Origin of the sequence: Streptomyces sp. NPDC088246 (assembly GCF_044741025.1) — a bacterium.
GTDB lineage: Bacteria > Actinomycetota > Actinomycetes > Streptomycetales > Streptomycetaceae > Streptomyces.
Genome location: NZ_JBIURV010000050.1, coordinates 1 through 43,632, shown reverse-complemented (window position 1 = coordinate 43,632; position 43,632 = coordinate 1). Strand labels below are relative to the sequence as shown.

Sequence of the window (43,632 nt, the reverse complement as noted above, 5' to 3'; positions counted from 1 at the left end):
CCTCCTGGCCACCTGGACCGGCGCCTGCTCGATATGCGGCCAACCCGCACCAACCCCCGAACCCCACCACAGGACCTAACAAAGCCCTACTAGTAGTACTTCGTTAGGTTGATTTGATCTTGGATTTTGGGTCAGGCATGCTGCTCGTGTGGGCTTGGGGGAGATCGAGCAACTCCGGGGTGACTTGGCCGAGTTCGTGGCTGAGGTGTTCGGGTCGGTGCCGCGGAGGGATCAGCGGGCGAAGGGAGACTGCTATCTGCGTGGGCTGATGCTGGACGGCCGAAGGAAGTCGATCCAGTCGATGGCCGAGCGGCTGCCGGACGGCGATATGCAGGCCTTGCAGCAGTTCGTGAACCAGTCTCCGTGGGACCACGCCGCGGTGTTGCGGGCGGTGGCCGTCAAGACGGTTCCGGTCGTGGATCCCGAGGTCTGGGTGATCGATGACGTGTCGTTCCTTAAGGACGGCAAGATGTCGGTGGCGGTGGCCCGGCAGTGGTGCGGAGCGCTGGGCAAGCAGTCCAACTGCCAGGTCGCGGTCAGCCTGCACGCCGCGAGCGACACCGCCTCGGTGCCGATCTCGTGGCGGCTGTTCTTGCCGGCCGAGTGGCAGGACGACACCGCGCGTCGGGCCGGGGCAGGCGTGCCCGATGAGCTGGGACACCGGGAGAAGTGGCGTCTGGCCCTGGACCTGATCGACGAGGCGATCGGCTGGGGCTTGGAACCCAAGGTGATCGTCGCGGATGCCGGATATGGCCAGAACACTGCGTTCCGGCAGGCTCTGGCCGACCGCGGACTGGACTTCATCGTCGCGGTGAGAGCGGATGAATCCGCCCATCGGTACGACGCCGTGCCCACCGCACCGGCCTGGAGCGGGAACGGACGCAAGCCCGCCGCCCGCTACCGCACCACAGCGCTCCCGCTGAAGGACCTGGCCGCCGAGACGGGACGCACGGCTGGACGTCACTCGATACGGCGGACCTTGAGCTGGCGGCCTCCGAAACGGCGCGGGTACGCACCACCATCCGGGTGCCCAGGGACGCCGCCGCCGGGGAGCGATACGGCGTCATCTGGGCGCAGACGGGCACCCCCACGGACCGCTCGCACAATCTGACGATGCTGGGCCGGGTGGGCGTCCGTATGTACATCGACGTCGGTCCCGGTGGTGAGCCACCCTCGGACTTCAAGATCGAGCGGCTTTATCCGACCCGAGCCCGCGACGGGCGGGGGGAGGTTCGCGCCCGGATCCACAACACGGGGGGCCGTGCCCTGGACATCAGCGGGGCACTCTCCCTCTTCGACGGGCCGGGCGGACTGCGCGCTGGACCGTTCTCGGCCGCCAAGATGGGCACCACACTGGCTCCGGGCGACCTTGCGGAGGCGGTCGTCCCGCTGGACGCACGGCTGCCGGACGGCCCGTGGACCGCGGCGCTCACGCTCAAAAGCGGCTGGTCGAGCACACCACGCGCGCCACCGTCACCTTCCCGACGCCTCCCGGTAGCGCCGGAGCGGTCGCCGCGTCGGCCGCCCAGCAAGGGCACTTCCCCACCCCTGTGGTCGCCGGGCTTTCAGTACTCGTCCTCAGAGCTCTGTGCCTTCTGCTCTCCAAGTTCCTCCGGCGCCGCCGGTGACCACTCCGACCGAGCCCCGCCCCCGCAGCCGGCTGATCTGCTCCGTGGGCGACGCATGACGGTCGTCATCGAGCGCGTCACCGCTCCTTTTGCGCCGGCGCCATCCTCGCGGGCGCTGTGACCTCGGCGCACCACTCGCCCACCCACTGTGTTTGTCGACTCTCGTGTGCTCGCCGCGATCACCGCCGTGTCGTATTCGCGAGCCCACTTGCGGAAGCATAAAGTGATATTCATGTCGCGATGAGTATCTACGGCTTGTTATCGACGGTTTGGAAGCGGAGATGTCGGTGTTCAGGCAGGGGAGAGGGCGGGCTGGAGCAAGCCGCGGCACGGGAGGTATGGGCGGCATGTTTCGATTGTGGCTGAGGGTGCGGGCCCGCAAGACGGGGGCGGTCATGATGGCCAGGCTGGCCGTCCTGGCGATCGTCCTGGCCACAGCCTGGACCGCCACGGTTCAGCGCGCCTACGTCGCCCAGGTCAACGACGGGACGGTGCCGGTGATCGACACCTTCACCACCACCGGCCTCACCGAACCCAGTGACACCGCCACTACTGACCCCGGCGGCACCGACAGTACCGGCAGTACCGACCTCACATTTACGGTCATCCCGGTCGGCCAACCCTTCCTGACCATCGCCAAGAGTCACGCGGACACCTTCACCCGGGGCGAGGGTGGCGTTTACGCCATCACTGTGGGTAACGTCACCGTGGCCGGCCCGACCAATGGCACCACGGTCACCGTCCACGACATCCTCCCCGCAGGTCTTTGGGCCGACAGGATCACCGGCAGGGGATGGCACTGCATTCTGGCCACCCTCACCTGTACACGCAGCGACGTCTTGCCTGCCGGGCACAGCTACCCGCCCGTCACCCTGAAGGTCGAGGTCTCCTGCAACGCCCGTGCACGGGTCACCAACACCGCTACCGTCACTGGAGGCGGTGACACCACCACCCACACCGCCACCGACACCACCGCGATCAAGCACCACGAGCACCACGGGCACGACGGCGACGGGCGCGACGGGCGTCATGACCACTGCGATCGCCACGACCACTGACAACACTCAGCTCGCGTGGACGTAGCGGAAGGCGTGCAGGTCCTCCGCCTCTGCGTTGGTCGGGTCTATCCTGAATTAGGTGTTTTTCACCGTTTCGGTCTAGTAGTTGATGGTTGGTCTGGTCGGCCTACACTCGTCCGGCGGTCAGGCGGCCGTCGAAGAGCAGCTCGAACTCGCTGAGCGCCTTCTTCCACTTGTTGTTCCAGCGTTGCCTGCCGCGTCCGGTGGGATCGAGGGCGAGGGTGGCCAGGTACAGGCGCTTGAGGGCGGCCTGTTCCGAGGGGAAGTGCCCGCAGGCGGTGGCGGCCCTGCGGTAGCGGGCGTTCAAGGACTCTATGGCGTTGGTGGTGTACACGATTTCACGAATGGCTTCCGGGAAGGACAGGAACGGGGTGAACTCACTCCAGGCCCGTTGCCACGCGGTGGCGATGGAGCCGTATTTGCCGCCCCACTTCGCGTCGAAGTCCTTCAGGCGCCGCTCGGCCTGGTCCGCGTCGGCCGCAGTGTAGACGGGCTTGAGGTCGGCGGCGACCTCGGCCCAGTCCCGCCGCGAGCAGTAACGCGGGCTCGATCTGATCAGGTGGACGATGCAGCGCTGGACCACGGTCTGCGGCCAGATCTGGGCCACGGCCTCGGGCAGGGCGGTCAGGCGTCGCATACCAGTATGAGCACGTCCTTCACGCCGCGATTGCGCAGGTCGGTCAGGACCTGGGCCCAGAACTTGGCGCCCACGGCCCCGTCGCCGGCCTACAGGCCCACAGGCCCACAGGCCCAGGATCTCGCGGTAGCCGTCGGCGGTGACCGCGATGGCGACGTAGATCGGTCGATTCGCCACCTGGCCGTCGCGGATCCTCACGTGCGCGGCGTCCACGAAGACCACCGGGTAGACCGGGTCGAGCGGGCGGGGTGCGCCAGTCCGCCATCGAGTCCAGGGCACTGCGGGTGAAGTAGGGGCGCCATTAACGAGAGGCGAACCAGGTGCCAACTAGAGCAAAGTGCCAGGCCAGAGACTCGTGATCTTGATTTGCGGGGAGGTCTAGTCCGAGACGCCAAGCGGGCCGAAAATCCATGAACGCGTGGTAATGGTTGCTGGTCACCAGCTCACGCTTCGTCACTCTCCGATATCCGTCACGTGGTTCGCCTCTCGTTAACAGCGCCCCCGGTCGCGGCGCCGACACTGGGGTGCCCTTCGGCGAGCCGTCGCGCCCGGTCCTTGCCGCCAGTGAGAGGCAGCCGACGCATCGCCGCCGATCACCGAGCCGGACGCCAACCAGCACCGGGTAATTGACGCCATCAAGCAACTCACGTCACAGAACGAGGGCGTCCAAGATCGTTTTGTGACGAACAACCTGGACACCCTCGCGACGGCACTCTATGCGACGACCGACGATCTGCTGAAAGCACGTCCGGACCTGGCTCCGGAGCGGCCGGCCGTGGGGATCGCGCCACAGCTCACCGACGCCGAGCTGGTCACCCTGGCGATGATGCAGGCCATGCTCGGTTTCACCTCCGAGGCCAGGTGGATGCATGCCCGGGTCCACCTGCGGCATCTCTTCCCGTACCTGCCGCAGCAATCCGGCTACAACAAGCGGCTGCGCAAGGCCGCCGAACTGCTGCGCCGGGTCACCCGGATCCTGGCCACCAGGACCTCCGTCTGGAGCGACGATGTGTGGGTCGTGGACTCCACACCCGTGAAATGCGGCCGCTCGCGGGAGACCGTGAAACGCTCCGATCTGGCCGGATGGGCGCAGTACGGCTACTGCGCCAGCCACAGCCGCTTCTTCTGGGGCCTTCGGCTGCACCTGGTGTGCACCCTCCAGGGCCTGCCGGTCGCCTTCGCCCTGACCGGGGCCAAGGCCGACGAGCGCGAGACCCTGTTGGACCTGCTCGCGGCCGAGTCGCACATCCTCGCCACCCGGCCCGGCCAGACCCTGATCGGAGACAAGAAGTACTACGGCCGCGCCTTCGAACACGAACTCCCCGCACAGGGCCTCCGATTGCTACGGCCAACCCGCGAGGGCGAACGTCAGCGGCCCGGCGGGTCCCTGTTCAAGCCGTTGCGGCAGGTCATCGAATCCGTCAACGAAACCTTCAAGGGACAGCTCGACCTCGAGCACCACCGAGGACGGACACCCCGCGGCGTCATCACCCGCGTGATGCAGCGCATACTCGCGCTGACTGCCGTGATCCGGCACAACGACCACACCGGACAAGCAAGCCCCCGCCGGCTCACCTCGTACGATCACTGAGCCCTTGGGCTTGATCATCTAGGGAAGAGGCCGAGCGGACGCGACTGTTCAAGCTGCTGAAGCGGGACGCCTGGTCCGATGACCCATTCCTTGCCGGGCAGATGCGCCGGCACTGCAAACGCGGACGCAACCGCACCCACAACCAGATCGTGGTCCGCGCCGACCAGTACAAGACCTTCACCCTCACCGTCTCGCCCACCGCACATCCCGCCGAGTCCGCTGCCTCGCCTGCAACAGAGCCATCGCCCAGGACGCCGCACCCCCCTTCCCGCGAAGATCCCCTGCAGAACCGCCCACGCCTGGTGAACGACGCTACTTCTCGGACACTGTGTCGGCGCAGCGCGGGTTCTCCTCCAGTGCCGCCGTGTCCAGGGCTGCCGTGAGTCGGTTGAGGCGGGCTCGCAGGTTGCTGATCTCGTCGAGGTCGAAGCCGGTTGCCGCGACGATCCGGCGCGGCACGGCCAGCGCCCGCTCGCGCAGTGCCGTGCCCTCGTTCGTGAGGTGGATGTGCACCGACCGTTCGTCCTGGGCGCTGCGCTCGCGCCGTACCAGGCCCGCCGCCTCCAACCGCTTCAGCAGCGGTGACAGCGTGCCGGAGTCGAGCCGCAGGTGCTCTCCCAGCGTCTTCACCGGCAGTTCGCCGTGCTCCCAGAGCGCCAGCATTACCAGGTACTGGGGATAGGTGAGCCCAAGGTCCTTGAGGAGTGCGCGGTACACGCTGCCGAAGGCGCGTGACGCAGCGTTCAAGGAAAAGCAGATCTGCTGGTCGAGGCGGAGGTAGTCGGCCTCGGACAGGGCCTCACGGCTCGGGCTGGGCATGGAGGTCATGGATCCAGCATAACCCTGCGCACCACTGGATTGTGCACAATTTAATTGTGTGCTTTCCTGGGGTGGAAGCGGCTGGACAGTGCCGCTGGGACATGACTTTCGAGAGGAATCGCTTTCATGGAAGCGCTCTACACCGCCGTCGCCACCGCCACCCACGGCCGAGAGGGCCGCGCCGTCACCCCCGACGGCAAGCTGGATCTGCAGCTGGCCATCCCGGTGGAGATGGGCGGCAGCGGTCAGGGCACGAACCCGGAGCAGTTGTTCGCCGCCGGTTACGCCGCCTGCTTCGCCAGTGCCCTGGGCCTCGTCGGCCGTCAGGCCAAGATCGATGTCAGTGACGCCGCCGTGACCGGTGAGGTCGGCATCGGCAAGCAGGGTGAGGGTTTCGGTCTCGCGGTCACATTGCGAGTGGAGCTTCCCGAGACCGTCGACGAGGCCGCCGGCCGCAAGCTGGTCGAGCAGGCTCACCAGGTCTGCCCCTACTCCAACGCGACCCGAGGCAACATCCCGGTCGAGCTCGTTATCGAGTAGCGCTCCGGGTGACGATGGGCCGGTGTCCGGGACCGGCCCCACTGGCTCGGGCCGGCCTCGCCGCGCGTCTGCTCCACTGCGAGCTTGCCCTACCTCGTCGCCACCGCCCGGTGGCGCTTGGGATGGTTTGTGCCGCATTCGACCGCGCGGCGTTCGCGGTAGTCGGTCTTGTCGAACTTCACCGGCCGACCGCCCTGGGAACCGAACTGCTTGCGGTTGCCGATCCTGGTCCGCTGGGGTCGGCATCGCGGCCTCAATGCTGCGTCTAAGCAGGAAGTGCGGGGCGCGTACACCCTTTCGGTGACGGAGACCTTAGCGGGGGTGTATGCGAGGTACAGGGGCGTGGCAACTAAACGTCGCTCGTCGGTGCAGGGGAGAACGGCCAAGCACGGGCATGCCGGCAAGTCTTACCTGCGGCAGCCAGATGGGATCGGCGTCGGCGCATTCAGCAGTGATGCGGCACGGCTGCCACACGACGTATGCCAGGAATCCATGCCCGTATCCGACGTGCGGCGCATCGCCCACAGCCCTCTCTTTGGGAAGCGTGCGCATGGATCGGAACTCTTCCTGGAAGGCATTGATGCATTTTCCGGAGTAAGCAAGCTGCCACGGTGCGGCCGCTAGGTCCGCCTCCGCGGCGTCGAGGGGCTCCGGCCTCGGTCCGCTGTCCGGGCTCGCGTGTTCGGACGGGCCTTTGCAGTCCGTGCCGCCTTCGCTGCAGGCAGCAGCCACTCGCCGAGCAGCACCGCGCAGGCTCCGACGGTCAGTAACCCGCCCGCGAGAAAGGCGCCCCGCACGTCGGCGAGCGACAGGACCAGTCCCCCGATCGCGGCGCCCGCCGCGATACCGGCGTTGTAGGCACCGGAGTTGGCCGCGAGGGCGAAATCCGTGCGGCCTGGTGCGCAACGCAGCATCTCGTTCTGAGTGGCCATGAACACCGGCCCGAGTGCACCACCCATCAACACCAAGAACACCACCGCTGCCGCGGGGTCGGTGCCAGCCGCGTACAGGCCGAGCATGCCCACCGCCTGGGTGGCTACGGCGGTGGTCAGCGTGGCGTGCGGGAAGCGGTCCAGCAGCGCCCCGGTGATGCTCACTCCGGCCAGACAAGCGACACCGAAAGCCATGAACAGGACGCTGACTGTGTTCGGGGAGAACCCGCTCACTTCGCCCAGGAACTTGACGATGTAGGTGTATCCCGCGAACGCGCCGGTGGCGGACAGGGTGCCGGCGGTCAGCACGGTCCCGAACCGGTGGGCGTCGGGGCTGGTTCCGTGGGCGGCGTGCCCTTCTTCCGGACGCGAGGTCGGCAGCAGGACGGCGATCGTCACGAGGGAGACGACTCCCAGACCCGCCAGCACCACGAGTGGCACGGGCCAGTCGCTCTGCTGGCCCAGCCAAGTCCCGGCGGGGACACCGAGCACAAGGGCGAGCGAACCGGCGACGGACAGCGTCCCGACCACATGCCCGCGGACCTCGGGCGGGAACAGGCCCACCGCGACCGGCCCCATCACGGCCCAGAACAGCGCCTGGGCGAGCGCGGTCAGTAGCCGCGCCGCGAGCAGCAGCCAGTAGGAGGTGGACAGCGCCGCGACCAGACTGGACACGATGAGCGCGACCAGCAGTCCGGTGAGCACATGACGTCGGGGCGTGGCCCGCGTGATGTGGGCCAGCGGCAGGGACGCCACCGCGACCGTCACGCCGTAACCGGTGACCAGGTAGCCGACCGCTGACACTGACACCCGTAAGTCCTGGGAGATGAGTTCCAGGAGGCCGATCGGCAGATTCTCCGCGGTGTTGAAAGTGAAGGCGGCCAGCATCAAAGCCGCGAGCACCGCCAGCCTGTGCCATGGAGCCGGTTGCGTCGTGACCATACGGCCTCTCCTTGTTCTCACCCGTCACGCTGTGCCGGCCACACCACAACCGAGCTGCTTTCAACGTGCCGATCGAGCCGGTAGGAGCCCGTCGCCGTACGGCTGGCCAAAAGCACACGTGACCAAGCAACCGAACCGTAACTGGTCAACCCGAGACAGGCGATGGTGACGGTCGCCGACCACGTCGCGGAGCCGGTGGATGAGCTGGTTGCCTTGCGCGCCTCGACGCGGACGGCCCGGCCGTCTGCGGGGGCCCGGGTGAGGCTGTTGAGTTTGGCGGTGGCGGCATCGAGGCTGACCCTGGAGTCCTTCGACCTCGCCGCGTCAGCTGTTGCCTCGGGCCTCCCGGATGCGTTCGCCACGAACGCGACCGGCCAGGTGAACTGGTCCATGTGGACATCAAGAAACGCAAGCCGCGCCCCCAACCTCGCAGGGCATAAGCGCCGCTTCAACTTCGTCCGCATCCCGGTGGTGACGAACAAGAAGAGCGAGGCGGAGGTCGTCCGCTTCCGCCGCCGTGGATCGAGTCCTTCGTCAAGACCGGGTACGCGCACTACTGCACCCTGCTGCCGACGGCGTTCACCGACGACGACGCCACCGTCCGCCAAGTGGCGGCGATGCTGGGCTTCCTGTTCAGCATGGAGAGTCTGGCGCTGTCGCTGGGCTGCGACCGGACCCAACTCGAGCTGGCCCTCGCCCAGTCGCATCCGCAGGAGCCGCCGAAGAAGGCGCTGCTGTGGGCGGCTCAGGTGCAGCTCGGGCACCTCTCCCGCGCGGACCTTCGGGCGAGGTGCGACGAACTGCTCGGCAACCCCTTGGTGGTACCCGCCTATCCGCGCTACCTCAGCGGCTTCGTACATGCCCTGGAGCCCGTCCCGGGCCTCACCGACTTTGTAGTGGAGGCAGTCTCGAACGCGTTCGGACGGCTGCCGGACCCGGTGCTCCTGCCTTGGCTGCCGACCCTGATCACCACCCTGCGATCGGGCGGCGCCGAGCTGGCCCCGCTGCTGATCCGTGAGGCCGGGCGGATCTTCCCCGGCCGGCTCGCAGCGCTGGACGAGTGGGTACCGCCGTGGCGGGCGCAGCCGGAAGCCGTGCCTACGGCGCGGCGCGCGGACGCCGGCCGCGGTTGCACGCTGCTCGCTGCCCACCGCGGCGTGCGACGCGGTGGCGAGCCTGCTGGGCTGTGACGGGACGTGGGAGACGGTGGACCCCGGCCCGCCGGGCGCGGCACTGGCCGGTCGCCATCCGGATACGGCTGTGGCGCTGGAGGTGCTGCTGGCCGGCGCCTGATCTCGGTGGGGTGGAAGCCCGCGCAGCGGATCCGCGGTCGGCGGCGACCGGTGCCGCAGGCGCCCCGACGGCCCGGCAAGCGGTGCCGCAGACGCCCCGACGCGGCCCGGCGAGCGCGCCCAGGTCCGGCCGCAGCGGGTCGAGTCCGCGGGCAGCTGCCGGGCGACGGCCGCAGGCACGTCCACCTGGCGTCCTCCAGCCGGCCTGCCCCGGTGGTAGAGGAGATCGAAACGGTAAATGTGGCTGTCCTCTGCGATGACCTGCCCGCACACCTGCCGGAGCCGTCTGGGAAGATCGGCCCTCGACCCGGTCACGGTCACCTCTCGCTCATCGGTGTGGGCACCCTCGGCCGGCCAGAATCGCCGTCACCTCGACGACCAGGGTTTCCGCCCGGAGAACTCCCAGTAGTTCGGTCCATGGGCAGGAGCAGCGAAGGTGCCTTGGTGCAACCACGCGGTCCGCAGATGCATCTCCATTGTTGAAGATCGAATGGTTCGGGAAGCGAGAAAACGATGAACAGGCCGTTGCGGCACATAGCCGTCTTCTGTGGACTGCTGGTGCTGGCTTTGCTGCTCCGGGCGAACTGGCTCCAGTATTTCCAGAGCGATGCTCTTGCCACTGACGAGCACAATCGCCGGGTGAAGATCGCTCAGTTCGCCACCCCGCGCGGCGACATCATCGTGGGTGGTGACCCGATCACCGGTTCGAAGGCGGTCTCCGGCACGGACTTCAAGTACCAGCGGACCTTCAAACAGGGCGCGATGTACGCTCCGGTAACCGGGTATGCCTCACAGGCACAGGGCATGTCCCTGCTGGAGAAGACGTACGACAGCGTGCTCAGCGGCCAGGACGACCGGTTCGCCTTCCGGCACGCCAAAGACATTCTCACCGGCGAGCAGCGCCGCAGCGGCGATGTGATCACCACGATCAACCCGAAGGCCCAGAAGGCGGGCTACAAGGGGCTGACCGACCTCGGTGCCCGCGGCGCGGTCGTTGCCCTTGACCCGCGCACCGGAAAGGTACTCGCGCTGGTCTCCACGCCTTCCTACGACCCGTCCGTCTTCGCCGGGAATTCATTCAAGGAGGGCGACAGGTTCCAGGGCCTCGTCGACGACAAGAGCAAGCCCCTGGCCAACCGCCCGCTGCGCGAGACCTTCCCGCCCGGCTCGACGTTCAAGATCCTCACGGCGGCCGCCGCTCTGGAGAACGGTGTGGTCACCGACGTCGACGCGGCGTCCGACGCCGTTTCCCCGTACCCTCTGCCACTCTCCTCGAACAAGATCAGCAGTGAAGCCGGCGACGCGGTCTGCAACAAGGCGTCCATGAAGACCGCCATGCAGTATTCCTGCAACAACGTCTTCCTCGACGCGGCCTCCAAGGTCGGCGCGGACAAGATGCGCGAGACAGCGGAGAAATTCGGCTTCAACGCCGACGTCTACTCCGATGAGTTCGGCGACATGCTCGCCACCAAAAGCCTCTATCCGAGCCAACTGGACAAGCCGGGGACCGCGCTGACGGGCATGGGCCAGGGCAGCCTCACCAGCACTCCGATGCAGATGGCCATGGTGACCGCTGCTCTCGCCAACGACGGCAAGCTGATGCAGCCGTACATCGTCGAAGAGCTGCGCGGCCCCGACCTGTCGACCCTGGAGAAGCACGAACCGAAACTCAAGAGCCAGGCCGTCTCTGAGGAGACGTCGAAGAAGGTCCAGGAAATGATGGAGTTCACCGCCAAGGAGGGCAGCGCCCAACGGGCTCTGATCGACGGCGTCACGGTCGGTGGCAAGACCGGCACGGCGCAGCGCGGTGTGAATGTGAATGACGAGGTGCCGTACGGCTGGTTCGTCTCGTACGGCAAGAAGGCGGACGGGGCGTCGGTGGCGGTTGCGGTCTTCATCGATCCGACGGACATGGACATCTCCCGCTCGGACATCTCGGGCGGACGGTTGGGCGGACCGATCGCGAAGCGCGTGATGCAAGCAGTGCTGGGAAACTGAGGGATCGGCTCTTTTGATGATTCTGCGGCCTGATCCGCAGGACAGAACCAGGGCTTTGTCAGGTGTGAGGCCGGGTTGTGATTCCGGTGGTCCGCTGCGGGTATGAGGGCGGATGAACCAGCCTCATGGATGGTCGGCGCAAGCCGATGCGGCCGATGGCCGAACGGCCTGAGACTGATCACCAGCGATGGCAGCAGTTCATGACCGCCGCGGTTGTCGGACGGAACGGCTGGGGCAAATCCACGCTGCTCGGCGTGATGGCTGGTGCGGGCGGTGATGCGGCACCATACGGGCCTTTACGTACATCGATGCCCGTGAAGGCGACCCTGAGACCGGCCGGATCACGCCGACCCATCGCTTCGCTGCTGCCGACGCAGGGTCCATGGACGCCCGGATCAGATCCGCCACCGGCTGATGTGAAAGCTGCACCCACTCACGCATGCCCGCGCCGTGGGCACGCGGGGGCGGAACGGATCAACCCGGGCGGCTACACCCGTCAAGTCCGGGACTGGGGTGCGCGAGACCTCACGGTCATCTTTCGCGCACCCCTGGGGCGGGCTGGGCCGGCAGACCGCCCAGATGTTCATCGGTCGTCCCTCGCATACCCGGGGCATGCCACGCCAGCCGTATCGTCCGGGCATGTGCGTCCCGGCCCGGACCATGCGCATCGTGACCTGGTGCGCGTTACTCCCGGGGTGCGGGCTCGCCCTCCGGGCCCGGGAAATCGGTCGGGAGGGTGACTTCCATCTGCCCTTCGTCAGTCATTCCGTGGATACCGATGCGGGTGGCGTCGAACTGAGTCCAGTCGCACCACAGGCGGAACACCTTGTGCGGAGGCAGGTCCGTGATGTCGAGACTGGTGGTGAAGTCGCCTTCGTTCAGAAGCAGCTGGACGGCCTGGCGGGCGTCGTGAGGGTCCCCGCCGATGGCGCGGGCAAGCCGTTCAAGGCTGGTAGTGAGCTCTGATTGCCGGTCCCCATCGGGATGGAACAAGTTGATGATCTTGTAGGAGTCGTCTTCGTAGGCGGCTTCGAAGCGCAACCGGCGCTGGATGGCGGCTTCCTCCTCGGTCAGCGGGAAGACATCGGCGGGCGCGGGCAACGGGTGCGCAGGATGCAGGCGCAGCACACCGTCCCTGCCGGGGATCTCGTGGATGACGTCGGCCGCTACCAAGAGCGTGATCACGTCGTCGTTGGTTTGGAGTGGAGGCAGTCCGTAATGCGCGGCATATCGGGCTGCGTCGGCCATCTGCCGGCGCACTTCGGCCCGCTCGTCCTCGTCCCAAGTCGAGGGGTTCTCCCAACAGGAGAGGTTCAGATCCCCGTCCGGGTTTGACGCGCTGCATACAAACCGCGTCATGTCCTTCCTGGCGAGCGGGGTCTCTTCCGATACCAGGCCTGTCAGGAGAAATGTCAGGGCATGGGGCCGCAAGCGTGCCCACCCGCCGCGCATCACTTCGTGGAAGTGCTGCTCACGGTTCTGCTCCGACCAGTCCTTCAAGGGCTCCGTCTTCATCAGCATGAACTCCTTCGCGGCAACGGCATGCTGGCACAAGGATGTCAGGTAGCCCGCACCTCGGGGCAGAGGTCGCAAGACGAGTTCGATGTAGTCGATCTCGGCGAAATCGACCTGAAGCCACGGGGCCTTGGAGAAGCTGTTCGTCGACCGTGGCCACCACAGGGTGCGGGCTCCTGCGACTGACGGATGCACTCGGCCGCGGAACACTGGACACGTGCGGGCCGGCAGCCGTCGATCGGAAACGGCAGGTGGCTGCCGCTGATCGAAGGCGGAGCGTTGAGATGCCGGCTTTTCTGGGCGGCAGGACGTGCTACGTCGTGAGCAGGCACCTCTCGAGAGTGGATCTGGTGGATTCCCTTGTCCGGTTCGATAGTGGCGATGAGGACAACTCGCACGGCCTGGCCTCCCTCGACCTGATGACCGGCGGTGTGGCACTGGAGCCGGAGTATGCCGACTGGCGGGTGCTCGGGCTCTGCCCGGGTGCCGGCCTGCTGGCCCTCGTGCGGGGCTGCGTCTACCGGGGCGCGGATCCCGCGCTTGGCGATTTACGCTTTGCCGTCTCAGCGGATCGGCGGAGAGGAGAGAGTGTGTCACCGGAGCAGCAATCCCATGACCTTGAAGCCTACGAGGCCGGGGTGCGTGGCGGCCCGTGCTTTGTGTGTGAGTTCGTGGCGGGTGCCCCTGGCTCTGCGCATGTCACGGTGTATGAGGACGACCAGCACGTCGCCTTCCTTGACCGGTATCCGACAGTGCCGGGGAAGGTGCTCGTGGCCCCAAAGGCTCACATCGAGCACGCTGTTCGCGATCTGAACGAGTCTGATTACCTGCGACTGATGTCGGTGGTCCGGAAGGTGGCCCTGGCGGTGGAGGCGGTGATGAAACCCGAGCGTACGTACCTGCTGTCCCTTGGAAGTCAGCAGGGGAATTCACATCTTCATTGGCATATCGCCGGCCTCCCTGTGGGAACCCCGTACCGCCAACAGCAGTTTCACGCTTTGATGGCCGAGAATGGCGTGCTGTCCTTCACGGACGAGGAGGCTGCCGCAACGGGCGAACGCTTGCGCGCGGCACTTTCCGAGGGCTGGGTGGCCGGCAGCGAGTAGGCGGTGATGGGCCGCTGCCGCGCGGCCCGGACTCAGGCGGTCGCCACAGCCGCGACAGTCTCGTTCCCCGGTCGGCTCCGTACCCTCGGGCATAGGGCGTGGAGCCCGACCGTGAACCGTCCCGCGGCTCCCTGCTGAACGAGTGCACCGAGGCCCCGCTTCGGGGTATCGGCGCCCGGCGTTCAAGCACTGGAGCGATGCTTACGGATGGGTGCAACGGTTGCATGGAGGTCCTGAAGGAGGAGACCTTCATGACGCCCACCGTCGGACCGGAGTGCCGCATCTCGGGCGGCGTTGGTACAGCTCGTACGACGACACCTACGTCGATGACACCAAGGCCCTTGCTTCCCTCCGCTCAGGTGGCACCTCGCTCCACGAGGACTGTTTCGCGGAACGAGGCCACCACGGGACGTAGATCGACACGGTGCCGGACCGCCCACAGATGCACCGACCCCCCATACCAGGGGAGTTCACGCACCACGATGCCTTCGTTCGTGCCACGCACCATGCTCCTCTGGACGAACGCAAGGCCGAGACCGGAGGCGACCAAGCCCAGGGCGGTGAGCGGATCGGCTGCATCGAGGCGGATGTCCGGTGTGAAGCCGGAGGCCACGCACGACGCGACGAACGTGTCACGCCAGGCCGGGTCGTGTGAGTCACCCACCGCGATCCAGGGCTGACCGTTCAAGACATCGGGCGTCAACTCCGCCTGCCCGGCCAGGAGATGATCTACGGGCAGCGCGAGCAGCAGCGGATCCTGAAGCAAAGGAGCTGCCTTCAGATCCGGGTCGTCCTCGGGTGGCGGTGTGCGCACCAGCGCGATGTCCAGACTGCGCTGGCGCAGGCCCTCGAACTGCTCGGCCGACTCCTGGTCGTACAGCGCAACGTGAATACCGGGGCGTTCCTCGCGCAGGGCGCGAAGGGCGGTGGGCAGGACGTCCGTGTGCGTGCGCTCGGTTTCGGCACCGCTCCGCTCGGCAACATGTTCCGCGCGATCCCCGACGAAGAGGCGGCGGCCACCGTCGAAGCCGCCTGGGACCAGGGCATCCGCTACTTCGACACCGCGCCCTTCTACGGCGCTGGTCTCTCCGAGATCCGCCTCGGCGACGTACTGTCACAGCACCCGCGCGACGAGTTCGTCCTCAGCACGAAGGTCGGCCGCGTCATCCTCGACGAGATCGAGGACCCCGCTGCCCGGGACCTCGGCGAGAAGGGCGGACTCTTCGAGCACGGCCGTCCGAACAAGATGGTCAACGACTACACCGCCGAAGCCACCCTGCGCTCCATCGAGGACAGCCTCAAGCGCCTCAGGACCGACCGCCTCGACATCGTGTGGGTGCACGACGTTGCGCAGGACTTTTACGGAGACGAGTGGCCGGCCGCCCACGAGTCGGCCCGCACGGGGGCCTTCCGCGTCCTGCAGACGCTGCGAGAGGAGGGCGTCATCAAGGCCTGGGGCCTGGGCGTCAACCGCGTAGAACCGTTGGAACTCACCCTCGATCTCGACGAGCCGAAGCCCGACGCCTTCCTCCTCGCCGGCCGCTACACGCTCCTCGACCACGACCGGGCCCTGCAGCGCCTGCTGCCGGACGCCGCAACCCAGGGTGTGGACATCGTCGTCGGCGGTCCGTACAGCTCGGGAATCCTCGCCGGAGGAACGCACTTCGATTACCAGAAGGCGCCCGCGGCCGTCATCGACAAGGTGGAGCGGATCAAGGCACTCGCCGAGCGACACAGGATCGGCGTCAAGGCCGCCGCGCTGCAGTTCTCCCTTGCCCACTCGGCGACGGTGGCCGCGGTCCCCGGCGCCACGAAGCCCAGCCGCATCGCGGAAGACCTCGCCGCTCTCGATGAGACGGTTCCGGCCGCCTTCTGGACGGCGCTGCGCGAGCAGAAGCCGATCACCGACTCCGCGCCCGTACCCGCCGCCTAAACCGTTCCTCCTGACTCGGTTCCCCAGGAGAATCCCGTGGCCACAACCACCGCATCCATCGACATTCCCTTATCGCCGGACCGCATCCGGCAGCTCATCGGCGGCTTCGGCTCGCTTCCCGACTGGCTGCCCTACATCCCCACCAGCGAACTCAGCGAGGGCGGACGCGTCCGTACCCTCGCCAACGAGGACGGCGTCATCGTCGAGCGTCTCGAGTCCTTCGACGACAAGGCCCGCACCTACAGCTACTCCATCCTCCGGGCCCCCTTCCCTGCCATCGGTTACCTCTCCACCCTTACCGTGCATGACGTGCCCGGGCGGGACGCGGCCCGCGTGGAGTGGTCCGGCACCTTCATTCCGAACGCCATCAGCGACGATGAGGCCATCGCCCTGTTCCACGGCATCTATACCGAGGGCCTCGCCGCGCTGCACCAGACACTCACCGTTGAAGCCGGCTGACAGGTGGCCGAGACCCAGTTGCCCACGGACGCCGGAGCCCGTCGAAGCCACGGCCGGTCATCGGATGGTGTGTCCTTGAGGGCGGCATAGAACGAGGCAGGCTCAAGGTGGGTGTGATCGGTGAACACCTTTATGGGGCGGTCTTCTCCTTGAGGTGCTGAGCGACTGTGCCCACGGCGAGGGCGTTGGCGGTTACGATCACGGCGATGGCCAGCCACGATGCCATCCCGATGTGCTGGCCCAGCACGAACAGGCCGACCAGGGCGGCGAACACCGGGTTGACACTCATGAAGATCCCGAAAAAGTGGGTCGGGATCCGGCGCAACGCGAGCAGGTCAGCCAGGAACGGCACGGCGGAGGAAAGCACTCCGGCGGCCAGCGCGCACAGCAGAGCGGGGGCCGTGGGGCGGTGGAGCCACAGGACCGCGACGCCTACGGGCAGGTAGAGCAGGCCGGAGACGGCCGCGGCCGCGGCCGAACCCTGCAGGCCTGGCAGGCGCTCGCCCACGGTGCGGTTGAGCAGGATGTAACAGCCCCAGCAGACGGCGGCGAGCAGGGCCAGACCTATGCCGAGGTAGTCGGTGCTCGGTCGGGGGCGCGTGAGGAGCACCACGGCCGCGGCGACGGCGAGGGCGCAGACCAGATTGGTACGGCGGCGGGAGCCGGCCAGGGCCACGGTGAGCGGGCCGAGGAACTCCAGGGTGACCGCGAGACCGAGACCGATCCGGTCGATCGCCATGTACAGCGCGAGGTTCATGGCGGCGAACACCGCCGCCAGGCCCAGCACGGGCCGCCATTGCGCGGTGGTGAATGACTGCAGCTTCGGTCGGCCCGCGCCCAGCAGCACAGCGGCTGCCACCCACTGGCGCACCGCCACAACGCCTACCGGCCCGAGGACCGGGAAGGCGAGGGCGGCCACCGACGCCCCGACCTGATTGGACAGACCGCTGCCCAGCATCAGGGCGATCCCGGACAGCCGGGGCGGGGCCGTCGGCGGTGCGGCCCCGGCTGTCATTTCGGTACGAGCATCGGCTGTCATGACACGACCATCTGCCACGACGATGCATACGCAAAATGCATTGGACGCACCATCTATACACTTGGCGCATGAATGGTCGTACGGAGCTTGAGCTGCGGCACCTGCGCTGCCTGGTCACCATCGTCGACACCGGCGGCTTCACCGACGCAGCGATCGAGCTCGGTGTCTCCCAGGCCGCGGTCTCCCGCACCCTGATTGCGTTGGAGCGAATCCTCGGCGTACGGCTGCTGCACCGCACCAGCCGTACCGTCACCCCCACCACCGCCGGCGTACAGGTACTCGCCGGCGCCCGCCACCTGCTCGCCGACGCCGATGAACTGGTGCGCCTGGCCACCACTGGCCATGCCCGCCTGCGCGTCGGCCACGCATGGTCGGCGATGGGCCGCCACACCACCGAGTTCCAGCGGCGCTGGCACGACCGCCGCCCCGATGTCGAACTGCACCTGATCCGCCACAACACCCCCACCGGTGGCCTGGCCGAGGGCCTGTGCGACCTGGCCGTCGTCCGCACCGCCATCGACACCCGCCGTTATGCCCACGCCCTTGTCGGCCAGGAGCGTCGCTGTGTGGCCCTGGCCTCAGACGACCCATGGGCCAAGCGCCGCAGTGTCCGGCTGGAGGAAATCCGCGAGCGCACCCTCGTCGTCGACCGCCGCACCGGCACAACCACCCTGGACCTGTGGCCCGACGGTTTCCGCCCCGCCGTGGAGTACACCCAGGACATCGACGACTGGCTGGCCGCCATCGCCACCGGCCGCTGCGTCGGCGTCACTCCACAGGCCACGGCCACCCAGTACCGCCGTGACGGCATCGCCTACCGGCCCCTGCGTGACGCCGACCCCGTTCCTGTCCACCTCATCTGGCGCCGGCATGACCCCCACCCTGCTACTCACGCCGCCGTCGCCCTGCTCTGCGACCTCTACCGTGAAGACGCCTGACACCGAGCTCTCGACACGGAGTCTTGAAACGGTTCTGCCGGGGTGGCACGTCCGGGGTCACCTCCGGAGGCCCGAGAATCGGCTGTGCCGGCCGTCGATCAGCATGTGCGCCGATCGCAGCTCCTTGGGGCGGTTCATTCCGCTGGTCACGAGCACATCCCCACCGCATCCAGAAGCCGAGGAAGCCGCTGTCCGATTCCTCGTTTCGCGGGACGTACTTGTCGTGGGCGCAGGGCCTTCCGGGCCCGTCAGGAGGGTGATCCCCGGCTGCAGTGGGCGCTGGAGCCTTTGAGCCCATGGAGAAGGATGCGCGGCCGCGCGGGCTCAGCTCCGTCCGATTTTCGGTCGCGGCCAGCACCTCGGTGAACATTCACCGGTGATTTGTTGTGCGGTGTCCGATAACCGAGCATGGAAGCCTCCCCCCGGCGGTTCCCGCAGCAGGCGTGCGCCCGCACGCTGGGCCGCCGCTGCGCGGACCGGGGGTCGTGGCACTGCCTCGCGGGGCAGGCGACGGTACCCAGCACGATGAAAGGCGCACGATCCCCATGCACGACACCGGAACCGTCTCGCAATCGGCTCCGGCCCCGACCCAAGGCCCCGACTCCGCCGGGACGGGGCAGCTTGCGTCCCCGGAGCGGGAAGGGGGCAGCCGGCACGCCCGGCGCTTCGGGCTTCCGGTTGCCACCGCACTGGTCATGGGCAACATCATCGGCGGCGGCATCTTCCTGCTCCCCGCGTCCGTCGCCCCGTACGGCACCATCAGCCTCGTCGCCTTCGGCGTGCTCACCATCGGCGCCATCGCACTCGCGCTCGTCTTCGGGCGGCTCGCGCAGCGCGACCCGCGGACCGGCGGGCCGTACGTCTACGTGCGCGAGGCCTTCGGCGATTTCGCGGGCTTCCTGGCTGCCTGGTCGTACTGGATCACCTCCTGGGTGAGCAACGCGGCGCTCGCCGTCACCGCCGTGGGCTACCTGGACGTGCTGCTGCCCCTGCACGACTCGCCGTGGCTGATGATGACCGCCGCACTCGTCGTGCAGTGGCTGCCGGCTCTCGCCAACCTCGCCGGGACCCGTTACGTCGGCGCGGTGCAGCTCGTCTCCACCGTGCTGAAGTTCGTGCCTTTGCTGCTGGTCGCGATCGGCGGGCTGTTCTTCTTCGACCCGGACAACCTCGGTCCCTTTCAGGCCACGGACGGTGGCGCCCTCGGCGCGGTCTCCGCGTCCGCCGCGATCCTGCTCTTCAGCTACCTCGGCGTCGAGTCGGCGGCGGTCAGCGCGGGTGAGGTGCGCAATCCGAGGCGCAACGTCGGGCGGGCGACCGTCCTCGGCACGCTCGGCGCGGCGCTGGTGTACCTGCTGGGCACCCTCGCCGTATTCGGTACCGTCGCGCACGACAAGCTGCTCACCTCCAGCGCCCCCTTCACCGACGCCGTCAACGCCATGTTCGGCGGCACATGGGGCGGCGCGGTAGTCGCCTGCGCGGCGCTGGTGTCGATCGTGGGCGCGCTCAACGGCTGGACGCTGCTCAGCGCCCAGACCGGGTACGCCGCCGCCCGCGACGGGCTGTTCCCGGCACGCTTCGGGGTGAAGCGGCGGGGTGTGCCCATCTTCGGTGTGATCGTCACGGTCGTCCTCGCCTCGTTGCTGACTGTCTACAACTACACGGCCGGGACAGCGCGTGTGTTCGAGATACTGGTGCTGGTGACGACCTTCACCGCGACCGTCCCGTACCTCCTGGCGACGGCGGCCCAGCTGTATTTCCTCGTCTCGGGACAGCGCGACCGGGTTCGCCCGGCTCGCCTCGCCCGTGACGCCGTGCTCGCGCTGGCTGCCTTCGGCTTCTCCATATGGCTCCTGGCGGGCTCCGGCTACGCAGCCGTCTACCAGGGCGTGCTGTTTCTCTTCGCGGGTGTCCTGGTCTACGCATGGATGTCGGCCCGCAAAGCACGCGCCTGACGCCTCGGCGGGGGACTGGTCAGCCGACCGGCCAGGTGTGGACGGGTGCGTTGGAGTGCCTGTGCTCGACGTGCTGGCAGGTCATCGGGCGCAGTCCTCCACAGCCGCATGCGCGCTTGCCCCAGGACGGCCGACGGCGGCCACACCGATGGCGGATGCGCGACGGCTCGGCGTCGATCTCGTGGACCATCTTCATCACGTGTGGGGCGGCCGTGCGGTCGCCGCGTCGACGGGCCGCGGCCCGGCCCCCGCATGGGCGATCCGGAGTCGGACGGACTGCGGGGCACTGCACGCCGGTGGCGCACACCTCGCATCCCGCTCGTGGAAGGCCGGCGGTGTGGCGGCCGTGGGTGCCGGGGTTCTGAGAGTTCCCGTCGTGGGGGTCTGACGCGGACCGGATGCGCGCGGAGACGGCCGGCTGAGGAGGAAGTCGTCGATGTTCAGCGTTCCGTCAACTGCCCATGGAGATCGCCGGTCGGGCGAACGGAGTCATGCAGGCGAGGGCGATGGGGCGACGCGCATCACCCCTTGCGGCGGCGGGGCCCCGCGCATCGCTCGCGGGTGGGCCCGACGCACCGGCCCCACCCTGCACGTCAGGACCAAGTCGGCCGATCAGGTGCCGATCCCGCGATTCTGCGTAGTCCCTTCGAGTAATGCGTTACCCATAAAGGGCGAACCGGAACAATAGGGGGCGGGGGGTGGAAGGAAGATCGACGGGAGAGTGGTGCATGCCCCCGCGGAGGCGTAAGGCGCAGCTGAAGGCCCGGGCCGGGCAGGCGGCGGTCAGTGGATACGGTGCGGTGGATGCGCGCCTGCCCGTCAGTGAGCTGGCCAGGCAGTTGCTGCGCAAGGCCTTTCCCGACCACTGGTCTTTTCTCCTCGGCGAGATCGCCCTCTACTCCTTCGTGGTCCTGCTCCTCACCGGTGTGTACCTCACCCTGTTCTTCGACCCGAGCATGATGGAGAGCGTCTACACCGGTTCCTATGCGCCCCTTCAGGGCGTGAGGATGACGCAGGCCTACACCACGACCCTCGACATCAGCTTCGCCGTGCGCGGAGGCCTGCTGATCCGTCAGATCCACCACTGGGCGGCACTGGTGTTCGTCGCCGCGATCGCCGTCCATATGCTGCGGATCTTCTTCACCGGCGCCTTCCGTAAGCCGCGGGAGGCCAACTGGATCGTGGGCGTGACACTGTTCGTACTCGCGCTCCTCGAAGGATTCGCGGGCTACTCGCTGCCCGACGACCTGCTGTCCGGTACGGGCCTGAGGACGGCGGCCACCATCGTGGGGTCGATCCCTGTCGTCGGAACGTACTTGGAGCTGTTCGTCTTCGGCGGGCAGTTCCCGGGCAATGACGTGATCCCCCGTCTCTATCCCGTGCATGTCCTGCTCGTGCCCGGCCTGATCGTGGCGCTGATCACCGCTCATCTCATCCTGGTGGTCTACCTCAAACACACGCACTGGGCGGGTCAGGGGAAGACCAATGAGAACGCCGTCGGCGCACCGGCGTTTCCTCACTTCACCGCGAAGACCACAGGTTTCTTCCTCATGGTGTTCGGCGTACTGACTTTGCTGGGCGCGCTCGCCCAGATCAACCCCGTATGGAACTACGGCCCTTACCGCGCCAACCAGGTTTCCGGTAACGCACAGCCGGACTGGTATGTCGGATTCCTGGAGGGCGCGCTCCGGCTGATGCCGCCGTGGGAGACCGACATCGCGGGCCACACCATCATGTGGAATGTGTTCATTCCGGCGATCGTGCTGCCAGGCATGGTCTTCACCGTGCTGTTCCTCTATCCCTTCTTCGAGAAATGGGTGACGGGCGACCGCAGGGAACACCATCTGTGCGACCGGCCGCGCAACCGGCCGACCCGTACGGGGCTCGGAGTGGCGGCCATCGTCTTCTACGCCGTTCTCCTGGTCGCCGGCGGCAACGACGTCGTCGCCTTCTCGTTCAGGGTTTCGGTCGAGGTCATGATCTGGATCCTCAGAACCGCGCTGATCGCCGCCCCGCTCCTGGCCTTCGCGCTGACCAAACGCCTCTGCCTCGCCCTTCAGATGCGAGACCGCCGTCGGCTGACCGAGGGCGTGGAGACCGGCCAGGTGACCCAGTCGCTGAACGGCGACCTCTCGGAGAGCCACCGCGGCCTGAGCCCGACAGCCCGCTACCGCATCCTGATGCGTGATGTCCCGACGCCCCTGGAGCTCCCCGCGCAGGGCCCGATCTCGCGTCGGCGACGGCTTCGGTCCGTACTGAGCGGCTGGTACTACGGGGACCGCGTGGAACTGCCCGCCACGGACGAGCAACGGTCCCGGATCGCCGAGCGGACCGCGCCGCCGGAGCCGGTCCGCGAGCCCGAGGACTGAGAGCCGCCCTCAGCCCTGGGCGCGCGCGTATTGGAAGACCATTCCGAACACCCCTGCCAGGACCAGGCCCAGCCCGATCACGAAGAGCCACAGACCGAACACCACACCGAGAGCGAGCACGGCCGTTCCTGTGGCTGTCAGCGACGGCCAGATGCTGTGCGGAGGAAAGAAGTCCACCGGACCGGACCGCTCATGGATGTGTCCGTCCCCGCGGTCCTCGGGGCGCAGTCCCTTCCTCCGGTAGTTGGTGGCGAAGAAGAACGTGACCAGGGACGCCATGAGGAACGAGATGGTAAGAGCCGCCGTGCCTGTCGGATCCCGGGACCACACGGCGTAGAGAACATCGGTCACGAGAAAGAACCCCGCGACCCCGGCGAAGAGAACGGCCTCGGTCTTCATTCGCCCGCCCCCTCTGCGGCGCCCGATGCGGAGTGGGACGCGCCTCGGCCGAGGCCCGGCTGCTCTGGCGTGAGGGGGTGGTGCAGGTCGAAGGCCGGCGAGTCGGAACGCACGCGAGGCAAAGCCCGGAAATTGTGCCTCGGGGGCGGGCAGGAGGTCGCCCACTCCAGGGAGCGGCCGAACCCCCACGGATCGTCCACCTCGACCTTCGGCGCGTAACGGCTGGTGTGCCACACGTTGTACAGGAATGGCAGTGTCGACAGGCCCAGCAGAAAGGAGCCGGCGGACGAGATCGTATTGAGCAGGGTGAAGCCGTCCGCCGCGAGATAGTCGGCGTAACGCCGGGGCATTCCGGCCTCACCCAGCCAGTGCTGGACCAGAAAGGTCAGCTGAAAGCCGACGAACAAGGTCCAGAAATGGATACGTCCGATGCGTTCATCCAGCATGCGTCCGGTCAACTTGGGCCACCAGAAGTAGAAGCCGCCGAACATTGCGAAGACCACTGTTCCGAAGAGCACGTAATGGAGGTGGGCGACGATGAAGTACGAATCGGTGAGATGGAAGTCCAGCGGGGGTGAGGCGATCAGCACTCCACTGAGGCCGCCGAGGAGAAAAGTCACGAGGAAGCCGATCGCCCAGAGCATGGGTGTCTCGAACGAGATACTGCCGTGCCACATGGTGCCGATCCAGTTGAAGAACTTGACACCGGTGGGCACGGCGATGATGAACGACATGGCGGAGAAGAAGGGCAGGAGAACGGCTCCCGTCGCGAACATGTGGTGGGCCCAGACGACCGCCGAGAGCATGGTGATGCTGATCGTGGCCATCACCATTCCGAAATACCCGAACATCGGCTTCCGGCTGAACGCGGGAATGATCTCGCTGACCACTCCGAAGAAGGGCAACGCGACAATGTAGACCTCGGGGTGACCGAAGAACCAGAACAGGTGCTGCCACAGCAGTGCCCCGCCGTTCGCGGAGTCGAAAACATGCGCCCCGAACTTCCGGTCGGCTTCGAGGGCGAGCAGCGTGGCCGCGAGCACCGGAAAAGCGAGCAGCGCGAGGATCGAGGTGAACAGAACGTTCCAGGTGAAGATCGGCATCCGGAACATGGTCATACCCGGGGCGCGCAGGCAGACGATCGTAGTGATGAAATTGACCGATGCCAGGGTCGTGCTGATCCCCGACAGCACCAGGCCCATGGTCCAGAGGTCTCCGCCTGCGCCGGGCGAGAAGACGGCACTGTTCAGTGGGGCGTAGGCGAACCAGCCGAAGTGTGCCGCGCCGCCGGGCACCATGAATCCGGACACCACGATGATTCCGCCGAAGAGGAAGAGCCAGTAGGTGAGCGCGTTGAGGCGGGGGAATGCGACGTCGGGTGCGCCGATCTGAAGCGGCATGATGGCGTTCGCGAAGCCGCCGAACATCGGCGTGGCGAACAGCAGCATCATGATGGTGCCGTGGATGGTGAACAGCTGGTTGTATTGTTCTGCGCCGACGATCTGAAGTCCTGGCCGGGCCAGTTCCGCTCGCATGAGCATGGCCATCACTCCGGCCAGCAGGAAGAACCCGAACGCGGTGACCATGTAGAGATTGCCGATGACCTTGTGGTCCGTGGTCGTCAGCCAGCCCATGAGCCTCACACCGGCATTGATGCGCTTGTTGGCCACCGGCTCGGCCGACGCGGCTTCCTGCAGGTCCTGCGCCATCGGTTCTCCGTCCCTCCCGGTTGACTCGATGGTGGAGCCTGCCACCGTGGACGGCCCGCACGACTGGCGGTGACACCTCGAATTTCACCAGTTCACCGGTGCTCCGATCGGGTGTCCCAGGAGCCAGCCGCGTCCGGGGTGCCCGGCCACGAGTCGGACCGTCGTCACGTCTGGTGCGACTGCCGGGGCGGACCGGGTGACGGCGCGTCTGTTCGCGCGGGAATGCGGGACTGTGCCCTGGCAGCGGACCAGCCGCGTTCCGGCCCCGCAGCCGGCGGGCGAACCGGGCGGTGCCGACCCCGCACGGGCCGGGCGCCGTAGGCGGCCCCCGGGCCGACCGTTCCCCGAGCGATCCCAGCACCGGACCGCCCTCAGGACCGCCCCTCGGCCGCCCCGAAAGGCGTCGTATCGCGCACGGAGCCAGCCGGATAATGTGATCAACTGGCAGTGGCGGTACAGCGACAAGGGGCGGGCCAGTGGCGGACGATGCGGCAGGGACCGGGGCACTCCGATGTCGCGGCGTGTGTCCGATGCGGGCGCCCGGTCGTTCCCGGTGCCGCTGCGTCGAGGGACGGCACTGAGCGCGCATGGCCCTCGCCCGTCCGGCGTCGCACCGGATGCGGCAGAGGCATCCCTGCTCACGTTCCTCGGGCTGGAGCCGTTGGAGGACGCCGTGTACCGGCTCCTCGTCGACCGGCCCGACAGTGAACCCGCCGCGCTCGCGGGCGAGTCGACGGGGTGCGCAGAAGATGTCGCGCGCGCCCTCGACGTCCTGGTGGAGCGCGGTCTTGCCAGCGCCCGACCTGCGGGCGATGCCGTCCTCCGTTATCGGGCCTCCTCTCCCGGGCTCGCTCTCGGCCCCCTGCTGGAATCCCGCCGGGCGGCCTTGCGTCGCGTCGAGTCGCTCGTGACGACCCTGGCCGAACGGCACCGTTCCGCCCAGGCCCACGCCTCGGGAGCGCCGGTCGAGGTGCTGTCGGGGGCGGCAGCGATCCGGCACAGGCTCCTGCTGATGCAGGATCAGGCCACCATCGAGGTATGCACCATGATGCCGCTGCGTGAGGTCCATGCCGTGATCACCGTCGAGGACAACCACGACGAGATCGAAGACGTGCTGATGCGGCGCGGGGTCGCTCTCCGTAGCGTCATCGAGCGCGACTGGCTCGAACGTCCCGAAATGGCGGCGACTGCAGCCGCCTACGCCGCTCAGGGGCAGCACATCTCCGTAGTCGACGGACTTCCCATTAAATTGATCATCGTCGACCGTCGGACGGCCCTGCTGCCGCTCACCCCGGAGCGCGACGACGTCGATCCGGTCGCACTGGCCGTGCACGGTACCGGACTGCTCACCGCGCTCAGTTCGCTCTTCGAAGCGCACTTCGAGAGGGGCTGGCGCCTGCTGCCCTCCGGCGTGGACCCCGGGGCCGGGCACACCGGCGGGGCCGGACTCGACGCCGTGGACCGGCAGATCGTCTCCCTGTTGTACGTGGGACTCACCGACGCAGCCATCGCCCGTCAGCTCGGCATGGGGCACCGTACCGTCCAGCGCCGCCTGCAGTCCCTCATGGCCGAGGTGGGGGCGGCCACCCGTTTCCAGCTGGGCTGGCATGCGGCGTGCAGCGGCTGGCTGGACGAGGCGGACGCGCAAAGCGCCCCGAACCGGGGGGAAAACAGGGCCGTTTGAGGCGTATTTACGCCTCGGCGTGTTCACGCCAGGGACATCTCTTGTACGCCCCACCGACGTGACGAAACATCTAGGCACCGAGCGCGTGGGGCCCCCGCACCGCACGCGGCTGGGCGAGTTCACGCATCTGTGCGATAGGGGAGGGTTCACGTGTTTCCGACACGACAAAGACGGCTCCGCCGTGTTCTGGCTGCCGCAGTGGTAGCCGCGGCCACCGGCTCGACGCTGCTGACGTCACCGGCCTGGGCCGAGGAGGAAGCCCCGCCGACCACGACCGTGGCCGGCGACCGGGTGCCCGTCGCGCCCGCCATGACTCAGCGTCTCGACGACACGGTCCGTGAGGGCACTCCGGCCCAGGCCGCACGGGCGCACCTGAAGGCCCACCAGGACACGTACAAGCTTCCGGTCACGGACCTCAAGACCATGAGCACCAGCAAGGACGGCAAGCAGTCGTCCGTCCGCTTCCAGCAGAAGCACCACGGGGTGCCGGTCTTCGGCGCCGAATACGCCGTGCAGACCGAGGCGGCCGACGGCGGTCAGAGCGTCACCTCCGCCACAGGCACCCTGTACACGGACCTGTCGGTCTCCACCACGCCCAGCGTTTCCGAGGCCACCGCCGAGAAGCGGATGTTCTCCCTCGACGGGAAGCTGTCGCGGGTCAAGGGCGCCAAGACCGAGGGCCACGGCCTCATCGTCCTGCCGGACGCCCGAGGCGGCAAGCTGGCCTGGCACTTCACCGTCACGGGCGCCGAGGTCAACGGCAGCCCCGTGCGTCAGGAGGTGTACGTCGACGCGAACATCGGCGGTATCGCCCTCTCGTACAACAACATCGACGCCGCGGACGCCGCGCCGGCCAAGGGGACGGGCGTGCGCGTGGACGGCTCCGAGACGGAGCTGGACATCGACAAGGAGACGGGCGGGTCGTACACGCTCGTCGACTCCACCCGGGACATGTACGCGCGGACCGGCGGCCAGATACGCACCTACGACGCCCAGCGCAAGAGTTATTCGCTGGTGGCGGGCGGCCCGGTCACCGAGGACATTCCCCTGGCGACCTCCGCGAGCGACCGATTCGAAGCCACCAACACGTCCTCCGGCGCGGTCGACGCACACCTGAACGCGGCGAAGGTCTACGAATACCTCAAGGACAAGCTCGGCCGTGACGGTGTCGACGGCAAGGGCGGCACGATCTACTCCGTCGTCAACGTCGCGAACAACGGCAAGGACTACGCCAACGCCTTCTGGGACGGCTCCAAGATGGTCTACGGCCACATGGACGGCGTGCCGCTGTCCGTGGGCCTGGACGTGGTCGGCCACGAGATGACCCACGGCGTCACCGAGCACTCCGCCGGGCTCGTCTACCTGAACCAGTCGGGCGCCCTCAACGAGGCGATCTCCGACTACTTCGGCAACGCCATGGAGACCGCCGACAAGGGCGTCGCGATGAGCGACCCGACGTCCGGCCTCATCGGTGAATACCTCTGCAACGGCACGAAGCCGCTGGAGGAGTGCGCCCTGCGCGACCTCAACGACGGCCGCAACGCGCAGACGGACTACAAGCCCATCACGCTCGACATCGACAACGGCGGCGTGCACTCCAACTCCACCATCGTCGGTGGCGCGCTGTGGGACATGCGCAAGAACATCGACGCCGGCCTCGCCGACCGGATCACCTACCGGGCCGCCCAGAACTACCTCACCCCGCTGTCCGGCTTCACCGACATGCGCAACGCCGTCACCCTCGCCGCGAAGTCCCTGAAGGTCTCCGCGGCCGACCTCGACGCCATCGACCGGGCCTTCGACGACCACGGCATCGAGCGGGGCTGGGAGCAGAAGTCCGGCACCCACGACGGCACCACCATCGGCGCCGGCATCCTGCCCGCCTACGAGGTCTACAGCGGCATCGACGAGCAGGCCGCCCAGATCAGTGGCGATGTCTACGCCATTGGCCACGGTGACGCGATCGCCTGGGGCCAGGGCGGCGCCGCCTTCGGCATCACGGTCGGCCGCTTCGGCAAGAAGCCCCAGCACGAGCTGGCGCAGTCGGACGCCTACCTCATGGACCCGTCCCTCGACGACGAGCGTGTCGTCTTCACCCGGATCTCCGCCGCCGGCGTCGGCATCTACCAGGCCGGCGACAAGGGCCAGGGCGCGATCAAGAAGCTGGTCGACACCCCGGACGCCGACGAGACCGAGCCGGTCACCGAGAACGGCGCCCTCGCCTACATCAGCACCACTGCCGACGGCGAGCAGGACGTCATGCTGCTGAAGGCCGACGGCACCACGGTCAACGTGACGCCCGAAGCCGGCACCAAGGCCTCGCGCCTCGCCATGAAGAACGGCACCATCGCCTGGGCCGGCGGCGACGGGACGTACCTGTACGTCTACGACATCGCCACGGGGAAGACCCAGAACAAGCGGATCCCCGGCTTCCTGTTCGACTGGATCTCGGACATCCAGCTCACCTCGGACCGTGTCTTCTACCGCAGCACCGGCGGATTCCTGATCCCGAGCACCACCATCGGATCGACACCGGCCGCAGATGTGACCCGGATGAAGAGCCTGACCTACCCGAAGAGTCTGTACGTCGCCCAGTTCTCGGTCAGCGACGAGTACTTCGCCTACTCGACGTACGACTTCTGGGGCGCTCTCGGCGCCTGGAACGGCCCGACCAAGGTGAAGGTCTCCACGACCGAGGACGTGCTGGCCGGGCTGAACAACTTCAGTCTCGCTTCGTGTTCCTCCGGTTCGCAGCTGGCCCCGTCGCTCGGTGACGGACAGCGGATCGTCTGGCTGGACACCACGGCCGCTGCGACGGACGTGGTGACGCGCGGGACGTTCGCGGGCACCTGCGAGTAGCATCCGCGATACGCCGGAGGTGGTCACCGGATCTTCCGGTGACCACCTCTTCGCGTACGGGTAACGGAACGCTCGTCAATTTCCTGGCGACGGCTGTGCGTACCGGAACTGTGACGCCCCTCGTCTACTGCCTTTCGACGAACCGTAGCGCTCCGGCAGGGCACGTCGTTCACAGTGACACAGGGGCCGGCCGGTGTTCTCCGGCGCTCTGAGCGCCGGAGAACACCGGCCGGCGTGTTGAGCGGGGGACGGCTACATGGGGTCCATGTTCTGGTTGCCGCCGCGGCTCTCCTGCTCGCTCTGCTCCTGCAGTCGGCGGGCCTGGTCCGTCAGCCGCTTACGCTCCTTCGGGTCCGAGGTGCGCGCGGCCTCATCCTTCATCTCCTGCGCCTTGGCACGCATCTGCTGGGCACGACCGGATTCACCTGCAACGCTCATGATCACTCCTGGATCTGTCGGGAAGAGCGGGCCTCATCAGCGAAACAGTGCCCCGGCACCCACGCATCTCGAACAGTCACCCACCGCTATCCCCACAGCTCAAGCCCACCCCGCTCGTGTGCCGGGGCGTGTCTGCCCGTTGCATCCTGCGCCGGCGTCTCCCGACCAAACCCTCGGCAGGTGGATTACCCGATAGGGTCACCGGCCGTGCCTGGGCGGAGCGCCTCGTCGCGTGCGCTGCCCGTGCTGCCGCCGGCATTGCTGCGCTCCGGGCGCTCCGGCTCGTTTCCGTTGCCGCACTGGTACATCGTTCTGATCGTGTTCGCGGTCGTCCTGTCACGGGTGCACCGGAAGCTGGGGGGAAGGCCGGTAGGCGACAGCCCGGGCCGGAGCGGCGGCGAACCGCGGCACCTCGAAGACCTGGCCACGCGCGTCGAGGAATTCCGCTCCGCCGTCGACCACCTCGTGACGCCCTGGTGGGACGCGTCGAACGCGAGGGTCACGTACCCGAGCTCGGTGAGCCGTTCGGCGTAGAGGCTCGCGGTCTGCTCCTTCACGCCGCCACCCGGATGGGAGACGACGACGGCCGGCAGCGGAGAACCGGCGGAATCGCGTCGAGCAGCGGCAGCAACTGGCTTCACACGAACCTCCGCAGCCGCTTGAGCACCGAGCGTATTTCTACTCCAGCAGCTTTTGCCTGGTGCGGTAGCTTGCCAACGCCGCCTGGAATCACCCGCTGCCGCGCAGCAGAGCAACCGGAGGGTCACAAATGCCCAGAGAGGCCCCGTACCTTGCAGTATCCGAAGCGCTGCGCGCACGGATACTCGCGGGAGAGTGGGAGATCGGGGAGCGCCTGCCGTCCCGGGCGCAGCTCGCCGAGGAGTACGGGGTCGGGCGCAACGTCACGCAGAGGGCCATGGATCGCTTGATCATCAAGGGCTTCCTCGAAGGACGCGCGGGCTCGGGCACCTACGTCCGCATGCCGCGCGAGCGCCTGCGGATGGTCCGCTCGCGGCAACGCGAACGCCGGGACGGTTCCCCCTCCCTCGCCGGTATGAAGGAGCGGGGCAAGGCCGGCGCCTGGGATTCGCACAGCCAGACACGCGTCCCCGCTCCTGAGGCAATCGCCGAGCGGCTCGCCATCAGCCCCAAAGACCCCTGCGTCAAGACACACTACGAATTCCTCGCCGACGGGCAACCCGTCCAGCTCTCCGAATCCTGGGAGCCGATGGCCATCACGGACGGAACGCCGATCGTGCTGCCCGAGACGGGACCCCTCGCGGGAAAGGGGGTGGTTGAGCGCATGCGCTCCATCGGCGTTGATATCGAGACCGTGGTCGAGCTGCCGCGCCCGGCTCGTGCCACCCAGGTGCAGGCGAACCTACTGGGGATCAGCGTCGGGGACCTGGTGCTCCAGATCGAGCGGACCATCTACGACACCGACGGACGTCCGGTGGAAACCGCCGACATCGTCATTCCGGACGTGTGCCGGGAAGTGGCCTACGAGTTCGTGGTCGACCAGCCGTAGCCGTTGAAGCCAGTAGAGCGATATTTCAAATCCGACAGTAGGTGACTCGAATGTCGATACCCTCCCGACTCGGACTCCTGCGTGATCCGGACTTCGGGCGACTGTTTGCCGCCACCGCGCTCGGTCAGCTGGGCGATCGCATCATTTTTCTCGCGTTGCCTCTGGTTGCGATCGTGGCACTGAATGCTGACGAGTTCCAGGTTGGACTACTGGCCGCGATGACCACGGCAGGCTCACTCCTGGTCGGGCTACCGGCAGGCGCGTGGGTGGACCGTATGCGGAAACGATCAGTGATGATCAGCATTGATTTCGCGAGGGCGGTGGCTCTCTTGACGATACCGGTGGCGTGGTGGTCCGAGCTTCTGACGATCTGGTGGCTCTACGCAGTCGCGTTGGTTCATGGAGTGCTGACAGTCTTCTTCGATGTCGCGTACGTGAGTTATCTGCCGCATCTGGTGGGACGCGGCAATCTCGTTGAAGGAAACTCAAAGCTCTCGGCGATACGCTCGGTAGCCAGTATCGGTGGACCAGGGATGGCAGGGCCGCTTGTCGGCTGGCTCGGAGCCCCTGTAACGCTTTTGGTGAGTTCGGCCGGGATGGCGATTTCAGGTCTGCTCGCAACCGGTATCCGCAAACGCGAACAGAAGCCGGAGCCGAGTGAGCACCCTCAACTGCTTCGAGAAATCAAAGAAGGGTTGAAGTTTGTCCTCAAGCATCCCGTCCTGCGTGCAATCATCCTGGGGGATGCAATATTCAACCTCTTCCTGGTCATGTATCAAACCATGTTGCTGGTCTTCTTGGAGAGGGAGATAAATCTCGAGTCCTTCGGTATCGGCCTCATTCTGTCGGGAATGGGCTGTGGTGCCCTGCTGGGCGCGCTGTGGGCAACCAGGGTCTCGAAGCGGGTCGGGCAGGGTCCGGTCATCTGGCTCGCACCACTTGTCACCTGTCCGCTGACAGTCCTGATGCCGTTGGCGCATCCGGGGTGGAGCGTGTATGTGGCTGCGCTCGGACTCGCGACCCTTTCCCTGGGCGGAGTCATCCGCTTTGTGGCTCAATCAAGCCTCCAACAGACCCTCACGCCAGATCGGCTCCTGGGCCGGATGAGCGCGACAGCCCGGTTCGTGTCCTGGGGCGGCATTCCGCTCGGCGGGCTGTTGGGAGGAGCTTCGGGCTCTGTGTTCGGAGCAAAAGCTACATTGTGGATCGGTGCCGCCGGCATGACGTTGAGCACCATCCCGTACTTCCTGTCACCGCTTCGAAGCATGCGCGGATTGCCAAGGAAGGAGATCCCGAGCTCGTGCGCTGAGGTTTACGACGGCTGACACCATGAGGTGGATCGGCCTTGATGGCCATGTCTGGCAGGGGAGTTGAGCGTTCGGTCCGGTGTGGGGGCGCCGCCGTGGACCGTGTCGGATGAGCTGTGGGACCGCCTTGAGCCGCTGCTGCCGCAGCGCGACTGGCGCTTCCGGTATCCGGGCCGCAAGCCGTTGCCGGACCGGGAGGTGCTGTGCGAGATCCTGTACATGCTGCACACCTGACCGGCCTCAGCCGGAGTCCAGCCGATATTGCGCTCCAGCGGCGCAGCCAGGCCCCGCATATACGCCAACGCCGACTTCCGCGGCGCGGCCCGGGAGGACCGGTGAATGAACCTTCCTGAAAAGACAGTTGAAGTACTTCGGTAGTACCGCTGGGCGCGGGTCGTCGTGTGTGCCAGCTCGTGAGGGGAGGGGAGGGGAGGGGAGGGAGTGGATGGGGCACTGGATCTGCCACGGACGGCGGTGAGCCGTGGTGTGATGGCGCCGTGAGTCGCGCTGCAGAAGAGACCAACCGCCGCATGCTTCGGGCACGGGATGCGATGGACCGGGCCTATGCGCAGCCGCTGGACGTCCCGGCCCTGGCCCGGATCGCGCATGTGTCCCCGGCGCACTTCACGCGCACCTTCCGGGCCACGTTCGGCGAGACGCCACACCGCTACCTGCAGCGCCGCCGTGTCGAGCGTGCGATGTTCCTGTTGCGGGAGACCGACCGGAGTGTGACGGACATCTGCTTCCAAGTCGGCTTCGGCAGCCCAGGAACCTTCAGCCGCACATTCCGCGACATCGTCGGCCGGTCACCGAGGACGTACCGCAAGGAAGCGACGGCCACGAGCGTACCGACGTGCTTCACGATGGCGTGGATGCGGCCGAGAGCCTGAGCGTCCGCACTGCCCGCACCGTCCGTCCATTGAGCAGTTTTGGATAAGTTTTCGTCCGGCTTGCCCGGTAGCGTGATGCACATGTTCAACGCCATCACGCACTCGCAGATTTACGTCCTCGACCAGGACGAGGCCCTTGACTTCTACGTCGGAAAGCTTGGTCTGGAGGTCAACGCCGACATCGATCTGGGCTTCATGCGCTGGCTGACCGTCAGTGTCCCGGGTCACCCGGAGCGCCAGATCCTGCTGGAGAGGCCGGGCGCCCCGGCGATGTCCGAGGAGACGGCGCAGCAGATCCGTGAGCTGGTGACCAAGGGAGTGATGGGTGGCTCGCTCATCTTCAGCACGGACGATTGCCGCAAGACGTACGAGACGCTGCTGGGCCGGGGCGTCGAGTTCACCGAGGAGCCGACCGATCGTCCGTACGGAACCGACTGTGGCCTTCGCGACCCCTTCGGCAACAGCATCCGCTTCACCCAGCCGAGCGCCTGAGGGCTGTCCTACGGGTTATGAGCGGAGCCAGAGCCGAATCGCGGCAACGGTAACGGTGCCGTGAAGGGCAGGGGTGGCCGAGTCCGCGACGGTGGTGCGGTGCCTGTGCCGCAGCCGCAGACCGGCCAGGCCGACCTGGCGCATGGCCCGGGCAGTCTTCTTGTGGTTGACGCGCTCGCCGTACGCGCGCAGTTCGGCGGTGATCCTCGGGACGCCGTAGTGCCGTCCGAATCCTGCGCATCCGGGCGGCGAGCTGCGCGTCGGCTGTCCGGCGGGCCGCCCGGTCGGCTGCCACGACATGTCCGTTCTCAGATCCTCAAGATCCGCGTCTCAGGTGTCCACGCTCCGGGGCCAAGGCCCGTGCGGGCGGCCCCTGCTCAACTGGCTGCCCCGGCATGGGCGTACTGGCCTGGGGCGATGCCCATGACACGCTTGAAGTGCCGGGTGAGGTGGGACTGGTCGTAGAAGCCGGTGGCGGCCGCTACCTTGCCCGGCGGCTGTCCGTCGAGCAGCAGACGGCGGGCCAGGTCGACGCGGCGGGACGTCATGTACTGGTGGGGCGCGATGCTGAACGCGGCGCTGAAGGCACGCACGAGGTGTGTGGGGTGGGCATGGACCAGGCGTGCGGCTTCGGCCAGGGTGATGGCTTCGAGCAATCGCTCGTCGAGGAGGTCACGCAGGTCCTGGGCGACACCGCGGTCGGGCCCCGCTCTGCCGACGGCCGGCCTGGGGCGCAGGTGCTCGCGCAGGCGCTCGCTGATGAGGGCCAGACGGCTCTCCGCCTCGAACTCGTCGCCCCGGTTGGCCAGGGCTGTGTGCAGTTGTCCGATGCGTCTGCGCAGGACGTGATCGGTGAGGTCCGGTCCGTCCACCGCCGGGCCGATGAAGCGCTCGTCCAGCTGCGACATGTCGAGATAGAGAACACGCTTGCGGAACCCGTGAGGGGTGGCAGGTGAGCCGTTGTGCGGAACCTGCGGCGGGAGCAGGCTCACGGTGTCGTTCGGGGTGGCGTGCTCGTGGCGGTCCAGGTCGTAGCGGACCGCGCCGTCGTCGATACAACCTCACCGCCCTGGACGTGGCTCCCATCACCATCGGCCGGGACTGCCAGATCGGCCCCAACGTGCAGCTGCTCACCCCTACCCACCCCGTGGAACCGCAGCCGCGCCGTGACAGGCTGGAGGCCGCCAAGCCGATCACGATCGGCGACAACGTCTGGCTCGGAGGCGGAGCAATCGTCCTGGCGGGGGTGAGTATCGGTGACAACAGCGTCATCGGTGCCGGAGCCGTCGTCACACCCTCGCGGCACGCAAGCCCACCTACCGGGAACTGACCCGGGAATGGATGCGTCGCAGCCGCCGCGCCCTGGAACGGCACTTCGACCCGGCAACGGCCCGTCAGCTCGACGCCCTCATCGAAGGACTGTCCATTCACCGTGCCCTCGACACCGAACCCCACGAACGCGCCCTCACCCTCGAGGCCGTCATCCGTATCACCAGCGGAGGCAGCGGCCCTGGCGCGCTGACGGCCGCGCGGCCGGACGCCTGACCGCCCTGCCCCTCGGACGCCTGTCCGATGGCACACCTGACCACGCTGCCGGCGCTCCTCACCGCCCCGGAACACTGGCTGACCACCTCGCCCGCACAACGGAGCAGACACATGAGCAACCAGCACACCATTGGCTGGGACGACGCGACCTGGCTCAACCCTCCCCTGGACGCCGTCAGCGACGGCGCCGGACTGCTGGTCACCACCCGGAACCACAGTGACTTCTGGCGCACCACCAGCTACGGCTTCATTCGGGACGACGGGCACGCGCTGCTGACCGCCCTGCCGGACACCAGAGCCATCGAAGTGACCTTCGTCGCCGACTTCGACACCCTCTACGACCAAGCCGGACTCATGGTCCGCGTGGACGAGCAGACATGGATCAAGGCCGGCGTGGAAATGACGGACGGTGTCCTGCACCTCGGCGCCGTTGCCACCCGCGGCCACTCCGACTGGTCCCTGGCCCCCGTGCCCGACTGGAACGGACGTCACATCACCGTCCGGGCCAGCCGCGACGGCGACGCCGTGACGATCCGGGCCCGCCGCGACAACGACCCATGGCGCATGGTCCGGCTCGCCCCACTCTCACCCGAGGCAGCAGCATCAGCCGGCCCCTTCTGCTGCTCCCCACAGCGAGAAGGCCTGAAAGTGCGGTTCACCGGTTTCTGCCAGGGGCCGGCCGACGCATCACTCCACGACCCGGCCGAATCGTAGATCAGGAGGTCGACACGCCCCTGGCGCCAGAAGGGCCTCCGGCTCGGAGCAAGCCCGTTCCTGCCACGCGACCTTCATGTGCGCGCGGGCAGGGTCCGGATTACTTCGTGACTGTCGGCGGACATTCTCAACTCGGGATCGCTGATGACTCATTGCTCTCTGGTGATGGGCGGTCTCGCCATGTAGTGTCACCGGCAGATGTCGTGGTTCGCAGTACCTGCCCGCGCTCCGGCGCGGGCACTTTGCTGTGCAGTGCCTGAGAACCAGGGCGATCACCTCCGGGTCCGCGCGGTGCGGATCCGACTATCGACTGAGAGGCACCGGCATGGCCAGCGGAACCGTCAAGTGGTTCAACTCGGAAAAGGGCTTCGGCTTCATCGCTCAGGACGGCGGTGGCCCCGACGTCTTCGCGCACTACTCCAACATCAACTCCACGGGCTTCCGTGAGCTCCAGGAAGGCCAGGCCGTCACCTTCGACATCACCCAGGGCCAGAAGGGGCCGCAGGCGGAGAACATCACCGCCGTCTGATCCGGAGACAGGAACCGCCGGACCCCGGAGCATCCACTCCGGGGCCCGGCACATCCCGCTCGGCCCGTTCAGACGGGTCCCGGGCCTCGGCGTGCAGATCGCCGGCAGGACTCCGGGCACGGAAGACCTGAGACCCGGAGCCGCCGCATGCTGCCCTGCTCACTCGCGCGCTGAGCGCACAGGTGCCAGCCGCCAATCCTCAGCGCCACGCCGGTCCGCGCCTGGCGAGCCAAGCAGCTGGTCAGATGACACCCCCTCGGATAATCCGGAAGCACGGAGCGCAGATGGCTTCTAGGATCACGAACAGGGTGGGGCTGTAGCGCAGTGGTCGTCGCGCCTTCACGGCATGTAGGAAGACGCCGGTTCGAATCCGGTCGGCCCCACCCGACGCTTCGTGGTCAAACCCGCGTCCGCTCGCATGCGGTCGGGTGTTTGAGTCTGAGGCTGGTCGTTGTTACGCAGCGCCGGGCGCTTCACTGGTTCTCGTACAAGGTGGCGGTCCGACGGTCCAGGTGGGCGCTGTACGGACGGTCCGCCAGTTCCTTGCTCAGGATGCCGAGGACACGGACGCAGGCACCCTTGAACGAGTAGCCGTTGGAAGTGCACCCGGTTCCGTCGGGCTCAAGCGCCCCGCGTGACCCAACAGCCATGAACGGGACGCTGAACATTTCCGGACGGCTCCGTGAAGTCGCTCAGGACCCACGGGTAACCGAACAGCGGATCATTAACGTCCGCTTTATGAAACACATATGCAGAGCAGCCGGGCTCGCCCTCGCGCTGCTGTTTCTCGTGCTGGGCATCGGCGCCCAGGCCGCGTTGGCGCATGTCACGCGCGAGCATGCGGAACTCGTAGTCGCGCCCGGTGACAACGTCGCCAGCGGCCGCCTCATCGTGCACAACGCCGTCGTGGCTCCCGAGCAGGCCGGTGCGTGGGCGGCCGGGCTGCTCTCGGCCCCCTGCCCGGCCACCGGCTCGGGCGTGCCCGGTGACAACGGCGGCGTGCCCGGCGGGGTCGTCATCGAGCTGGCGTGGAGCTGCCACGTCGACGCGCTCGACCTGAGCCCGCTCATCGACAAGGGCGGACTGACCCAGGTCGTTGTCGAGTTCGACGGCACGGCCGTCGACGCCTCCGCAGCCACCCCGCTCGTCGACATCCACGGCGCGCACGCCCTGCCGTCGTTCCCCTGGCTCACCGTCGCGCTCGTCACGGCCGCCGGTGTCGTGCTGCTGCTCGTCGTCTGCCGACTGCCGTTCCTCGTCCGCGGACTGCGCCGGACCCGGCGGCGCCGGCAGCTGGCGACCGCCGGAGCCCTCGCACTGTCCTTCCTCGCGCCCCAGGCGGCCTTCGCCGACGACGGCGTGGATCGGGTCGGCACCGTTACCGTCGAGGGCACCGTCTTCAAGGACCGCAACGGCAACGGCGAGCGGGACAAGGGCGAGCACCCCATGCCCGGCATCGACGTCACCGACGGCGCCGTGTGGACCACGACCGGCGCGGACGGCTCGTACAGCCTGCAGATCGACCCGAAGCGGCGCGAGACCGACCTCGTCAGCATCGTCTCGCCCGACGGATACACGCCGGCGCTGCGCAAGGATTACATCCCGCAGTTCTTCCACAAGGTCGCCGAGACCGGCGGCGCAGACGTCGACTTCGCGCTCGTACCCGACCGCAACGCCTCGAACCCCACCGAGAAGTGGGTCATGAACTCCGACCCCGAAGTCGGCAATCGCACCGACGACGAGGCCCGCCGCGCGCTGCCCCAGTGGACCGGCCAGGTTCAGGCGATGTCCGAGGTCGACGGCGCGACGATGCAGATCGCGACCGGTGACCTCACCGTCACGGACTACGCCGACGAGCCGCGCCGCCAGGGCGCGTACGACCTGTTCAGCAAGGGCCTCGAGGAGGGGCGGCTCGGTCACCCCTTCTATCCGGTGATGGGTAACCACGACTTCGGCGGCACGGCGACCTCCCAGGGATACGCCGGCAGCATGGAGTACTACCGCCGCAATCTCGCCCCCGAGTGGTACAGCCTCGACCGCAACGGCCGCCACATCGTCGTCCTCGAGGACAACTACGACGCGAGCGGGCTGAAGCCGCAGCTGGAGTGGCTGCGCCGGGACCTCGCCCGGCACGCGGTCGGCAAGCAGGTGTTCGTCTTCGCCCACCGCTCTCTGTTCACCCAGTGGGGCCCGGGCGCCGGCATGCAGCCGACGATCGACGAGCTCGCCAAGTACGACGTACGGATGGTCGCCGCCGGTCACAACCAGCAGGCCGAGTTCCGGCGCGGTGCCTTCAAACGGTCCGTCGAGATCAACAACCAGGGCACGTACGGCATCGACGGTGCCCACCCCGACTACAAGGTACTCGACTTCAGCGCGATCACGGACGATCCGCGCACGCCTCTCAACGAGGACACCGGTCATGTGACCGGCATCCACCGGCAGTTCGACATCGACGACGATGCCGCGCTGGTCAGCCCCGCGCAGGGCAGCGTGCACGGCGCCAAGGCCGCAGTGCCCGTCGAGGTGTACGCGGAGGACGACGGCCGCACGCCCGCCAGGGCGGTGCTGACCGTCCGCAACAGCCGAGGGCACCTGGTGAAGCGTCAGGACGTGCGCTTCGGCAAGGGGGCGTCCCGACCCGGCAACGAGAACTGTTACACCCCGCCCGGCGGCACGCCGGAGCCCTGCCCCGACGCACGCGGCGCCTGGACGCGGGCGAGCGGCACACTGCACGGGCTGCGGCCCGGCACGTACACCGCCGAGTCGGTCGCGTACGACACCCGGGGCAAGCAGTTCCCCGTCGTGAAGAACACCTTCGAGATCGTGCGCGACTCCGAGCTCGCGAAGCCCAGGACCGGGCAGGACTGGCTGCGGCAGGGCGGCGACGAGGCCGGGCGGTCCGCGAGCGGCGACGATCCCGGCGCGAAGCTCGACCTCAAGTGGGCCCGCCACACCGGCGAGCAGTTCAACCTCAACGGCTCGGTGGTCGCGGACGGCAAGCTCATCGTCTCGTCCCGCGCCTTCGACTCGCCGTACAGCATGATGCTCGCGTACGACGTCGTCTCCGGGCGTGAGCTGTGGCGTACGTACCTGGACGGCGACGCCGAGTCGGCGCCGACGCTCCACGGCGGCATGGTCTATCTGACCACCGGCGTCGGCCGGATCTACGCGCTCGACGCGGCGAGCGGCCGCATCGCCTGGCAGTCGATCGACCGAGAGGAGACCCGCGGGGACACCGTGCGCCGCTACGGCCGCGCGGGCGGACCTGTCAGCGTCTTCGCGCTGGCGGGCGCGGAGCGCCGCTCGGTCGCCGTCTACCAGGACGCCTACACGGTCCGCTGCCGGGACGCCGAGACCGGCGGGATGCTGCCCGGCGGCTTCGGCGCCGCGTTCTCCTGGGGACAGGCCCACAGCACGGTGATCCGCGAGCCCGGCTCCAACACCGCCTACCTGCAATCCATGTCGAGCAACACCGTCATCGCCATGGACCTCGTGACCTGTACCCAGCTGTGGGTGAAGGACACCGCGGGCGACATCGACAGCCACTCCTCGCCCGTCCTGACCGACCCGGCCACGGGCGAGGCGAAGCTGGTGACGTTCACGGCGTACGGCGTCCGCGGGCACGACCCGAAGACGGGCGCGGTGACCTGGGAGTCCAAGCTGGGCGGCGGCAGCACCTGCGAGCCGGGGCGCGCCCCGCTCACCAGCCCGGCCGTGTGGGGCGACACCGCCTATGTCGCGGGCCGGGACGGTGCCGTACGCGCCTACGACACGAGCGCGACCGATCCGTCGAAGCCGGTGTGGGAGGCCAAGTCCGGCTATCTGCCGGGGGAGAGCCCGCTGGACGACAAGTGGCGGGTCGCCATGGGCTGTTCGGCCGGTTCGGGTTCGCCGACGATGCACCCGCTGGTGACGAAGTCCCATGTGTACGTCGGGACGTGGGACGGTCGCCTGCTCGTCCTGGACCGGGCGAGCGGGACGCGGGTCGCCTCGTACAACCTCGGCGCGGGAGTGGCCTCGGCCCTCTCCGTGAGCGGTGACTGGGTCTTCGCCCTCACGGACGACGGCACGGTCCACGCGCTCGCCGCACGCCGGAAGTAGAGGGGAAGCACCACAGTGCGATCACCTCGCAACGGGGTGCTGCTCCTGCTGGCCGCCGTCCTCGCGCTGCTCCTGGGCAGCGCGGGGACGGCGCAGGCGCACCCCTTCGGAACCCCTCCCGTCGTGAAGATCGAGGCGGCGGGCACCGCCGTCGACGCGACCTGGTCCGCGCAGCGCGACGACATCGCCGTCCTGAAGAACGAGTCCGGCGGTGACGAGGCGGGCTATCTGCGCTCGCACATCGTCGTACACCAGGACGGCCGCCCGTGCCGTGTGGGCCGGGCGGACGGCGTGAAGCTCCGCTTCGTCTGCCCTCGGCAGGTGGACCGCATCGAACTGACGGTCACGGCGCTGACGGACGTCGATCCGGCGTACCGGACACTGTCGGTGACGGGCACGGGCTCCGGCGGGCTGCACACGGCACAGGAGCCGACGCGGACGCTGACCCTGAAACCGGCGGCCGCGGGAACCGCCGCGACCTCACCGGCCGCTTCGGGCTGGGGGGCCTGGACAACCGACCTGACCTCACTGCTGGACCACGGCGCGGCCCTCCTGCCGGCTCTGCTCGTGGCCGTGGCCGTGGGTGCGCTCCACGCCTGCGCGCCGGGGCACGGGAAGTCGCTGGCCGCCGGGTATCTGGTGGGCGGCAGGGGCAGGCCGCGCGACGCGGTGTGGCTGGGCGGGATCGTCGCCGTGATGCACACGTTCTCGGTTGCCGCCCTGGCGGTCGGCTGGTGGCTGGCGGCGAACAGCACGCCGGACATCGCGGCGCTGACGGGGTGGCTCCAGCTGATCACGGCGCTGGTGGTGGCCGGGGTGGGCGTGAGCCTGCTGCGGAGGCATCTGCGCCACCGGAGGCACCACCAACCCCATCACGGGCCTGATCACGAGCACGGGCATGACCACGGGCACGATCACGGGCACAGCCATCACATCCCGGATGCCCCGTCCCTCCTCACCTGGCGAGGCCTCGTGCTACTCGGCGCGTCGGGCGGCCTGCTGCCCTCGCCGTCCGCCTTCCTCGTCCTGCTCACCGGCCTGCTGACCGGCAAGGTCGGCATCGCCCTCGCGATGGTCGTCGCCTTCGGCCTCGGCATGGCGCTGACGCTCACCGGCGTCGGCCTGATCGTGCTGCGCGGCCGGGACGCGCTGCTGGACCGTGTCTTCCGCTCCCGGACGCTGCGGACGTGGACGCCGAGGGTTCCACTGCTTGCGGCTTCGGCGGTGGTGGCCGGAGGGACGGTGGCCTCGGCGGTCGCCGCAGGCCACCTCCTCGCTCTGTGAGTTGCGTGACGTCCGCGTACGACAAGGCGCCCCCGTCCGGCCTGAAACCAGGCGGGGGCGACCTGTTCCGGCAGGCCGGATGGCGCGAGAGCGGTAACCCAGGATGGCCTCGGCGACTCTCCCGGGCATTGACCACAGAGGGGGTCCCCGGCGGCATCGGCTACTGCAGACTGCCGGTCTCCTTCAGCCGGTCGACGTAGGTCTGGGTTATCCGACCGCTGAGGTCAGGACCGACGTTCAGCACGAAGGGGGAGTTGCCGGCATTGGCCTTGTGGAGGTTGTCGACGATCTCCTGGGCCGAACGCGGTTGCCCTGTGGATGTGGTGTGGAACCAGGTGCGGTCGGTGTCCGGAGTGTCGCTGCTGTCGGTGGGACGCGGATTGGTGGCCGGAGGCATGCCTTGGACGGGGACCTCGTAGACGATGACGTCCGTCGTCTGCAGCGTGCCCAGGTGGTCACCGTGCTCGGTGGTCAGGGCGTTGGTCCAGTCGGTGACCACGTGCGCGGCGGTGGCGACGCGCCACAGTCCCACCACCACGACGACAACGTTCAGGGTCAGGTAGATCCCGACCAGGACGACGGCGACGCCGATGGCGTCCAGGAAGCCCTTGAGGAGCACCGCCCCGAGCAGCGCGACCAGCGTCACCGTGAATTCGCTGGACCCAGGGCCCACAGGCGGCGCGGGCATCCTCACCGAAGTGGCCGACGACAACCCGGCAAGAAGGTCCTCAACGACAGCGCCCCGCTGGGTAAGCTCGCTGCTCCCGGTGAATGGCGGCTCCAGCAGCTGAGCAACCAATTGCACACCGGGCGCCGTTGATGCGTGCGAGAATCACCACCTTCAATGCCCCGCGCCACTCAGCGGCGCGCCCTGGTGTCCAGAAACGTCGCTGCTGAGGTTCTGGCCAGGACGTTCCCCTCGCGCGAGGTCATGCTGGGGCTCGAAGGATGTGGACGCGGTGGCGACCTTCAGCCGGCGCTTGACCCACAGTCCGATGGTCGTCCAGGCGTTGCGGGGCCCGGCGCCGCCAACGGCCGGACGTCTCCATCCACACCGGCTCAGCCCTCAACAACCCACGCATACAGAGAAAATGTTCAGATCGCGACCTCGTGCAACACGCTTCAGGGCCGCCTCTCCGGCCTGCTCACCGCTCCTGTCACCCTCGTCGGTGCCCTCACTCCCTTCGGCGAAGCCGTCCTCGCAGCCGAACTCGGTGGATCTCGCTCGGTCCTCGTTCTGCTCACCGCGGCGTCGCTCGCGGCGAGCAACCTGGCGGCAGGATCTGAGAGGGCGTTCGATAGGGGAACCCCCTATCTGTCCGATCTGCGCTGCGGCGAGACGGACTTGTTTCCATGATCTCGTAGCGCGACACCTGGG

At 67.8% G+C, this 43,632-nt stretch carries 35 protein-coding genes, 1 tRNA gene and 7 pseudogenes; 28 read left to right on the top strand and 15 right to left on the bottom strand.

Going from position 1 to position 43,632, the window contains the following annotated elements; translation table 11 throughout:
* Positions 1 to 148: 148 nt before the first annotated feature.
* The 3 genes and pseudogenes from ACIPEK_RS38330 to ACIPEK_RS38320 form a co-directional block, all read left to right on the top strand.
* Positions 149 to 955: pseudogene (locus tag ACIPEK_RS38330) on the top strand (IS701 family transposase); the annotation flags it as partial.
* Positions 956 to 1,026: 71 nt separating this feature from the next.
* Positions 1,027 to 1,749: a hypothetical protein gene (locus tag ACIPEK_RS38325; RefSeq protein ID WP_402006176.1), complete on the top strand. Its 723-nt coding sequence runs from the start codon at positions 1,027 to 1,029 to the stop codon at positions 1,747 to 1,749.
* A 226-nt stretch (positions 1,750 to 1,975) separates the two neighbouring features.
* Positions 1,976 to 2,686 (top strand): hypothetical protein, encoded by a 711-nt coding sequence (locus ACIPEK_RS38320; protein WP_402006146.1) that lies wholly within the window; start codon positions 1,976 to 1,978, stop codon positions 2,684 to 2,686.
* 127 nt (positions 2,687 to 2,813) lie between these two features.
* Here ACIPEK_RS38320 and ACIPEK_RS38315 read toward each other — a convergent pair whose 3' ends face one another.
* Both ACIPEK_RS38315 and ACIPEK_RS38310 read right to left on the bottom strand, forming a co-directional pair.
* On the bottom strand, positions 2,814 to 3,344 hold the full coding sequence (locus ACIPEK_RS38315) for a transposase (RefSeq protein WP_402006167.1): 531 nt from the start codon (positions 3,342 to 3,344) through the stop codon (positions 2,814 to 2,816).
* Positions 3,332 to 3,418 carry a transposase gene (locus ACIPEK_RS38310; protein WP_402006164.1) on the bottom strand — a complete coding sequence of 29 codons (87 nt, stop codon included), beginning with the start codon at positions 3,416 to 3,418 and terminating at the stop codon, positions 3,332 to 3,334. The genes ACIPEK_RS38315 and ACIPEK_RS38310 overlap by 13 nt, the downstream gene beginning before the upstream one ends.
* A 605-nt stretch (positions 3,419 to 4,023) precedes the next feature.
* Between ACIPEK_RS38310 and ACIPEK_RS38305 the strand changes: the two genes are divergently transcribed.
* The gene (locus tag ACIPEK_RS38305) at positions 4,024 to 4,935 is read left to right on the top strand and encodes an IS982 family transposase (protein WP_402006143.1); all 912 of its coding nucleotides are present in this window, start codon (positions 4,024 to 4,026) and stop codon (positions 4,933 to 4,935) included.
* A 312-nt stretch (positions 4,936 to 5,247) separates the two neighbouring features.
* Here the strand turns inward: ACIPEK_RS38305 and ACIPEK_RS38300 are convergent, their stop codons facing one another.
* The gene (locus tag ACIPEK_RS38300) at positions 5,248 to 5,763 is read right to left on the bottom strand and encodes a MarR family winged helix-turn-helix transcriptional regulator (protein WP_402006140.1); all 516 of its coding nucleotides are present in this window, start codon (positions 5,761 to 5,763) and stop codon (positions 5,248 to 5,250) included.
* Positions 5,764 to 5,880: 117 nt separating this feature from the next.
* Here ACIPEK_RS38300 and ACIPEK_RS38295 point away from each other — a divergent pair, with 117 nt between their 5' ends.
* Complete coding sequence (locus ACIPEK_RS38295; RefSeq protein WP_383079252.1) at positions 5,881 to 6,294, top strand: organic hydroperoxide resistance protein; 414 nt, start codon at positions 5,881 to 5,883, stop codon at positions 6,292 to 6,294.
* 620 nt (positions 6,295 to 6,914) lie between these two features.
* Here ACIPEK_RS38295 and ACIPEK_RS38290 read toward each other — a convergent pair.
* Complete coding sequence (locus ACIPEK_RS38290) at positions 6,915 to 8,168, bottom strand: MFS transporter (RefSeq protein WP_402006137.1); 1,254 nt, start codon at positions 8,166 to 8,168, stop codon at positions 6,915 to 6,917.
* A gap of 17 nt (positions 8,169 to 8,185) precedes the next feature.
* Positions 8,186 to 8,650 carry a hypothetical protein gene (locus tag ACIPEK_RS38285; protein ID WP_402006173.1) on the bottom strand — a complete coding sequence of 155 codons (465 nt, stop codon included), beginning with the start codon at positions 8,648 to 8,650 and terminating at the stop codon, positions 8,186 to 8,188.
* Between the two features lie 21 nt (positions 8,651 to 8,671).
* On the opposite strand from ACIPEK_RS38285, the pseudogene ACIPEK_RS38280 reads away from it, so the two are divergent.
* Both ACIPEK_RS38280 and ACIPEK_RS38275 read left to right on the top strand, forming a co-directional pair.
* A pseudogene (locus ACIPEK_RS38280) lies at positions 8,672 to 9,461 on the top strand (hypothetical protein); the annotation flags it as partial.
* Positions 9,462 to 9,973: 512 nt separating this feature from the next.
* Positions 9,974 to 11,458, top strand: a complete 1,485-nt coding sequence (locus ACIPEK_RS38275; RefSeq protein WP_402006134.1) for a peptidoglycan D,D-transpeptidase FtsI family protein — start codon at positions 9,974 to 9,976, stop codon at positions 11,456 to 11,458.
* Positions 11,459 to 12,142: 684 nt separating this feature from the next.
* On the opposite strand, the gene ACIPEK_RS38270 is transcribed toward ACIPEK_RS38275, so the two are convergent.
* The gene (locus ACIPEK_RS38270) at positions 12,143 to 12,979 is read right to left on the bottom strand and encodes a DUF6042 family protein (RefSeq protein ID WP_402006131.1); all 837 of its coding nucleotides are present in this window, start codon (positions 12,977 to 12,979) and stop codon (positions 12,143 to 12,145) included.
* 335 nt (positions 12,980 to 13,314) lie between these two features.
* Here ACIPEK_RS38270 and ACIPEK_RS38265 point away from each other — a divergent pair, with 335 nt between their 5' ends.
* The gene (locus tag ACIPEK_RS38265; RefSeq protein ID WP_402006128.1) at positions 13,315 to 14,079 is read left to right on the top strand and encodes an HIT family protein; all 765 of its coding nucleotides are present in this window, start codon (positions 13,315 to 13,317) and stop codon (positions 14,077 to 14,079) included.
* 355 nt (positions 14,080 to 14,434) lie between these two features.
* On the opposite strand, the gene ACIPEK_RS38260 is transcribed toward ACIPEK_RS38265, so the two are convergent.
* Positions 14,435 to 14,971: a LysR family substrate-binding domain-containing protein gene (locus ACIPEK_RS38260; protein WP_402006161.1), complete on the bottom strand. Its 537-nt coding sequence runs from the start codon at positions 14,969 to 14,971 to the stop codon at positions 14,435 to 14,437.
* A 90-nt stretch (positions 14,972 to 15,061) separates the two neighbouring features.
* On the opposite strand from ACIPEK_RS38260, the gene ACIPEK_RS38255 reads away from it, so the two are divergent.
* A complete protein-coding gene (locus ACIPEK_RS38255; protein WP_402006158.1) occupies positions 15,062 to 16,012 on the top strand; it encodes an aldo/keto reductase in 951 nt (316 codons plus the stop codon).
* Positions 16,013 to 16,048: 36 nt separating this feature from the next.
* Positions 16,049 to 16,471, top strand: a complete 423-nt coding sequence (locus ACIPEK_RS38250) for an SRPBCC family protein (RefSeq protein WP_402006125.1) — start codon at positions 16,049 to 16,051, stop codon at positions 16,469 to 16,471.
* A gap of 130 nt (positions 16,472 to 16,601) precedes the next feature.
* Here ACIPEK_RS38250 and ACIPEK_RS38245 read toward each other — a convergent pair whose 3' ends face one another.
* The gene (locus ACIPEK_RS38245) at positions 16,602 to 17,429 is read right to left on the bottom strand and encodes an EamA family transporter (protein ID WP_402006155.1); all 828 of its coding nucleotides are present in this window, start codon (positions 17,427 to 17,429) and stop codon (positions 16,602 to 16,604) included.
* Positions 17,430 to 17,578: 149 nt separating this feature from the next.
* On the opposite strand from ACIPEK_RS38245, the gene ACIPEK_RS38240 reads away from it, so the two are divergent.
* The 3 genes from ACIPEK_RS38240 (at position 17,579) to ACIPEK_RS38230 (ending at position 22,772) form a co-directional block, all read left to right on the top strand.
* Positions 17,579 to 18,448 carry a LysR family transcriptional regulator gene (locus ACIPEK_RS38240; RefSeq protein WP_402006122.1) on the top strand — a complete coding sequence of 290 codons (870 nt, stop codon included), beginning with the start codon at positions 17,579 to 17,581 and terminating at the stop codon, positions 18,446 to 18,448.
* A 545-nt stretch (positions 18,449 to 18,993) separates the two neighbouring features.
* Complete coding sequence (locus ACIPEK_RS38235) at positions 18,994 to 20,403, top strand: amino acid permease (protein WP_402006119.1); 1,410 nt, start codon at positions 18,994 to 18,996, stop codon at positions 20,401 to 20,403.
* Between the two features lie 728 nt (positions 20,404 to 21,131).
* Positions 21,132 to 22,772, top strand: a complete 1,641-nt coding sequence (locus ACIPEK_RS38230; protein WP_402006116.1) for a cytochrome bc complex cytochrome b subunit — start codon at positions 21,132 to 21,134, stop codon at positions 22,770 to 22,772.
* 9 nt (positions 22,773 to 22,781) lie between these two features.
* On the opposite strand, the gene ACIPEK_RS38225 is transcribed toward ACIPEK_RS38230, so the two are convergent.
* Positions 22,782 to 23,171 (bottom strand): cytochrome c oxidase subunit 4, encoded by a 390-nt coding sequence (locus ACIPEK_RS38225; protein WP_402006113.1) that lies wholly within the window; start codon positions 23,169 to 23,171, stop codon positions 22,782 to 22,784.
* Entirely contained in the window at positions 23,168 to 24,805 is a 1,638-nt protein-coding gene (gene ctaD, locus ACIPEK_RS38220; RefSeq protein WP_402006152.1) for a cytochrome c oxidase subunit I, read from the bottom strand. Before ctaD ends, ACIPEK_RS38225 begins: the two co-directional genes overlap by 4 nt.
* Before the next feature lie 586 nt (positions 24,806 to 25,391).
* Here ctaD and ACIPEK_RS38215 point away from each other — a divergent pair.
* The gene (locus ACIPEK_RS38215) at positions 25,392 to 26,564 is read left to right on the top strand and encodes a helix-turn-helix transcriptional regulator (RefSeq protein WP_402006110.1); all 1,173 of its coding nucleotides are present in this window, start codon (positions 25,392 to 25,394) and stop codon (positions 26,562 to 26,564) included.
* 150 nt (positions 26,565 to 26,714) lie between these two features.
* Entirely contained in the window at positions 26,715 to 29,423 is a 2,709-nt protein-coding gene (locus ACIPEK_RS38210) for a M4 family metallopeptidase (protein ID WP_402006107.1), read from the top strand.
* A 252-nt stretch (positions 29,424 to 29,675) separates the two neighbouring features.
* Here ACIPEK_RS38210 and ACIPEK_RS38205 read toward each other — a convergent pair whose 3' ends face one another.
* Positions 29,676 to 29,861 (bottom strand): DUF6381 family protein, encoded by a 186-nt coding sequence (locus ACIPEK_RS38205; protein ID WP_327277295.1) that lies wholly within the window; start codon positions 29,859 to 29,861, stop codon positions 29,676 to 29,678.
* Positions 29,862 to 30,068: 207 nt separating this feature from the next.
* Here ACIPEK_RS38205 and ACIPEK_RS38200 point away from each other — a divergent pair, with 207 nt between their 5' ends.
* The 6 genes and pseudogenes from ACIPEK_RS38200 (at position 30,069) to ACIPEK_RS38175 (ending at position 34,078) form a co-directional block, all read left to right on the top strand.
* Positions 30,069 to 30,395, top strand: coding sequence for a hypothetical protein (locus tag ACIPEK_RS38200; protein ID WP_402006170.1), 327 nt, complete (start codon positions 30,069 to 30,071; stop codon positions 30,393 to 30,395).
* 235 nt (positions 30,396 to 30,630) lie between these two features.
* Positions 30,631 to 31,389 (top strand): GntR family transcriptional regulator, encoded by a 759-nt coding sequence (locus ACIPEK_RS38195; protein ID WP_402006104.1) that lies wholly within the window; start codon positions 30,631 to 30,633, stop codon positions 31,387 to 31,389.
* Between the two features lie 50 nt (positions 31,390 to 31,439).
* Entirely contained in the window at positions 31,440 to 32,714 is a 1,275-nt protein-coding gene (locus ACIPEK_RS38190) for an MFS transporter (RefSeq protein ID WP_402006101.1), read from the top strand.
* Positions 32,715 to 32,747: 33 nt separating this feature from the next.
* Positions 32,748 to 32,927 (top strand): annotated as a pseudogene (locus ACIPEK_RS38185) (transposase); the annotation flags it as partial.
* 266 nt (positions 32,928 to 33,193) lie between these two features.
* Entirely contained in the window at positions 33,194 to 33,586 is a 393-nt protein-coding gene (locus ACIPEK_RS38180) for a helix-turn-helix domain-containing protein (protein ID WP_402006099.1), read from the top strand.
* Between the two features lie 81 nt (positions 33,587 to 33,667).
* Positions 33,668 to 34,078 (top strand): VOC family protein, encoded by a 411-nt coding sequence (locus ACIPEK_RS38175; protein ID WP_402006096.1) that lies wholly within the window; start codon positions 33,668 to 33,670, stop codon positions 34,076 to 34,078.
* Between the two features lie 15 nt (positions 34,079 to 34,093).
* Here the strand turns inward: ACIPEK_RS38175 and ACIPEK_RS38170 are convergent, their stop codons facing one another.
* Both ACIPEK_RS38170 and ACIPEK_RS38165 read right to left on the bottom strand, forming a co-directional pair.
* Positions 34,094 to 34,378, bottom strand: coding sequence for an IS3 family transposase (locus tag ACIPEK_RS38170; protein WP_402006093.1), 285 nt, complete (start codon positions 34,376 to 34,378; stop codon positions 34,094 to 34,096).
* A gap of 77 nt (positions 34,379 to 34,455) precedes the next feature.
* Positions 34,456 to 35,133 (bottom strand): annotated as a pseudogene (locus ACIPEK_RS38165) (AraC family transcriptional regulator); the annotation flags it as partial.
* Here ACIPEK_RS38165 and ACIPEK_RS38160 point away from each other — a divergent pair.
* From ACIPEK_RS38160 to ACIPEK_RS38140, 5 genes and pseudogenes are all read left to right on the top strand, one after another.
* Positions 35,133 to 35,408, top strand: a pseudogene (locus ACIPEK_RS38160) (DapH/DapD/GlmU-related protein); the annotation flags it as partial. The pseudogenes ACIPEK_RS38165 and ACIPEK_RS38160 overlap by 1 nt on opposite strands.
* Positions 35,369 to 35,623, top strand: a pseudogene (locus ACIPEK_RS38155) (TetR family transcriptional regulator); the annotation flags it as partial. The pseudogenes ACIPEK_RS38160 and ACIPEK_RS38155, both read left to right, overlap by 40 nt.
* Before the next feature lie 111 nt (positions 35,624 to 35,734).
* A complete protein-coding gene (locus tag ACIPEK_RS38150) occupies positions 35,735 to 36,337 on the top strand; it encodes a DUF1349 domain-containing protein (RefSeq protein ID WP_402006149.1) in 603 nt (200 codons plus the stop codon).
* 325 nt (positions 36,338 to 36,662) lie between these two features.
* Entirely contained in the window at positions 36,663 to 36,866 is a 204-nt protein-coding gene (locus tag ACIPEK_RS38145) for a cold-shock protein (RefSeq protein ID WP_093898593.1), read from the top strand.
* A gap of 310 nt (positions 36,867 to 37,176) precedes the next feature.
* Positions 37,177 to 37,249 (top strand) — tRNA-Ala (locus tag ACIPEK_RS38140).
* Positions 37,250 to 37,339: 90 nt separating this feature from the next.
* On the opposite strand, the gene ACIPEK_RS38135 is transcribed toward ACIPEK_RS38140, so the two are convergent.
* Positions 37,340 to 37,516: a hypothetical protein gene (locus ACIPEK_RS38135; protein ID WP_402006090.1), complete on the bottom strand. Its 177-nt coding sequence runs from the start codon at positions 37,514 to 37,516 to the stop codon at positions 37,340 to 37,342.
* Between the two features lie 88 nt (positions 37,517 to 37,604).
* Here ACIPEK_RS38135 and ACIPEK_RS38130 point away from each other — a divergent pair, with 88 nt between their 5' ends.
* Together ACIPEK_RS38130 and ACIPEK_RS38125 are read left to right on the top strand one after the other, a co-directional pair.
* Positions 37,605 to 40,970, top strand: a complete 3,366-nt coding sequence (locus ACIPEK_RS38130; RefSeq protein WP_402006087.1) for a PQQ-binding-like beta-propeller repeat protein — start codon at positions 37,605 to 37,607, stop codon at positions 40,968 to 40,970.
* 15 nt (positions 40,971 to 40,985) lie between these two features.
* Positions 40,986 to 42,254, top strand: a complete 1,269-nt coding sequence (locus ACIPEK_RS38125) for a hypothetical protein (RefSeq protein WP_402006084.1) — start codon at positions 40,986 to 40,988, stop codon at positions 42,252 to 42,254.
* A 160-nt stretch (positions 42,255 to 42,414) separates the two neighbouring features.
* On the opposite strand, the pseudogene ACIPEK_RS38120 reads toward ACIPEK_RS38125, so the two are convergent.
* Positions 42,415 to 42,903 (bottom strand): annotated as a pseudogene (locus ACIPEK_RS38120) (alpha-L-fucosidase); the annotation flags it as partial.
* Positions 42,904 to 43,632: the final 729 nt, after the last annotated feature.

Coding starts and splice junctions, on each gene's coding strand:
- ACIPEK_RS38320 (WP_402006146.1), top strand. CDS start 1,976: ATGTTTCGATTGTGGCTGAGGGTGCGGGCCCGCAAGACGGGGGCGGTC.
- ACIPEK_RS38315 (WP_402006167.1), bottom strand. CDS start 3,344: ATGCGACGCCTGACCGCCCTGCCCGAGGCCGTGGCCCAGATCTGGCCG.
- ACIPEK_RS38300 (WP_402006140.1), bottom strand. CDS start 5,763: ATGACCTCCATGCCCAGCCCGAGCCGTGAGGCCCTGTCCGAGGCCGAC.
- ACIPEK_RS38295 (WP_383079252.1), top strand. CDS start 5,881: ATGGAAGCGCTCTACACCGCCGTCGCCACCGCCACCCACGGCCGAGAG.
- ACIPEK_RS38290 (WP_402006137.1), bottom strand. CDS start 8,168: ATGGTCACGACGCAACCGGCTCCATGGCACAGGCTGGCGGTGCTCGCG.
- ACIPEK_RS38275 (WP_402006134.1), top strand. CDS start 9,974: ATGAACAGGCCGTTGCGGCACATAGCCGTCTTCTGTGGACTGCTGGTG.
- ACIPEK_RS38270 (WP_402006131.1), bottom strand. CDS start 12,979: ATGCTGATGAAGACGGAGCCCTTGAAGGACTGGTCGGAGCAGAACCGT.
- ACIPEK_RS38255 (WP_402006158.1), top strand. CDS start 15,062: ATGTTCCGCGCGATCCCCGACGAAGAGGCGGCGGCCACCGTCGAAGCC.
- ACIPEK_RS38245 (WP_402006155.1), bottom strand. CDS start 17,429: ATGCTGGGCAGCGGTCTGTCCAATCAGGTCGGGGCGTCGGTGGCCGCC.
- ACIPEK_RS38240 (WP_402006122.1), top strand. CDS start 17,579: ATGAATGGTCGTACGGAGCTTGAGCTGCGGCACCTGCGCTGCCTGGTC.
- ACIPEK_RS38235 (WP_402006119.1), top strand. CDS start 18,994: ATGCACGACACCGGAACCGTCTCGCAATCGGCTCCGGCCCCGACCCAA.
- ACIPEK_RS38230 (WP_402006116.1), top strand. CDS start 21,132: ATGCCCCCGCGGAGGCGTAAGGCGCAGCTGAAGGCCCGGGCCGGGCAG.
- ACIPEK_RS38225 (WP_402006113.1), bottom strand. CDS start 23,171: ATGAAGACCGAGGCCGTTCTCTTCGCCGGGGTCGCGGGGTTCTTTCTC.
- ctaD (WP_402006152.1), bottom strand. CDS start 24,805: ATGGGCTGGCTGACGACCACGGACCACAAGGTCATCGGCAATCTCTAC.
- ACIPEK_RS38215 (WP_402006110.1), top strand. CDS start 25,392: ATGTCGCGGCGTGTGTCCGATGCGGGCGCCCGGTCGTTCCCGGTGCCG.
- ACIPEK_RS38205 (WP_327277295.1), bottom strand. CDS start 29,861: ATGAGCGTTGCAGGTGAATCCGGTCGTGCCCAGCAGATGCGTGCCAAG.
- ACIPEK_RS38195 (WP_402006104.1), top strand. CDS start 30,631: ATGCCCAGAGAGGCCCCGTACCTTGCAGTATCCGAAGCGCTGCGCGCA.
- ACIPEK_RS38190 (WP_402006101.1), top strand. CDS start 31,440: ATGTCGATACCCTCCCGACTCGGACTCCTGCGTGATCCGGACTTCGGG.
- ACIPEK_RS38175 (WP_402006096.1), top strand. CDS start 33,668: ATGTTCAACGCCATCACGCACTCGCAGATTTACGTCCTCGACCAGGAC.
- ACIPEK_RS38170 (WP_402006093.1), bottom strand. CDS start 34,378: ATGTCGTGGCAGCCGACCGGGCGGCCCGCCGGACAGCCGACGCGCAGC.
- ACIPEK_RS38150 (WP_402006149.1), top strand. CDS start 35,735: ATGAGCAACCAGCACACCATTGGCTGGGACGACGCGACCTGGCTCAAC.
- ACIPEK_RS38145 (WP_093898593.1), top strand. CDS start 36,663: ATGGCCAGCGGAACCGTCAAGTGGTTCAACTCGGAAAAGGGCTTCGGC.
- ACIPEK_RS38135 (WP_402006090.1), bottom strand. CDS start 37,516: ATGGCTGTTGGGTCACGCGGGGCGCTTGAGCCCGACGGAACCGGGTGC.
- ACIPEK_RS38130 (WP_402006087.1), top strand. CDS start 37,605: ATGAAACACATATGCAGAGCAGCCGGGCTCGCCCTCGCGCTGCTGTTT.